Origin of the sequence: Enterococcus sp. DIV2467a (genome assembly GCF_050532945.1) — a bacterium.
GTDB classification, from domain to species: Bacteria; Bacillota; Bacilli; order Lactobacillales; family Enterococcaceae; genus Enterococcus; species Enterococcus faecalis.
The window spans coordinates 2646715-2690000 of sequence record NZ_CP172896.1 but is presented as its reverse complement, the minus strand read 5'-3'; the positions used below and the strand labels follow the sequence as shown (position 1 = coordinate 2690000).

Below are 43286 nucleotides of genomic sequence, written 5' to 3'. Positions count from 1 at the left end.
GTCAGCGGTTCGATCCCGTTAACCTCCATTTTTTGAGCCGTTAGCTCAGTTGGTAGAGCATCTGACTTTTAATCAGAGGGTCACAGGTTCGAGCCCTGTACGGCTCATATTCATATTTCATTTGCGGGTGTGGCGGAATTGGCAGACGCACTAGATTTAGGATCTAGCGCCGCAAGGCGTGGGGGTTCAAGTCCCTTCACCCGCATATTTAGCCGGCTTAGCTCAGTTGGTAGAGCATCTGATTTGTAATCAGAGGGTCGAGGGTTCAAGTCCTTTAGCCGGCACCATTTTGCGGAAATAGCTCAGTGGTAGAGCACCACCTTGCCAAGGTGGGGGTCGCGGGTTCGAACCCCGTTTTCCGCTTAGCCAATTCATTACGCCGGGGTGGCGGAACTGGCAGACGCACAGGACTTAAAATCCTGCGGTGAGTGATCACCGTACCGGTTCGATTCCGGTCCTCGGCATTGTTTTATATTTAGCACCCATAGCTCAACTGGATAGAGTGTTTGACTACGAATCAAAAGGTTAGGGGTTCGACTCCCTTTGGGTGCATTAGTTATATACGGGAAGTAGCTCAGCTTGGTAGAGCACTTGGTTTGGGACCAAGGGGTCGCAGGTTCGAATCCTGTCTTCCCGATAATAATTTTCATGGGGCCTTAGCTCAGCTGGGAGAGCGCCTGCTTTGCACGCAGGAGGTCAGCGGTTCGATCCCGCTAGGCTCCATTCTTATTTTAATATAAGAGTTTCGCGGTGTAGCTCAGCTGGCTAGAGCGTCCGGTTCATACCCGGGAGGTCGGGGGTTCGATCCCCTCCGCCGCGATTATACATTTGGAAGAGCCTGGACCTTTAGCTCAGTTGGTTAGAGCAGACGGCTCATAACCGTCCGGTCGTAGGTTCGAGTCCTACAAGGTCCATTGTGACGTTGTTTATAGTTTTATTTTTATCATGGAGGATTACCCAAGTCCGGCTGAAGGGAACGGTCTTGAAAACCGTCAGGCGGGTAAAACCGTGCAAGGGTTCGAATCCCTTATCCTCCTTTCTTAGGAATTAAGTTTCCTTAGTCTAATTATCGCGGGGTGGAGCAGTCAGGTAGCTCGTCGGGCTCATAACCCGAAGGTCGTAGGTTCAAATCCTGCCCCCGCAATTGCTTTTGATTTCAAAAGCATATAAAAAGAAAAGTATGGTTTGGTAGTTCAGCTGGTTAGAATGCCTGCCTGTCACGCAGGAGGTCGCGGGTTCGAGTCCCGTCCAGACCGCCATGCGGGTGTAGTTTAGTGGTAAAACCACAGCCTTCCAAGCTGTTGTCGCGAGTTCGATTCTCGTCACCCGCTTTTCTTTTTGGGCCTATAGCTCAGCTGGTTAGAGCGCACGCCTGATAAGCGTGAGGTCGATGGTTCGAGTCCATTTAGGCCCATAATTTTATAAAATGGCCCGTTGGTCAAGCGGTTAAGACACCGCCCTTTCACGGCGGTAACACGGGTTCGAGTCCCGTACGGGTCATAGTTTTGTTACGGAGGATTACCCAAGTCCGGCTGAAGGGAACGGTCTTGAAAACCGTCAGGCGGGTAAAACCGTGCAAGGGTTCGAATCCCTTATCCTCCTTTCTTAGGAATTAAGTTTCCTTGGTCTAATTATCGCGGGGTGGAGCAGTCAGGTAGCTCGTCGGGCTCATAACCCGAAGGTCGTAGGTTCAAATCCTGCCCCCGCAATTGCTTTTATTTTTTAAAGCATACATTTGCATAAAGCAAAAACGAATTGGTTTGGTAGTTCAGCTGGTTAGAATGCCTGCCTGTCACGCAGGAGGTCGCGGGTTCGAGTCCCGTCCAGACCGTTTTTGGCTCGGTAGCTCAGTTGGTAGAGCAATGGATTGAAGCTCCATGTGTCGGCAGTTCGATTCTGTCCCGCGCCATCCAAGAAAAATTTGCGGGTGTAGTTTAGTGGTAAAACCACAGCCTTCCAAGCTGTTGTCGCGAGTTCGATTCTCGTCACCCGCTTTTTTCTTATTTGGGGCCTATAGCTCAGCTGGTTAGAGCGCACGCCTGATAAGCGTGAGGTCGATGGTTCGAGTCCATTTAGGCCCATTTATTTCTTGGGGAAGTACTCAAGTGGCTGAAGAGGCGCCCCTGCTAAGGGTGTAGGTCGGGAAACCGGCGCGAGGGTTCAAATCCCTCCTTCTCCGTTTTTCTTTTTAATGGCCCGTTGGTCAAGCGGTTAAGACACCGCCCTTTCACGGCGGTAACACGGGTTCGAGTCCCGTACGGGTCATAGTGAAGCATACAAACATTGTTTGTATGCTTTTTTTATTTTTATTACAAAAAAATGTCGTTGAAAGCGTTGACATTTGTTGTAAATATGTTATTCTTTGGATGTAGGGATAAGTAAATAGATGGATAGTGATTGTTTAAAGACAAGCTAAACCTAATTTTTTCATGAAGCGACAGGTGTGTCGTTCTTTTTGAAGAAATTGGGTTTTTCTTTTTTCAACGAAACACAAAGGAGGTGGGGCATTGATTATTCACAAAATTTTAAACAATAATGTGGTTATTACATTAGATGATGATAAACGAGAGCAAATTGTTATGGGCAAAGGAATTGCTTTTAAGAAACGCATTGGTGATTGGGTTCCTGATGAAAGTATCGATCAAGTTTTTTATTTAGCCAATCAAGAAACATCACTTAAGTTTCAAGAATTGTTAGGAAATATTCCTTTAGAGATGATGAAACTCTCGGATGACATTATTGTTTATGCAAAATCAACGTTGAAAAAGAGTTTGAATGATACCATTTATATTTCTCTGACGGATCATTTGTACACAGCTTTAGAAAGAAAAAAACAAGGAATTGCAATTAAGAATTTATTATTATGGGATATTAAACGTTTTTTTCCTGAAGAGTACGAAGTAGGAGTAAATGCTTTAAAAATGGTACAAAAGCGCGTAGGAATGGAATTGTCAACGGATGAGGCAGGTTTTATCGCATTGCACTTGGTGAATGCGGAGATGGAGGAAGAAGTCGGTAATATTTACGAATTGACAAAGTTGATGCAAGAGATTACAAATATCGTCAAATACTATTTTAAGGTAAGTTTTGATGAAGACTCTGTTTACTTTTATCGATTTAGCACACATTTAAAATTTTTCTGTTATCGCTTATTACACCAACGTGAAGTTGTCGAAAATGATGATGAAGAACTGTATGCGGTAATTAAAAAGAAATATCTCAACGCCTATCGTTGCGTGGAAAAGATCAGCTTGTATTTAAATGAGAACTATGACTATCAAGTTTCAAATGAAGAACGCTTGTACCTAACGATTCACATTGCACGAATTGTACAAACAACGGAACAATAAACGCACCACTTTGGATAGTGACATTCAGTTGGCTAAACCTTCAAATGAAAATAAATTTTTGGAGGAAAAAAAGATGGGAAAATATCATGAACTAGCAGAAAAAATTGTAAAAAATGTCGGTGGGCAAGAGAATATTAATAGTTTGACACATTGTATCACACGTCTTCGCTTCAAATTAAAAGATGAGAGTCAAGCGAATGATGATGTCTTAAAAAATATGGACGGTGTGGTAACTGTTATGAAAAGCGGTGGACAATACCAAGTCGTTATTGGGAACCATGTTCCAGCCGTTTACGAAGAAGTAGTTAGTATTGCAGGCTTGTCAGGAGAACGTGAAGAAGAAGCTTCCAGTGGGAATTTATTTGATCGCTTAATAGATATTTTAAGTGGTTGTTTCCAACCCTTTTTAGGGGCGTTAGCAGCGGCTGGGATGGTCAAAGGGTTAAATGCCTTATTGGTTTTCTTAAAGCTCTATACGGCTACGTCAGGGACTTATACCATGTTAAATGGGATTGGCGATGCAATTTTCTACTTTATGCCAGTTATTTTAGGTTATACAGCAGCTAAAAAATTCCGGTTGCATCCAATGGTAGGGATCGTGATTGGCGCAGCTTTATGTTACCCAACGATTCAAGGAAGTGCATTACAAACGGCCTTTGAAACAACAGCGGGTGCGGGAGCCGCAGCACCGTATAATTTATTCGGCTTACCTGCCTATAATACATTTATGGGGATTCCTTGGGTCGGTGCGAACTATACAAGTAGTGTCGTACCAATCATCTTCATTATTGCTTTTGCGGCACAAGTTCAAAAAGTGTTTAAACGGATTATTCCAGAAGTTGTTCAAACGTTCTTAGTACCGTTTTTCGTCTTGTTGATTGCCTTACCAATTGGTTTCTTAGTAATTGGGCCAATCGTTAGCATGCTAACAGATTTATTAAGCGCTGGCTTTACAGCATTAATGAGTTTCTCACCAGCTTTGTATGGTTTGATTCTTGGTTTCTTCTGGCAAGTCTTAGTTATTTTTGGTTTACATTGGAGCGTTGTGCCATTAGCTATTATGCAAGTGACACAAGAAGGTTCAAGCCAAGTATTAACGGGATCATTTGCAGCTAGTTTTGCGCAAACAGCGGTTGTTTTAGCGATGTTCTTCAAATTGAAAGATAAAAAGTTAAAAGCTTTGTGTCCGCCAGCAATTATCTCTGGTATTTTTGGTGTAACAGAGCCAGCAATTTATGGAATCACTTTACCGAAAAAATGGCCATTTATTTATTCAATGATTGGTGGCGCTGTCGGTGGTTTATATTTGATGATCAACAATGTGACAGCTTATACAATGGGTGGTTTAGGAATTTTCGGTGTGCTAAACTTCATCAATGGTGATGATGCAAGTGGGATGATTCAGTCCTTTATTGCAATTGCCATTGCAGCGGTCGTTGGTTTTGGTCTAACATTCTTCTTCTGGAAAGACAATACAGTTGAGGAAGAAGAAGTGATTATTGATAAAACAACGATTAAAAAAGAAAATATTACAAGTCCAGTCAAAGGACGAGTGTTATCTTTAAAAAATGCAGAGGATCCTGCTTTTGCAAATGGAGCATTAGGAAATGGGGTCGTGATTGAACCAACGGAAGGCAAAGTGGTTGCACCCTTTGATGGAACGATTGTCACACTATTCCCAACAAAACATGCATTAGGTTTGATTTCAGATAACGGCACAGAATTATTGATTCATATTGGGATTGATACAGTTCAATTAGAAGGCGAAGGCTTTGAAGCTTTTGTAAAACAAGGTGACCGCGTGAAAAAAGGTCAAACATTAGTAACCTTTGATTTAGAAGGAATTAAAAAAGCTGGGTTTAGTACACAAATTCCAATCGTTGTGACGAATACAGCGGATTATTTAGATATTTTGGAAGTCGGCAGTAATGAAGTTTCAACAAGTGATGATTTGCTGACCGCTTTAATATAAAAAGATGTGGAGGAAGAGAATTTATGGCATTTAGAAAAGACTTTTTATGGGGTGGCGCAACAGCAGCCAATCAATGTGAAGGTGGCTATAACGAAGGCGGACGCGGTTTGGCAAACGTCGATTTAGCGCCAACGGGTCCAGATCGTTTTCCAGTAATCACTGGTGAAAAGAAAATGTTTAACTTTGATGAAGAACATTTCTATCCTGCACAAGAGGCAATTGATATGTATCATCGCTATAAAGAAGATATCGCCTTATTTGGTGAAATGGGTTTTAAAACATACCGTTTATCCATTGCTTGGAGTCGAATTTTTCCAATGGGAGATGAAACAGAGCCGAATGAAGAAGGCTTGAAGTTCTATGAAGACTTATTCAAAGAATGTCATAAATATGGGATTGAGCCACTAGTAACGATTACACACTTTGACTGCCCAATGCACTTAGTGGAAGAATATGGCGCTTGGCGTAGTCGTAAGTTAGTAGGTTTCTATGAAAATCTTTGCCGTGTAATTTTCAACCGATATAAAGGATTAGTCAAATATTGGTTAACATTTAACGAAATTAATATGATTTTACATGCACCATTTATGGGAGCAGGTCTATACTTTGAAGAAGGCGAAAACAAAGAACAAGTGAAATACCAAGCGGCCCATCATGAACTACTAGCAAGTGCAATTGCGACAAAAATTGCTCATGAGGTAGATCCTGAAAACCAAGTAGGTTGTATGTTAGCGGCTGGTTCCAACTACGCTTATACTTGTAAACCAGAAGATGTTTTCGCTGCTCGACAAGCAGATCGTGAAAATTATTTCTTTATTGATGTCCAATCACGTGGGGAATACCCTGCGTATGCTTTAAAAGAAATGGCCCGTAAAGGTATTCAAATTGAAATGGAAGAAGGCGACGAAGAACTTTTAAAAGAACATACGGTGGACTTCATTTCGTTCTCTTATTATTCTTCTCGTGTCACATCAACAGATCCAGAAATTAATGAACAAACAGCTGGTAACATCTTTGCCTCTGTGAAAAATCCTTATCTAAAAGCCAGTGAATGGGGTTGGCAAATTGATCCACTTGGTTTGAGAATTACGATGAATGACTTATATGATCGTTATCAAAAACCACTATTCATTGTTGAAAATGGCTTAGGAGCGGTAGATACACCAGACGAAAATGGTTATGTAGTCGATGATTATCGTATCGATTATTTGGCGGCGCATATTCAAGCGATGAAAGATGCCGTTGAACAAGATGGTGTCGACTTGTTAGGCTATACGACTTGGGGCTGTATTGATTTAGTATCAGCTGGAACAGGTGAAATGAAAAAACGCTATGGCTTTATCTATGTGGATCGCGATAACGAAGGAAATGGTACGTTAAAACGAAGCAAGAAGAAATCGTTTGATTGGTACAAAAAAGTAATCGCAACAAATGGTGAAGATTTAAGTAATTAATAAAATTAGCAACTATTAAAGGGCGTTTGACGTTGGTAGAAAAAACAAGGACTCTTCTGCCAGCGTCAATTCCCTTGATGGTTTCTTTGTTATGCCTAAAAACAGAGGGAAAGAGGGATTTTATGGGATTTCCAGAAAATTTTTTATGGGGCGGCGCAACAGCTGCTAACCAATATGAAGGTGGCTACCTTTCAGGAGGCAAAGGTCTGAGTACATTAGATGCAATTACTGGTGGTAGTCAAACAGAACCGCGACGGATTACGTATTTAACTAAAGAAGGCCAAAAAGCTTCGTGTACGCGCGATCAAGCATTACCCGAAGGAGCGATTGGCTATATCGATGAAGAATTATACTACCCTAGTCATGTAGCGACGGACTTTTACCATCATTACGAAGAAGATATCGCCTTGTTTGCAGAAATGGGTTTCAAATGTTTTCGGCTGTCTATCGCCTGGAGCCGGATTTGCCCAAATGGAACAAAAGAGATTAATGAAGAAGGCTTAGCCTTTTATGATAAAGTTTTTGATGCTTTGCTGCGCCATGGAATTGAGCCTGTTGTGACGATTAACCATTTTGATATTCCGATGTATTTGGCCGATGAATATGATGGTTGGAAAAATCATGAAGTGATTGATTTCTTTGTTTTCTTTTGCGAAACCATTTTTACACGTTATCAGGATAAAGTGAAGTATTGGATGACTTTTAATGAAATTAATTTTTTAAGAAGTTGGACGCAAATTGGGATTCACAATAATGATAAACAAAGTAAATATCAAGCGGCGCATCATCTATTTGTAGCAAGTGCGAAAGCAGTTGAATTGGGACATTCCATCAATCCAGATTTCCAGATTGGTATGATGGTGGCTTATATACCGAGTTATCCTTTGTCCTGCAAACCTGAGGACGTGATGGCAGCTGTTCAATTTAACCGAGAGCAAGAATTTTATATGGATGTCCAGGCTAAGGGATATTATCCAGCGCATAAGCTCAAAGAATTTGAGCGTGAAGGAATGACAATTCAAATGGAGTCAGAGGATTTAGCGATTATTCAAAAAGGAACAGTTGATTATATCGGGTTTAGTTATTATATGTCGACTGTTTCGACTGCTTATCCCGAAGAAGTAAAATATGTCGGAGGCAACCAAATGCCTGCGGTTAAAAATCCTTATTTGCAAGAATCTGAATGGGGCTGGGCTGTCGATCCTTTAGGGTTAAGAATTTCATTGTGTCAGTTGTCAGATCGTTACAATATGCCATTGTTTGTGGTTGAAAACGGGTTCGGTGCGGTGGATACATTGCAAGAGGATGGCTCGATTGTCGACGATTACCGCATTGATTATTTTAAACAACATATTGAAGCCATGAGAACCGCAGTAGAAGAAGACGGGGTTAACTTAATTGGTTATACGCCATGGGGTTGTATTGACTTAGTTTCAGCAGGGACTGGCGAAATGAAAAAACGTTACGGTTTTATCTATGTAGACATGGATGACCAAGGTCAGGGAACCTTGAAACGAACTAAGAAAAAATCATTTAATTGGTACAAACAAGTTATCGCTAGTAATGGTGAAAACTTAACAACTGAGTAGAAAATGAGGGGAAATAAAAAATGAAAAAACGATTGACGATTGTGGGGATGCTTTTTCTGGCCATTTTAGTAATGGTTGGTTGTGGTAAAAATCAGCAAGCAACGACAAAAGAAAAAGAGACAAAACCTGAAGAACTAACTCTTTACATTGTGCGCCATGGAAAAACCATGTTAAATACGACGGACCGCGTACAAGGATGGTCAGATGCGGTCTTAACACCAGAAGGTGAAAAAGTTGTGACAGCAACTGGGATTGGTTTGAAAGATGTTGCCTTTCAAAATGCATATAGTAGTGATAGTGGCCGCGCCTTGCAAACTGCTCAACTTATTTTAGATCAAAATAAAGCAGGCAAAGACCTTGAAGTCGTGCGTGACCCAGATTTACGTGAATTTAATTTTGGTAGCTATGAAGGGGATTTAAACAAGACAATGTGGCAGGATATTGCTGATGATCAAGGTGTTTCCTTAGAAGAATTTATGAAAAACATGACTCCTGAATCCTTTGCCAACAGCGTAGCTAAACTGGATCAACAGCGCGAGGAAAGCAAGAATAACTGGCCTGCAGAAGACTATGCTACAATTACCAAACGTTTGAAAAAAGGCTTAGATAAAATTGTTGCCACAGAATCAGCCAATCCCGGGAATGGCAATGTTTTAGTGGTCTCTCATGGCTTGAGTATTTCAGCGTTGTTAGCAACTTTATTTGATGATTTTAAAGTCCCAGAAGGCGGTTTGAAGAATGCTAGTGTCACAACAATTCATTACAAAAATGGCGAATATACTTTGGATAAAGTCAATGATGTCAGCTACTTAGAAGCAGGCGAAAAAGAATCAAAATAATCTAAGTCATCGAGAAACGGTCTAGTTAGGAGTTGGTGGAGCAAGAAAAGGGTTGCTTTACCAACTCCTATTGTTTTTTTATTAAAAGTGAAGGCTTACCTCATCACATTTTTAAATAGAAGTGGTTCGAGCTCAAAAATGATTTATCGCATAACTATGCTGACTAGATTTTGGACCGTTTTTTTTACTAACTGAATAAAAGCATGTTCTGATGGGGTATTTTTACATTTATATTAAGTGAAAATTAGAAATTATTTTTTTAATTAGTGAATCAACTATTAAATAAATAGCATGAAAACATTGTGACATGTATCTGTTAAAAACCAGTCCTTTTTCTGACTATTGTTGTTTTAGTTAATGAAATAGGTTGTTATTTATTATCTAAATTGTATAAGGCTGTTACTATGTTTGCTTATATTAGTAATGTGTCCCTATAAAATAGAATAATAGCTATGTCTATTTAAAATAGTGTATGCTACTATTTTTTACAACAGACAAATTTATGAAAGTAAGACTGTTTGTTGAAAAATAATTTATATATTAATGAAAAAATTTAAGAAAGTGTATTGATGGTTTCAAGTGAAGCGATATAATTAATTTCATTAGAGAGAAGTGTTAGAATGGCGAGAAAGCAATGGTTTATTGTTAAGTCAATGTTACTATCATTCCTTATTTTGGGAGTCCTTTCCTTTATTTTCAAAGAATATATTTTTTAAAATGTTGGTTTATTAAGGGCTTCGTTAGCTCTGATAGTATTTTTCATTGGCGAGTATATCTATTTAGACTATACTTTATCAAATAACAGGGCTTTATTGATCTGTTCGGTGTTGATATTTCTGCTTTCAGCTTCATTGTTATTTTAATAAGGGAAGTGTAGGAAAAATAAATGATGATTTGAAACGGTTATTATCAGCTACTTAGAAGCAGGCGAAAAAGAGACAAAATAATCCCTGGATTAGAGAAACAGTCTATTTAGGAGTTGGTGGAGCAACAGAAGGATTGCTTCACCAACTCCTATTGTTGTGTTCTTTTTTTATTAAAGGTAGAATCAGAAAGAAGAATTTTTTCATTGGGAGGAAATGAGATGAAAAATAGAACAAAATCACGTTGGAAAAAAATTGTCCTAGGACTCGGGCTTTTTTTAGCGGTATTAGTCATCGGCCTGACTATTTTTATTAAAAATAGTACGTATCAAGCAACCGATTCAGCCTTAAAAATAAGTCAAAGTGCTACGCAAGAAAAAAACTATGATTATTACACAAACGGGCAAAAAAATGATACAGCACTGATTTTTTATCCAGGTGCATTGGTTGCGCCCGCTAGTTATAGTGAATGGGCGCAAGAAGTTGCTACGAAAGGTTATGATGTCTATGTTGTTCATTTTCCTTTGAATTTAGCGGTTCTTGCACCAAATGCTGCAGAACAAATTATAAAGGATCATCCACAACAAAACTTCGTTTTGGCTGGACATTCTCTGGGTGGTGTGATGGCTAGCCGTTTTGTAGCGGAAAATGAGCAACGAATCAAAGGCATGATTTATTTAGCTAGCTATCCTGACGAAAAAGGTGCACTAAACAAGCAAGATCTGCCGGTTCTGTCAATAACAGCTACAAACGATGGTGTTTTAAATTGGACTAGCTACCAAAAAGCCAAACAGTTCTTGCCGAAAGATACGCAGTATGTATCTATCAAAGGTGGTAACCATGCAGGGTTTGGTAATTACGGTGTCCAAAAAGGAGACAACAAAGCGACAATTTCTAACGAGCAACAGCAAACAGAAATCAGTCAATTGATTGTAGCGTGGCTACAATTACGCCCCAATAAATAATCCGATGAGCCGAAATGTTATTTTTTCGGCTCATTTTTACTGCGATAAACAGAGGGGGTTACGCCTGTTTCTTTTTTAAAAGTGGTGGCAAAATATGCTGCGGTTTGGAAGCCAACTTTTTTCGCGATTTGTTGAATCGTAAGGGGTGAATGGAGAAGCAATTCTTGGGCTTGCCTAATTCGGACACTTGTTAAATAAGCTAATGGGGTTTGTTTCGTCTGTTCCTTAAAGGTTCGCTGCAAATGAAAGGGACTACCGTGGCAGGTTTGCGCTAAATAGTCTAAACTTAAAGGTTCCGCTGAATGCCGATCAATAAATTGCTTAATTTGAGCAACCCATTCCTCGTTAGGAACGACTTGCCCGGTTGGTTGACATCTTTTACATGGACGAAAACCAAGTGTTAAAGCTTCCTGAGCCGTTTTGAAAATCAGAACGTGGTTCTTGTTGGGCACACGTGAAGGGCACGAAGGACGACAAAAAATTTTAGTTGTGGTCACACCATAAAAAAAATCACCATCAAATTGCGTATTATTATTTTGAATGGCTTCCCAACGTTTCTGAGTAAGTCGATACGTTGTTTTCATTGTAAGCACACCTCCCGTTTTCTTCATTGTAAAAGAATCCCTAATAAAAACAAGTAAAAAGTGATAGGAGCGCAAGATTTTGAAAGCCAAAAGAATTATAATGAAGATAAGAAAACACGAGAAAGAAGTGTAGACATATGGTAAAAAAGATTTATTATGCGCAACAAGAATGGCAGAACGATCACTATTATCTTGGTGTGACAGACGCTGGACTAACTTTTGTAGGTTCAGCCAATCAATCGATAGAAGAGCTGAAAAACTGGTACTCTCAAGCACAATTAGAAGCTTCTGAAAAGAAAACTGCGCCTTATAAAGAAGCATTAATAAGTTATCTTAACCAACATTCGACAACGTTTGCTTGCCCCATAGACATCGAAGGAACGCCCTTTCAAAAAGAAGTTTGGCAGGCGTTGCAAGAAATCCCTTATGGTGAGACAATGACCTATCAAGAAATTTCAGAAAAAATTGGGCGTCCACGTGCGGTTCGAGCAGTTGGCACAGCGATTGGGAAAAATCCTTTATTAATGGTCATTCCTTGCCATCGAGTCATCGGCAGCAAGGGACAATTAACCGGTTACCGTGGTGGTTTAGCAATGAAACAAGCATTATTAACATTTGAACAGTCTTAAAAGGAGGCGGCGATGAACAACTATCAATGGTATACAGAACAATGGGGAAAACCTACAAGAGAGGATGATTTGCTGTTTTTATTGTTGACGGTGGGTGTTTTTCAAGTTGGTTTAAGTTGGAAAGCAGCAGCAGGGAAAAAAGTAGCATTCATGAAAAATTTTTGCCAAATGAAGCCGGAAAAAGTTGCCGCGCTGTTGCCTGACGAAGTCGATCGAATAGTAGCTGATCCAGATATGATTCGCAATCGGCGCAAAATTGAAGCAACCATTAAAAATGCGCAAGCAATTTTAAAAGTACAAGAAGAATTTGGCAGTTTTGCCAATTATCTATGGCAATTTGTAAAAAACGTCCCCGTTTTATCTATTTATGAAGAAGCATACCAAGTCCCACGCACACAGCTTTTGTCAGATAACGTAGCAAAAGACTTAAAAAAAAGAGGATTTTCTTTTGTAGGTCCGATTGTCACCAATATGTTTCTGAAAGCTAGCGGGATTATCCAGGTGGAAATTTTAAATCCAGAATAAAGGAGTGTTAGGATGTTTGAAAATGAATCTCTCAGTTTTGAAGAACAAACAATTATTCAAGCAGCAGAGCGTTATGTTCAACAAGAATTAGCCAACGAAGCAAGTGGCCATGACTGGTGGCATATTTATCGAGTGACACAATTAGCAAAAACAATTGCAGAGAAAGAACAAGCAAATTTATTTTTATGTATATTAACAGCATTGTTACATGACATTGGCGATGAAAAATTTAACGAAAGTGAAGAGGCTGGCTTGCTAAAGGTGCAACAATGGTTGGAAGCAAATAACGTATCAACAGAGCAAACGAATCACATCCTTTCCATTATTGCTAATATGTCCTTTAAAGGAGGAAATACTGGGAAAACAGTTACTACATTAGAAGGAAAAGTGGTCCAGGATGCGGATCGACTAGATGCCATCGGCGCAATTGGAATTGCACGGGTGATGGCTTATTCGGGAAATAAAGGCCGTTTAATTCACGATCCTCATAAACAACCTCGTGAACAGTTAACCCAAGAAGAATACCGGAATGGGGAAGATACTGCTATTATGCATTTTTATGAGAAACTTTTAAAGTTAAAGGAACAAATGAATACAAATTATGGTCGCTTATTGGCGGAAAAGCGTCATCAATTTATGGAACTTTATCTGGAGGAATTTTATCAAGAGTGGGATGGACACCGATAAATGAGGGCCAACTAAAACAGTCAGTACATTTCTTTTTGAATTTTAAGAGAACTCTTTTTTACAAATACCTCAGAAGTGGTAAAATGATGGATGAATAAACGGGTGGTTTATCTTAGTTTTACGTTACATATAGGAGGTAATTATGGAGACAAAAAAATCGAGTGGCATGTTTGCAGTTATTGCCGCGCTGATTGCGAATATTTTAGTAGCGATTAGTAAATTTGTTGGTTTTGCTTTAAGTGGTAGTACCGCTATGATGAATGAAAGTATCCACAGTGTCGTGGACTGTAGTAATCAGGTGTTATTACTTTTTGGGAATAAGCGCGCTTCTCGTGGACAAAGTGCGTTACATCAATTTGGAGAAGGCCGTGCAAAATACTTTTTTAGTACAATTGTTGCAACGATGCTCTTTTTTGGTGGGGGCGCGTTAGGCGTAATGGAGGCTATTCAGAAGTTACTGCATCCCTCTCATGAAGTAGAAAATGTGGCTATTGTCATTGGTATTTTAATTTTTGGTTTGCTTGTGGAAGGTAGCTCTTTGCGTGTAGCGATGAAAGAAATCAAAGAATTGAATACAGAGAAGTTATCGCTCTTAAAATTTTTGCGAGAAAGTCGTCACAGTGAAATTTTAATTATTTTTACGGAAGACTTTTGTGCGGTTATTGGTTTGTGTTTAGCTTTGGTGGGAACCCTTTTAACAATGGTAACTGGAATTGCTGCATTTGATGCTATCAGTGGTTTACTGATTGGTTTACTATTAATGTGTGCAGCCATTTTCTTAGCGAAAGAATTTTATAGTTTGATTATTGGTGAAAGTGTGACTGCTAAAGATTTAGCAAAAATTAAAACTGCATTTGATCGGGCGGATGTTGAAAAACTAATTGATGTAAAGACCGTTCATTTAGGTCCAACTGAAATTTTAGTAGCGGCAAAAATTGATGTGGTAGAACCAATGGAAGAAGATGCACCTGATGTTGTGAATGCGATTGAACGAGACATTCGCAGTAAAATGCCTGATAAAAAAATCTATATCTATATTGAAGTTGACGATTATGATGTGAATTACGTTCGTAAATAACAAATGAAAGAATAACTTTAAAAAACAATATGGGGGAAGAAACGATGCAAGAGGCAATTATAACAAGTACAGTAGATTTAACCAGTGGTGGTTGTAACGCCTGTGGTTTAGTGGAAGATACCGTCTACACATTAGCAATGAATGGAGTGGACATTCCGTTAGATGGCTTGACTGTTGCTCATCTAGTTTCTGCTGTTGTTGCCAGAAATGGATTTAAACAGGAGCTACAAATGGATATGCTAGATGACGAATATATCCTTTATCGAAAAGAAGACACAGCAGTAACCTTTAAAGAAGCGTACAATCATTTAAGCTACGATAACGGTTCTGAAAAAATCCAATCTAAAAATAAACTGGAAGATTTATCAAAACTTTTTGAACAAGTTAATCAAATCCTAACAACTGTTTTTGGAATTGGAACTGTCAATTTTATTATAGAATAAAGTACAAAATAGAACAGAAATTGGACAATCAATGAGTGAAAGAGATCGTCCAATCTCTGTTTTTTAATGTATAAATAGAAAATAAAGACAAAAAATGATTAAGTTAAGTGAACGCCTTTATCGACATAAATGATGTCACCGACCACACCACTAGCTAGTTCACTGACTAAAAAGGCACAAGTGTTTCCGACTTCTTCAATGGTTACACCTGTTTTATCTGGTGTCCGCTCATTAGAAATACTAATCAATTGATCGTAGTCTTTTACACCAGTCACAGCCAATGTTTTAATCGCTCCTGCGGAGATTCCGTTGACACGAATTTTATCTGCAGCTAATTCAAAAGCTAAATATTTCACGGCAGTTTCTAAAGAAGCTTTAGCAATCCCCATCATATTGTAGTTAGGAATCGCACGTTCGGAACCTAAATACGTCAATGTGACAATTCCTGAACCAGGATTTAACAAAGGTTTCGCATAATGAGTGACTGCTAAAAGAGAGTAGCTACTAATATCTTGTGCTAATAGGAAACCATCACGAGTGATGTCACTAACGTTTCCAGACAATTCTTCTTTTTTGGCAAAAGCAATCGCATGGACTAGTCCATCGATCGTGCCCACTTCATTTTTAATTGTTTCAAAGGCTGCTTGAATGGACGCGTCAGAAGCAACATCGCATTCCACCAACAAATCATTTTCATCTGCTAATTTAACCACTTGCTTTTTCATGCGTTCATTTTGATACGTATAAATAACATTGGCCCCTTGATCTTTTAATGCTTTTGCACAACCCCAAGCAATACTTTTTTTGTTGGCAACACCCATTACGACGACATTCTTATTTTGTAAAAACATATAAAATCTCCTTTAATAAAAAATTTTTGTTGATAGAATAGGCTTTTCTTCATCAAAATGTAAAAGTTACATTTATTGAGTTGACGAATAAAATTTCAACTGGTATTATCTGTGTGAGAATGATAACAAAATCTTCTCAATTTTCTAATCTTGAAAAAAACAGACATTTTTCCTGATGTCTGAATTATTAACCAAAATACTTTGAAAGTCAAACTATTTTTCTTATTTTTTGGGAAAAAGTGCTGGAAACCGCATGAAATAATAGTTTGATAATCAAAATAAACTCGGAGGTACAGTATGAAAAGAGTGGTCATAACCGGCATGGGTGCCGTAACACCATTAGGCAATACCGTAAAAGAATTTTGGCATAATCTAGTGGATGGCAAGCTAGGAATTGGCAAAATTACTAAATTTGATTCTGAAGATACTGGGGTAGCTTTGGCTGGTGAAGTGAAAGAGTTTGACCCAAGTGCTGTTTTAGAACGCAAAGAGCAAAAAAGAATGGACTTATTTTCTCAATATGGCTTGGTCGCTGCTTTAGAAGCTTGGGAAATGAGTGGTTTAACAGAAGCAACGATTGACCCGACTCGTTTAGGTGTGATTGTCGGTAGTGGGATTGGCGGGATGACTACCTTACAAGACCAAGTACGGGTAATGGATAAAAAAGGCGCAAAACGCGTAACACCATTTTTCGTGCCCATGGTAATTGCTAATATGGCAGCGGGAAATATTTCGATTCGTTTAGGTGCAAAAGGACCTTCTCAAACTATCGTGACTGCTTGTGCTTCTGCGACGAATGCGATTGGTGAAGCTTTTCGCACGATTAAATATGGTTTAGCGGACATGATGGTAACTGGTGGGACAGAAGCCACAGTATGTGAAATTGGGATTGCAGGCTTTGCAGCATTGAATGCTTTAAATACAACAGAAGATGCGACTCGGGCTTCGATTCCTTTTGATAAAGAACGAAAAGGTTTTGTGATGGGTGAAGGCGCAGGAATGCTGGTTTTAGAAGAACTCGAGCATGCACAGAAACGTGGCGCAACTATCTACGGCGAAATTGTTGGATATGGCAGCAACTGTGATGCTAGCCACATGACCGCTCCTTTAAAAGACGGTAGTGGCGCGGCGGCTGCGATGGAAATGGCGATTGCGGAAGCAGGGATTACGCCGGAACAAATTGGGTATATCAATGCTCATGGTACGTCAACCCCAGCGAATGACGCTGCGGAAACAACGGCCATCAAACGTGTCTTTGGTGAGCGAGCATCGCAAATTCCAATTTCAAGTACAAAGAGTATGACTGGACATTTATTGGGCGCGGCTGGCGGTATCGAAGCGATCGCTTGTGTGCAAACATTGCAAGAAGGAAAAGCTCATCCGACAGTAGGCTACCAAGTTGCTGATCCAGATTGTGATTTAGATTATGTCACAGAAGGTGCACGTGACATTACAGCGGACTATACAATTAGTAATTCGTTTGGCTTTGGTGGCCATAATGGTGTAATTTGCTTGAAGAAATGGGAGGAAAACTAGTATGAAAAAAGTAATGACTGCAACAGAAATTATGGAAATGATTCCTAATCGCTATCCGATTTGTTATATTGATTATGTGGATGAAATTATTCCAAATGAAAAGATTATTGCAACAAAAAATGTGACAATTAACGAAGAATTTTTCCAAGGACATTTCCCTGGAAATCCAACAATGCCAGGCGTTTTGATTATTGAAGCATTGGCACAAGTAGGTTCGATTTTAATCTTAAAAATGGATCAATTTGAAGGTGAAACGGCCTATATTGGCGGTATCAACAAAGCAAAATTCCGTCAAAAAGTGGTCCCTGGTGATGTCTTGAAATTACATTTTGAAATCGTCAAATTACGTGACTTTGTCGGCATCGGCAAAGCGACTGCTTACGTGGAAGATAAAAAGGTCTGCGAATGTGAATTGACGTTTATTGTGGGACGATAAGAATCAATCAATTTTGGATACGTTAGTTTCCCTAAGAAAAGGAATAAGTCACAATGGCTTATTCCTTTTTAAATTTATATAAATAACACTAACGCAAAAAAACATGCTATAATCATAAAAAGCTTACGTGAAGGTGGTAAGCTTATGAGTAAAACAATTTACAGGAGGGTTTTTCTTTTGGATATTTCAGTAGAGTTTTCGGGACATAAATTGGCGAATGTGTTAATGAACGCATCAGGCATTCATTGTATGACAATTAAGGAAATGGACGAGTTAGCGGCTTCTCAAGCAGGTGCTTTTGTCGCTAAGACGGCAACACCTAATCCTCGTCAGGGCAATGAGGAGCCTCGGTATTTTGATACACCATTAGGAAGTATTAACTCAATGGGCTTGCCTAATTTAGGGATTGATTATTATTTAGATTATCAGATTGCACGTCAAAAGGAATTTCCTGAGGAGTTACGCTTTTTATCTGTATCTGGTATGAATTATGAGGAAAATATCGCTATTTTAAAAAAAGTGCAAGAAAGTGAATACACAGGAGTGACAGAATTTAATTTGTCTTGTCCCAATTTGCCTGGTAAACCGCAAATTGCTTATGATTTTGAATTAACAGAAAAGCTTTTAACAGAAGTTTTCCAATTTTTTACTAAACCATTAGGTGTAAAATTACCCCCATTTTTTGATATTGCACATTTTGACGCAATGGCTGAAATTTTAAATAAATTCCCTTTAGTATACGTGAATAGTATTAATAGCATCGGTAATGGTTTATATATTGACAGTGACAAGGAAGAAGTGGTCATTAAACCAAAAGGAGGCTTCGGTGGACTGGGCGGCGAATATGTCAAACCAACAGCGTTAGCCAATGTTCGTGCGTTTGCGCAACGTTTGAAACCAGAAATCAAAATTATTGGAACGGGCGGTATTACATGTGGAAAAGATGTTTTTGAGCATCTTTTATGTGGTGCGACATTAGTACAAGTCGGCACACAATTGCATCAAGAAGGTCCACAAGTTTTTGCGCGTCTAGCCAAAGAATTACAAGAAATCATGGCAGCAAAAGGTTATGAAAGTATTGAAGAATTTCGTGGGAAATTGAAAGAGATGTAACAAAAAAACCGTCAAGAAATTTTCTTGACGGTTTTTTGTTATTTCACAGCCTTAACATTTTCCATAAAGGCTTCCAAATATTCAGGTTGTGTTAATTGTTGGTTACAGGTGTCGCTATCATGGCAAATGTAATTGCCTTTTTTCGTGTAGGTTCCGTCGCCGCCTGATTTGGTGGTAGCTAGGAACATAGACACATTCGTGATTGTTTGACAGATGGAGCAAACACCTTTAACAATGGTGGGTGAAAGGGTGCCGTGGACGCCGATTAATTTATTTTCTCGATAAGCTAAGATAAATTTTTTCTGAGTCCCAGCGTCGTTCCAACCGACATAGGTATTGTTCCGTAAATCCATGTTTTCCCACTCAGGAATCTTTAACTTTTTCACTTTGCGAAAGACTTTCGTGACTTGTGGTGTTGAAGGTTCTTTAAAGGGCAACACGGTTTCTTTTAATTCATCTAAATATTTTTCAGCACGTGCGCGTGTTAAACGACGATCCATCACTTTGTCCAACAAAATCGTAACAGCAGGGTGTTCTTCTGGAAATAACCCATTGATTTTTTCGGCACATAGGGCCTGGACAGTTTTGACAGTCGTAGCATCGTTAACAGACGTATAGGTGTTTAGTAACACAGCGACTTGTTCTTTAATTATGTTAAATTGGTAAGGTTGAATAGTTGGGTTCATGATTTTAAATTCCTTTCAAATAGACCGAGTACATACGCTGAAAGGCAATTTGTCTCACCAACGTATGTTTAGTGACAGACAACCTCATGTGTTTTTGATAAAGATAGCGTTTGACGTATCATATCATCACCCCCTTTAATGATTGATTTTTTCTATGTAAAAAGTGAAAATAATTGATGAAAGCTTGGTAATTCTAACGCAATTCAAGAAAAAAGGCAAGTTAAACTCGTTTTATTTCCCAATTCAATGTCTGGGGAGTGATAAACTTCTAAAAAAGATACGTGATTTCCTAGATTAATCCTAGGTTATTTGCTACAATAATGAAGAATTAACCAGAGAAAAGGAGAAATTACAATGATTGCAGCAAGCGATTTAAAAGCCGGTATGACTTTTGAGCAAGACGGCAAATTAATTAAAGTAATGGAAGCTAGCCACCACAAACCAGGTAAAGGTAACACGGTTATGCGTATGAAATTAAAAGATGTTCGTACGGGTTCTACAACAGATACAACAATGCGCCCAGATGAAAAAGTGAAAAAAGCGCACATCGATACAAAACCGGTTCAATATTTATACAGCCAAGATGATATGGCTATTTTCATGGATTTAGAAACATATGAACAATATGAAGTACCAACTGCTTTAATTGAAGAAGAACTAAAATATTTATTAGAAAATATGGAAGTAAAAATTCAATTTTATGGTGAAGAAGTCATTGGTTTAACTTTACCAACAACGGTAATCTTACGTGTTGCTGAAACACAACCTTCAATCAAAGGCGCAACAGTAACTGGTTCTGGTAAACCCGCTACAATGGAAACAGGATTAGTTGTTAACGTTCCAGATTTTGTTGAAGCAGACGAATTATTAGAAATCAATACTGCGGAAGGTACGTATTTAAAACGTGCTAAATAAGTAGCAGAAAAACAGAAGGCTAGCCTTCTGTTTTTTTTTGGTCTATTAATTCTTTTGCCTATAAGAAAACCATTGGTGTGATAGGAAATAGCAATCGTTAGAATCGTTGACACTAGAAAATGGGAAATGGTATAGTTTGGTCAACACATGACGAAGGAGGAAATCAACCATGACGAAAAAACAAGCTAGCCCTTTTTTAGAAACGGAAAGCTGTTGTTGTATGGTGCAAAATAGTGCAGCATACTCTTTTGTGATGGGGAAAACCTCCGTTATTTCTGAAAAATTGCCTAACACGATTCCTCTCTGAATCTAGACAACCAGAAATAAACAAAAAAGGTGCTGATGCGATCAGCACCTTTTTGTTTTATGTACATGTATTAGAAGGAGGAATTCGCTATGATTGCTCAGTCAATTTTAGACACAATCGGAGCAACACCATTATTTGAATTTACAAGTGAACAATATCCTATGCCAGAAGGCACTAAAATTTATGCGAAACTAGAATATTTGAATCCAGGTGGCAGTGTCAAAGATCGGCTTGGTGTGCATCTTCTCAAAGAAGCAATGAAAACGGGAAAGATAAATCAAGCCACAACAATTATTGAACCGACAGCGGGGAATACAGGGATTGGACTTGCATTAGCTGCCAGTCAACTGGGCCTCAAGACAATCTTTGTTGTGCCAGAAAAATTTAGTCAGGAAAAACAACAGCTGATGCAAGCGTTAGGTGCTAAAATTGTCCCTTCGCCAACAGAGCAAGGGATTGTCGGAGCGATAACTAGTGCCCAAGACTTAGCCAAGGAAATTCCTAATAGTTACGTGCCGTTACAATTTGAAAATCCGGATAATCCTGCTGCTTACTACGAAGGATTAGGACCTGAAATTGTTCAAGACCTAGGCGGGAAGATTACTAGCTTTGTCGCAGGTTTAGGCAGTGGTGGAACGTTTGCTGGTGTTGGCAGATATCTCAAAGAACAAAATAGTAAGACGCAATTATGGGGCGTGGAGCCAGAAGGTTCAATTTTAAATGGCGGACCTGCACACGGACATGAAATCGAAGGCATTGGCGTGGAGTTCGTGCCGCCTTTTCTTAAACAGATTCCTGTGGACGGCTTTTATACCATTTCAGACGAGGATGGTTTTTTCTGGGTCAAACAATTAGCCAAGAAAAGCGCTTTGCTGGTGGGAAGCTCCAGCGGCGCAGCGTTTGCGGCGGCATTAAGAGAGGCGCGCCGCTTACCAGCAGGCAGCACAATTGTAACTATTTTTCCTGACGGTAGTGACCGTTATTTATCAAAAAATATTTATTCTTAGGAGGAAAACTTTTATGAAATTCAATACCAAATTAATTCATGGCGGCATTAGCAAAGACACAACAACAGGTGCAGTGAGTGTTCCTATTTATCAAACGTCAACCTTTGAACAAAATGGCGTGGGCCAGCCAAAAGAATATGAATATTCTCGTTCAGGTAATCCCACACGTCACGCGTTAGAAACCTTAATCGCTGAGTTAGAAGGTGGGAGCCATGGCTTTGCGTTTAGCTCAGGCTTAGCTGGTATTCATGCAATCATTTCTATGTTTGGACCCGAAGATCATATTTTATTAGGTGACGATGTCTATGGGGGGAGTTTCCGTTTATTGGATAAAGTGTTTGTAGCAAATGGGTTAAGCTACACGATTGTAAACGCCAGCGACTTATCAACAATTGAAGCCGCAATTCAGCCAAATACAAAAGCCTTGTTTTTGGAAACACCAAGTAATCCACTGTTAAAAATTACAGATATTGAAGCGGCAGCTAAGCTTGCTAAAAAACATCAGTTGTTAACTATTGTCGATAATACATTTGCGACGCCTTATTTTCAACGGCCGTTAGCGTTAGGTGCTGATATTGTGGTTCACAGCGGGACAAAATATTTAGGGGGCCATAGTGATGTAGTCTCTGGTTTAGTCGTAACGAATCATCCAGAAAGCGCAGAAAAGATTGCCTTTTTACAAAATGCGATTGGTGCTGTTTTAGGACCACATGATAGTTGGCTGGTCCAACGTAGTTTAAAAACATTAGGCGTCCGGATGGCAGCGCATGCCCAAAATGCTCAAAAAATCGCAGAATTTTTAGAAGCGCATCCAGCGGTAGCAACGGTGTATTATCCAGGACTAGCGAGTCATCCTGGTCACGAAATTGCGCAAAAACAGATGTCGGGATTTAGTGGCATGATTTCTTTTGAATTAGCCAAGGATGAGCAAGTCGTTCCTTTCGTAGAAGCGTTGGAAATTTTTACTTTAGCGGAAAGTTTAGGTGGCGTAGAAAGTTTAATTGAAGTACCTGCCATTATGACTCACGCATCTATTCCCAAAGAAAATCGTGAAGCTGTGGGAATTAAAGATGGACTCATTCGTTTATCTGTAGGAATTGAAGCAGTCGAAGATTTATTGGCTGATTTAGAAAAGGGATTACAAGCATAAACAAAAGGCCCTCGTCTTTAGACGAAGGCCTTTTGTTTATAATTCTTCACCATTCGTAGCAATCACTTGTTGATACCAAGCAAACGATTTTTTCTTTCGCCGTTCCAACGTTCCGTGACCATCGTTGTCTTTATCTACATAAATGAAGCCATACCGTTTCTTCATTTCGCCTGTACTAGCGCTCACTAAATCGATGAATCCCCAAGGTGTATAGCCCATCAAATCAATGCCGTCATACGCAACGGCTTCTTTCATCATCTCAATATGTTCACGTAAATAAGCGATTCGGTAAGTGTCGTTAATCGTTCCGTCTGGTTCTAACTCATCAATAGCGCCAAAGCCATTTTCGACAATAAAAAGTGGTAATTCATACCGATCATTGAACCAATTCATTGCATAGCGTAAGCCCATAGGATCGATTTGCCAGCCCCAATCAGATGTTGCTACATAAGGATTTCGCACCAAGTCTTTTGCTTCATTGTAGTCAAAAGTAGGGGCCTTTTCTGCACCTTTCACAGCAAACGACATGTAATAGCTAAAGCCAATATAATCAACACAGCCATTAGCTAAATCAGTTAAATCTTCTTTTGTGACATCTAATGAAATGTTTTTTCGTTTCAAATAGCATTGAATTGCACTTGGATAATGACCGCGGACATGAACATCGGTAAACCAATAACGTTTTTGCATTGCGCTAACACTCATCATCATATCCTCAGGATTACAAGAATAAGGATAAATAGGCACCATCGCAATCATACAGCCAATTTGGAAGTCGGGATTGATAGCGTGGCCAATTTTCACTGCACGTGCGCTAGCGACTAGTTCATAATGAGCAGCCTGATACATAATTGCTTCGCGGTCTTCTCCTTCCTGGTAAGCAATACCAGAGTTAGTAAAAGGTGCAAAATCTTCTTCATAATTGGCTTGGTTGTTAATTTCGTTAAAGGTCATCCAATATTTGACTTTTTTCTGGTAACGAGTGAAACAGACTTCAGCAAATTTGACAAAAAAATCAATGACCTGGCGATTGCGAAAACCGCCATATTTTGTGACTAAATGATAAGGCATTTCAAAGTGAGACAGTGTCACAACTGGCTCAATGCCATTTTTCAAACACTCGTCAAAAAGTGCATCATAAAAACGAAGGCCTTCTTCATTGGGCGTTTCTTCATCTCCGTTAGGAAAAATTCGTGTCCAAGCAATAGAGGTTCGGAAACAATTTAAACCAAGTTCTTTGAATAGTTGAATATCTTCTTGATATCGATGGTAAAAATCAATCGCTTCATGGTTAGGATAGTGTTCATCTGGTAAAACGCCTGCGGTAATTTTACGAGGGACGCCATGTGCACCGGCAGTCATTACATCCGCCACGCTCACCCCTTTACCGCCTTGGTCCCAGCCTCCTTCTAATTGATGAGCAGCGACAGCGCCGCCCCAAAGAAAATCATTTTTCAAAATTGACATATCGTTTCAGTCCTTTGTTCAAATTTTTATACATTTTGTGCTTCGACTTTTTCAAGGGTTTCTTCAGTAATTGGTTGATTGGTTTCTTCTGCGTAATTAAGTGCATCCATTTTTTTAGCAAACGGTAAATAGATAAAGAAACTCATCGTCAGTACCACTACTTGAAGCAACGCGGCTTGCCAACCACCAACTAAAAGTCCAGAAATGATTGGAGGAGTAGTCCAGGGAACTTGTACCGCAGTAAAGAGAGGAACCAGTCCTGTGTACAAGGCAAAATATGTCACAACAGAAGAAACAATCGGTGTGATAATGAATGGCACAGCCATGATTGGGTTCATCACGATAGGTGTAGCAAAGACAATTGGCTCGTTAATATTGAAAACAGCTGGCCCAATTGAAAGCCGACCTAATTGCTTAAACTGAGCTGATTTGGCAAAGAAAACCATGAACACGACTAACCCGATTGTCATGCCCGCACCAGTGACCGTTAAAAATTGATCTAAAAATTGTTGTGTAACAATATGGCCACCATTAGCCAGTGTTAAGTCTTTTCCTGATTTCAAAATTTCGGTGTTTTCTAAAGAGTTTGCTTGTAAAATAGGGCCCATGATACCGCCAACGATTGTTGACCCGTGAACACCGAAAAACCAAAAGAGCGGAATGACAAAACCTAATAGTAATGCGCCACCTAGTGAATCTGTGACTCCTTGAAGTGGTGATTGTAGCACTTCGTAAATAAAGTCAAAGAATGTCGTATTGAAGACTTTATCTAGAAGAATGAAAATTAGCATTGCACCAGTTACAATGACGCTGGCAGGAATTAACGCAGTAAAGGAATTGGCCACATTTTCTGGTACAGCTTCTGGTAATTTGATACGAATATCATGACGTAAAAACCAACTATATGCAACGCCGACTAACAAACCAACAATAATAGCTGTAATCATCCCTTTGCCAGCTGTCCAATCTTTGTTGATGACATTGCCAACTACTGCGCCAGAAACCGCATCTTTGACTTCAGATGACATAAACAAAATGAAAACCACCATGGCAATCATGCCCGCTGGGAGGCCTTCAAATCCCTCGCTTTTTACATATGAGTAGGCAATACCGATGACCGCAAATAACGACATAATCGCAAAAGATGCACCATATGCTTGATTGAAATAAACAGCCAGGCCACTTGCGTTAACCCATTCAGAAATAGCTGTAACTGGGAAATTCGCTAATAGAAGAAACACGGAACCAACAATGGTAAAAGGCATCGTGTAAAGCATCCCGTTCCGTAAGGCAGTAATTGCTTTGGTATTGACGAATTTTAGTACTGGAGGTAATAATTTCTCGTTAATCCATTCGTTCATAAAAATCTCTCCTTTGAAGAATAATATAAATGCAAATGTATCCGTTTACATATTTACTATATAAGCTTATTTGAAGAAAAAATAGACTTTTGCTTGAATGAGAAACATGTACCAAGAAAAAAAACAAAAACATAATAAGTTGCCTTTTTATTTACGTTCTGCTTTGTCGTGTAGCGAGTTATTGACTTGATCATTGTCAATAACTCGCTACACATGTTAAGAAGCCAGAAAAGATGTTAATTTTCATTTGCTCTTTTTAACCCGATGGCTTTTTTTGCGAATAAATTGAGCTTTCTAAAACAATTCTTCTGAAATAATAGGTTCATGGGTGTTTTTGACAGTAATCCATTCGGCGTCTAGAATGGATTCGTTAGTATGCCTTATTAAGAGGTCTCGCCGTTTACTCGCATTTCCACACCTGTAGTAAGTGAGATATTGTTTACATTTACGAACTACACGCTTAGGGCATTGTGTCGACTAATCTATTTCGTAAAAAATGAAATCTTCCTTTTCATCATCTATGGCGAAAAGGAAGATTATTTATTGCTGTGTATCGATTGTTCTTTTTAGAATTCAAAATCCATGATAAGATTAAAGATGAAAAAACACTTTGCTTATTATAAAATACAGCACTGGTTTTAATTGAACACTAGAAGGATAAGATAACTAGGAAATTAGTTTTAATAATTCAATGATAAAGAATAAAGAGGAGGAACTTTCATGGCGGAGGAAATTGATGTTACTTTGTATTCTACTGATGCTAGTTTTAGTTGGAATGGGTACAACTATCAGGGAAAAGTAGCTTTATTTATGGCTTTAAATAAAATCGAAGTACTTAACGACACAAATGAAGACTTAAATGAGTATTTTTTAGAATTAGAGTGGCTTGAGGATTTTTCAATTAAAAAGAACAGTGAATATATTACTATTCATCAAGTCAAAACTTACAACACATCAGCAATGTCTAGTTACAAGGAGGCCATATGGAGTCTATTATTGAAAATATTAGAGTTCACCACTCTTGAGAAAGCTTATTTGCATACCACGAATGGCTTGAATATACCAGAAGATTTCTTAGAAAAACATGGTATCAAAGAACCTGTTAATCCTGTAAAAAATCCTAGAATTAAATCACCATATGAAAGTTATAAAGCAGTCGTTGATTCGGGACAATATGATAGTCTTGTTGAAAAGCTTGAACTGTATAATTATGGAGATCAAGATAATGAAATGCGCTTTTGCTCATTTGATGATATTGAGACAAAAATAAAAGAGAAGATTCTAGCCTTTACAGGGAATAATGCTAGTGCAGAACGAATTGATAGGGCGTATCTTTGCCTACTGGGTCTAGTGGATTCGAATATCAAAGAACGACATAAGGATATTCAAGAAGGGATAGAGAAAGAGAAGGTTACTATAAAATTTGTTGACATCAAAAAAGTTGTTGAACAGAATCATGATCTGCCCAGTAGAAAATATACAATATATTACATGAAGGATGAGTTTCAACGAATGGCTTCACAGTATGTAGTCGAAGTTCTTGAAAACGAATACAATATGGGATATATATCTAGACATAATTATGATTTGTTTAAGATGACACTTGATGAAGTATACGCCTTAGATGACAATGAATTCTACGAATTTTGTTTAAAAATTTCACCTGACAACGAAGTAACCGATGAAGACGCAAATAATGCGATGAAATTTTTGACTAGCTGTCTTCCTAAGCAAGGATTGGAGAATTGTTTTTTTGAGATAATAAAACAGATACAAGAGAAAGTTCATAGAAAAAAATGGGTTTTCCACAAAAGGATGAGTGATTATAAAAATGTTGTGTATTTACCTTCTACTATTCTTGATGATGATTCTCCCATTAGAAATGATTTACTGATAAAAAGGATACATAATAACGATAATCCAGATTTGTTAAGAGAAGTAGAAAAAATAATCACTAAGAATATTACAATAAGCTCTATAGACGAAAATAGAATATATAAAAATATTCCTGAGCCGGACAATAGTAATAACACAGGACAAAATGAAGAATATCATAATCGGATTACAATAATGAAAAAAATTGGTTTAATTAAGCTTGATGAAGCTAAGGAGGAATTAGAGTGAACGAAGTCATTGATAAAATTTTTTCTAATAATGGTTTTGAAAACATACCAATACCCAACCCTTTTAGCGATGAGATATCTTTTTGGGGAAATTATTCTAAAACAGCAACGAATTTCTATTTAATTGTGTATATGAATGAAATTACGGAAGACTTTATAACAAAACAAGTTTCAGAATATTTTAATATCATTAAGACAATTGAGAGAGGTTACGATGAGAGGATAGATAAGAATTTATCCATGTTAATTTGTCTAAAGAATAATCATATTGAAAGTTTGTCTAAGTATAAAAAAATTTTTGAAATTGAAGAAGATCCTTATTTTTTTAAAAAATATTTACTTAGCTATAATGAGGATTTTGAAAAAACAAAAAAATATATTCTGAACGGAGAAAATATCAACATTACAATCAATAATATTATTAATGATGTAGAAAAATTTAATCAGTATAAGCTAGGGACGGATACTGATGATGCGAAATTATATGAGATTTGTACAAAGTTAATGACTAAAATTCCTTTTATTAGTTTGAATCACAAACAAAGTGATTTAGTTGACCTGTCTAAAACAATTGGGCTATGTTTGGAAAAGGATAATCTCATGGAAAGTAGAGATAAAATTTTGCAATACTTCGAGTTAGAGGATGAAGAATTTATTGACAAAATAGTTGAAAGTATTGACTTGGAGAATGTTGACTATGAATAAACTAAGAATTAATAAAATATATTTGAAGAATTTTAAACATGTTAATGAAGCTGAAATCAACTTTAATAACAATGACTTGATTGTTCTTGATGGTCCAAATGGATTCGGGAAAACTACTATTTTTGATGCAATAGAGCTAGTAATGACTGGAAAAATCAGTCGAATAACAAATACTATCGACCGTAGGCTGGGATATGAATATAACTTATTCTCAAATAAGAGTGAGATCGATACAGAAGTACGAATAGAATTTGAAAATAATGAAAATAGAATTGTAATAGCTAAAAGGATAGACTCAGAAAGGCGATTTACTCAAAGTGATAAGAAACCTGATAATTGGAATGTTTTTCAAACTTATCTATTACCAGAATTTATGTCTATTTTCGAAGATGAGCAGCAAATCCCTGCTAAAGAAGTAGAAAACATCTTGGATATTCCTGATTTAGAAAGATTTTTCACTTTATTTTATTATGTACAACAAGAGGAAAATACGCTATTTTTGAAAAAAAATGGAAGAGAACGTATGGAAGCTATATCTTCATTGTTTGATACTAAAGAAGAAGAGAGAGAGTTATCAAACATCAAAAATGCAAAAAAAAGGATATCTAATAAAAAAAGAGCTGTTAGCGAACAGATTAAAATCACTAGACCTCGTTTAGAGGATTTAGCGAATGAGTTAGGTAAAATCAAGAGAGACGACAATGGAAATACATCGTATTTCAAACTTTTGGATAGAACTCCAGTGTTAGAATGGGATAGAGAAAATATAACTGTCGACATAACAACAAGAGAGAAGTATCTGAATGAGCTCAGATCAATATATAAATTAAGAAAGGATGTTGAAGATTTTCTTGGTACTCAATTCAATAATCAAATAGATGATTACCTCAAAAAAAACGAGCTACTTCTAAATACAATCAATTACTCTAATTTTCTTGAAAAATATGATGAATATACTGCTTTAAAAATAAAAGAAAGATCATTAAAACGTTTAGAAAAGGCATTCTCAAAATCAGAAATTGAAAAAAATATAAATATATCCACTTTTAAGGATATAGATAAAATTTTACACTTATCTCTAAACATTCCAGAGATACAAAGTTATATAGAGGATTTAAAGTTAACAAAATCAAAAATGAGTAATTTTTCAAAAACAGTCCAGGAATTTAAGAACACTAGAGAAGATTTATTGAAGAGTTTTGATAAGATTAAGCGATCAGAAGATACCGATTGCCCTTTGTGCGGTGAGCCGTTTGATTCATATAGTGATTTATTAGAGTCAATTCGAGAAAAAGAAAATAAATTTGAGGAGTTGACTGATAAAGAAGGTAAGCTATACGAACAGAAACTAGACAATATAAATTTAAAATATATTGTAAGTATCAAACAAGAAATTGAAAATTATTTTTCTGAGAGTAAGAATATCGTATCTGAAGGATTTTATGATTCATTAACATCAGCAGTAAAAATGAAAGCTCAGATATTGGAATTTATTAAATGGTGTAAAAAGAATAATTTACAGCTCGATAAGTTTCTAAATATTGACAACATTGAAATTACTAACAGTGAAACTCAATTTCAAGAATTGACCCAATATATATTGTCGAAAAAGAAAACTATTAGTACTAACTACAAAGAACATGGAAACAAAAAGTTTATGTTTGAGAATATTTTTAATTCTAATGAGGCGGAGTTAAGAAGTGTTGAGCTAGAAAATATTCGAAAGAAAGCAGAATATATTAATCTTCTCTTTTACAGTAGTGGATCAAAAAAAGTAAAAGAATTAAGCGAAGGTTTAAAGAAAGATGAAGAACAAGAAAGAAAGTTGATTATATCTGAAAAAAAAATAAGCAAGATTATTGGTATTTACGAAAATAAGATTGCTAGTCATTGGAGAAAAATTATTAGAGATATTGAGATTCCGTTCTATATATACAGTGGAAAAATTATCCAAAACTATCAATTAGGATGTGGGTTATTCATACGTGAAAAAGATAATTATGAAAAAAGTATCATGTTTGTGTCTGGTTTGGAAAATGATCATGATGTAATTAATTATTTATCATCTGGTCAGCTTTCTGGATTAGTGATAGCTTTCACGCTAGCATTGAATAAAGTATACGAGCAGAAAGCATTAAGTGTTCTATTAATAGATGACCCTGTTCAAACTATGGATGAAATAAATATTGCATCGTTTGTAGAGCTGCTAAGAAATGATTTTAGGCATAAACAAATAATTTTATCTACTCATGAAGAAGAGATTTCTAAATACATTCGTTATAAGTTTTCAAAATATAATTTGAGCACAAAGAGAATCAATGTAAAGAATGAATTAAATGATATAGAATAGAGAGAATGTGTCAACTTTACTTATGACATTAGAGCGAGAGCCCACAATCTTAGTGATTGTGGGTTCTCTTTAGATATGGGTGAGTCCATCTAATTAATATTTTTTATTTGTCTTTAAGAAAGTTAACGCTTCTGTCCCGACCCCTTTTGTGAAAAACAACTAGAAAGGTGTTTCATCTAGTTCCTTTAAAAGTTGACTTGCTTGATGAGCTAGGAGTTCAATTAAAGCAATGACAGGGATTTGAGTGGTTGTATTAACTGATTTATCTGCAAATGGAGAACGTTCGTCGGGCATATAATAGGAGATGTTGTAGTCAGCCAAGCGGGCAATAGTTGAATGTTGATTGTTGGTAATGCTTAGCACTTTGGCGCCAGCTGTTTTAAAATCGGTCATTTGTTTAATCATTTCATTGGTTTCCCCAGATACAGACAGAATCAAGGCTAATGTATTTTCAAATCCGCGCTTGGGGATAGGCGTAAAGGGGTCAGCAATACTGTAAGAATTGATATTTAAGTTGGCAAAATAACGACTGCCATAACTACCTAAAATTCCGCTAGTACCAATGCCAGTAAAGGCAACGTGACGTGCTTGAACAATCATTTGAATTGCTGGACGAAGCATTTCGTAATAGGTTTCTTGGTTTAATTTTTTCAAAAAAGCATCGACGTGAACCGTGGCATCATAAAAATTTTCAAACGTTTGTGTTTGTTTGGCTTCTTCTTTCACTGCATATTTTAATTCAGAAAAACCAGCATAGCCCATTTTGTTACAAAATCGTAGAATCGTTGAGGTGGAGACATGACAGGAAGTAGCCAGTTGGCGAATGGTCTGTTGAGGGATTTGGTGCAGGTGTTCCAATACATAATGGTAAACGAGCATTTCTAATTCATTCAAGGTCTGAACCTTCTCTAAATCAAACAAAGTAATCCTCCTTTATATAAAAACTGAATATGTTATTTTTTTGTGTAAATCAAATAAACCAATTCTTATTTTTCTTGAAAAAAATGTAAAATAACTCAATAAAAAGTTTCTTATTTCCTATTTTACAAAAAGTAGCCCAATTATCCTAGTTTTTCTCTTTTTTCTTTTAAAAATAACAATGCGCACCCCTAGAGTTTTTTGAGAAAACAAGCTAAAATAGATAAGAAGAGAAAAGGAGGCGTTGATGTGGCACGGGAAGTAATTTTATTTATTGCAGCGAGTATTGATGGTTTCATTGCGGACAAAGCGGGCGGTGTTGCTTGGTTAGAAGAGAATATTCGTGGCGATGAAGAAGATCGTAGTTACGATGAAATGTATGAAAAAATAGACACTGTGGTAATGGGGCGGACTACTTATGATCAAGTTACACAAGAATTGTCCCCAGATGTGTATTTTTATGAAGACAAGCATTCTTATATCATTACCTCTCATCCAGAACCATCAACTGCTTCAAGAACTTTTACCAAGGAAGATCCAGTCACATTAATTCGTCGTCTCAAAGAAGAAGACGGCGCGGGAATTTGGATTGTTGGAGGCCCAAAAGTGGTTCAACCGCTTTTGGCAGCTGATTTAATTGATACCTTCATTTTGACGACAATACCACTGTTTCTGGGTGAGGGCATTGCTCTATATGAGACAATGGCTCAATCAATCCCAGTTCGTTTAAAACAGGTTTATCAAAAAAATGAGTTGGTTTATTCGATTTATCAACGTGAAAACAAAAATTAAAAAATAATTATTCGGTTGGGCAAGTTGCTTTCAAGGTTTTGAGTTTCTCATAGGGCGAGAGGAACAAAGCAACAGTTGTCTAGCCGTTTGTGTTGTTTTTGATTAACAAAGAAATGGTAGAGGAGAAAAAAATGAAACATCAGATCAAAAAAAGGTTGTATATTTCACCTGTTCAAACAATTGTCTTAGGCTTTTTTTTATTAATTGTTGTAGGCACAATCTTATTAATGATGCCTTTTTCTGCACAAGCTGGACAAAAAACGCAATGGATTGATGCTTTTTTCGTGGCAACTTCCGCCGTCTGTGTTACAGGGCTTTCGCCTTTGAATACGGCGGAACATTGGAGTCCTATCGGGCAAGTTATTATTATGATTTTGATTGAATTAGGCGGCTTAGGCTTTTTAACCGTTGCCACGATTTTCTTTAGTTTGCTGCGGAAAAAAGCGTCACTAAGTGTACGGATGTTGTATCAAGAAGCGTTAAATGTTAGTGAAGTTTCCGGAGTTTTTCGTTTAATGAAATATATTATGAAGTTTGCGGCCATTATTCAATTACTTGGAGCCTTCTTGTTGTCCTTTCAATTTGTGCCAACATTTGGGTGGAAAAAAGGGTTGTTTTTTAGTCTCTTCCATGCCGTTTCGGCATTTTGTAATGCTGGCTTTGATTTGCTAGGGGATAGTATGGTTCCTTATCAAAATTCGCCTTATCTTTTACTAGTCATTAGCTTTTTAATTATAGCTGGCGGCTTAGGATTTATTGTGTGGCGCGATATTTTTGCAATGATTAAAGGCTATAAAAATAAAATTAAGCACCGTGTTAGTATTCATACACGCCTTGCTTTAACGGTGACCACCACCTTTTTAGTCTTAGGGACCGTTATTTTTTACATTTCAGAATATCGCCATTTTCCAGCTGACATGTCTTTTTGGCAGCGTCTTGTCAACAGTTGGTTCTTGTCGGTTACACCAAGAACGGCTGGCTTTTATTCAGTTGATTATTTGAAAATGAGTAATCCAGGCCTGATTGTCACGATTTTGTGGATGTTTATTGGTGGCACTTCAGGATCAACCGCTGGCGGCTTGAAAACCACTACGTTTGGTGTGCTATTTTTACAATTTCGTGCAATTTTTAAAGGGAAACAGCGAGTGGAATTCCATGAACGCACAATTCCTGAGCGAGTAGTGCTCCAAGCATTTACTTTGTTCTTCTTGGCAACTTTTTTATGTGTAACTGCTTCGGTTATTCTCTCGTTTACAGAAACATTACCTTTAAAAAACGGGATTGAGTATATTGTTTTTGAAGTGATTTCTGCATTTGGAACGGTCGGTTTAACAATGGGGTTAACACCAGATTTAACTGTTTTTGGTAAACTGGTGATTATTTTTCTAATGTTCGTCGGTCGTGTGGGTGTGTACACGGTGTTATTGTCATTAATTAAGAAAGGCTTGGAAAGTCAGTCGAAAGTTCAATATCCAAAAGAATCAGTGATGATTGGTTAATAGAGAAAGAGGGAAATAGAATGGAATTTTTAGGTATTTTATGTTTGATTTTAATTACAACGACTTTAGCAGGTGTTGCTTGTAAAAGAGTAGGAATTCCTGCGGTAATTGGGCAATTGCTAGTAGGGATTGTGTTAGGTCCAGCGATGTTAAATATTGTGCATCAAGATGTGTTTGTGCATGACTTTTCAGAAATTGGTGTCATTATGCTGATGTTTATTGCTGGAATGGAATGTGAATTGGAATTATTGAAAAAATATGCGAAACCTAGTGTCATGGTCGCTATTTTGGGCATCGTTTTACCGGTTGGTTTTACTATGTTGATTGGTCAGCTGTTTGCTTTTTCTTGGAAAGAAGCTTTTTTCCTTGGGTTAGTTTTAGCAGCAACGTCGGTCAGCATTTCAGTAGAAGTATTAAGAGAGTTGAATGTTTTAAGTAGTAAAGAAGGTGCAACGATTCTTGGGGCTTCCGTCGTTGACGATATCGTGGTCGTGATTATTTTAAGTGTCGCTGTCGGCATGATTGGTGCAAGTACAGGCGGCAATACAGAAGTCAGCTTTATTGTTAAGTTAATTGAACAAGGCTTATTCTTTATTGGGATTTTCTTTTTGGTCCGCTTTATTGCTCCCTATTTACTACGTTTAAGTCAAAAAATGAACATTGGGTCGTCTGTTATTATCATGTCATTGATTATCTGTTTGGGCATGGCTTATTTGGCTGATTTAGTTGGTTTAAGTTCTGTCGTAGGTGCTTTTTTTGCAGGGATTGCTGTGGGACAAACGGATGCAAAAACAGAAATTGATTTCAATATTGAAGCTATTGGCTATGCCGTGTTTATTCCCGTCTTCTTTGCCAGCATTGGCTTATCAGTGACATTTAACACGTTAGGAAAAGATTTACCTTTTATTTTGGTAATGACGATTATGGCGATTTTAACGAAATTACTGGGCGGCGCCTGGGGAGCGAAAATGGTTGGTTTCTCCAATACAAGTTCTTTAATGGTCGGTGCTGGGATGGTTTCGCGTGGGGAAATGGCATTAATCATTGCGCAAATTGGCTACCAATCTAAACTACTTTCAGAAGCGTATTATACGAGCATGATTGTGGTAATTATCTTAACGACCTTAGTTGCACCGTTCTTATTGAAATACTTTGTTAAAAAACAAGAATCTGCGTTGCAATAAAAAAAGATGAGCAGAAGTTGTTGACAAAAAAATAAAATAGCTATATGATGAGTTCAAGATAAACGACTACATTTGTAGTCGACAACCTTGAACTCTTTTTTTATTGATGAAGGAGGAATTTAACGAGTATGGCAAAAGATAAATTAGCGACAATTACAGATGCAGAGTGGGAAGTCATGAGGGTTATTTGGACCCAAGGCAAGACCACGAGTCGTGAAGTGCATACACTTTTAAATGAGAAGAAAGAATGGAAATCAACGACCGTCAAGACGTTACTAAGTCGTTTAACAGATAAAGGGTTAGTTGGAACGGAGAAAGCAGGTAATAAATATATTTATTATCCGCTAGTAGAAGAACGTCGGAGCGTTGAAACGGTGGCAGACGAACTTTTAGCTAAAGTGTGCAGCCGTAAAGTTGGTTCCGTGGTGGAAACAATTTTAACAGAGAGTCAGTTGAGTTATGACGATTTGGATCGATTAGAGGAACTCTTGAAAGAGAAGCGCAAGACGGCGGTTGAATCCGTCCCTTGCAACTGTATTCCTGGTCAATGCCAATGTCATTTAATTTAAAAAGGAGTGAAAAAAATGGAAAGTAAAACGTTTGATATTGAAGGGATGAGCTGTGCTTCCTGTGCCCAAACGATTGAAAAGGCTACGGCGAAGTTACCTGGGATGGCAAAGGCAAGTGTCAATTTAGCTACGGAAAAATTAAGTGTCACGTATGATCAGACGGAAGTCACAGAAGAAGAAATTAAGGAAGCTGTGTCAGATGCTGGTTACAAGGCGATTAGCCCAGCCCAGCAACGAACGTTTGCGATTGAAGGAATGAGTTGTGCTTCCTGTGCCCAAACGATTGAAAAAGCTGTGAACCAATTATCTGGTGTTCAACAAGCGATTGTTAATTTAGCCACGGAAAAACTGGTGGTTAGTTATGACGACCATCAAGTAACGAGTGCTGAAATTATCAAAGCAGTTACGGATGCAGGTTATCAGGCGACAGAAGAAGTCGCTGCCGGTGCAACAGCGGACCAAGATCGTGAAAAGAAACAAAAACATATTGCTGAGATGTGGCAACGTTTTTGGATCTCAGCGGTGTTTACAGTACCCCTTCTTTATATTGCGATGGGACATATGGTAGGCTTACCATTACCGGATTTTTTGAATCCAATGACACATGCGACGACCTTTGCAATGGTTCAATTGATTTTGACGTTACCCGTTCTATATGTCGGCAGAGAATTTTTCACAGTCGGTTTTAAAGCATTATTTAAAGGGCATCCGAATATGTTTTCTTTGGTAGCTTTAGGAACCAGTGCTGCTTTTGTGTATAGTTTATATGGCACAGTCATGATATTCTTAGGAGATACAAGTTTTACAATGGCTCTGTATTATGAATCAGCGGGTGTTATTTTAACTTTAATTACATTAGGAAAATATTTCGAAGCTGTTTCAAAAGGGAAAACCTCAGATGCGATAAAAAAATTAATGGGTTTAGCGCCGAAAACTGCTCATATTTTACGTGATGGCGCAGAAATTGAAGTGCCAGTTGATGCTGTTCAGTTGGATGACATTGTGATTGTTCGCCCAGGAGATAAAATCCCTGTTGATGGAGTGATTGTTTCAGGCAGTAGTTCTGTGGATGAAGCCATGTTAACGGGCGAAAGTTTGCCTGTTGAAAAGAAAGTCGGTGATGCAGTAATTGGTGCTAGCATCAATAAAAATGGCAGCTTTCAATTCAAGGCGACAAAAGTGGGAAAAGAGACGGCCCTCGCCCAAATCATTCAATTAGTGGAAGATGCGCAAGGCTCAAAAGCGCCGATTGCACAATTAGCTGATAAAATTTCGGGTGTTTTTGTCCCAATCGTCATTGGTTTGGCTGTTCTTTCTGGCTTGGCTTGGTTCTTTTTAGGACAAGAGTCATGGATTTTCGCTTTGACAATTACTATTTCTGTGTTAGTGATTGCTTGTCCTTGTGCGCTCGGCTTGGCAACGCCGACTGCGATTATGGTGGGGACAGGTAAGGGCGCTGAAAATGGCGTTTTAATTAAAAGTGGGGATGCTTTAGAAACCACTCACAAAATTCAAACAATCGTGTTTGATAAAACAGGGACTATTACAGAAGGCAAACCGGTGGTTACAGATATTTTAGTTGCTGATTCAGCACTTTCAGAAGCTGAGTTACTAACATTAGCAGCTTCTGCAGAACAAGGATCAGAACACCCCCTAGGTGAAGCGATTGTGGGAGCGGCTAAAGAACGTCAATTGCCATTAGCAGAAGGAAGCGATTTTTCAGCGATTCCAGGTCACGGCATCCGTGTGACAGTCAACGAACGAGTCCTACTTTTGGGCAATATAAAATTAATGAAAGAAGAAGCCATTGAGCTATCAACGTTTGTTCAACAAGCGGATCGTTTGGCAGAAGAAGGGAAGACCCCAATGTTTGTGGCAAAAGATGGTTCGTTTGCGGGTATCATTGCGGTAGCAGATACTGTGAAGGATAGCAGTCAAACAGCCATTGCACGTTTGCATAAAATGGGGATCGAAGCCGTGATGATTACGGGAGACAACAAGCGTACTGCAGAGGCGATTGCAAAACAAGTAGGTATCGATCGTGTCTTAAGTGAAGTTTTACCAGAAGATAAAGCGTTAGAAGTGAAAAAACTACAAGCAGAAGGCAAAAAAGTTGCGATGGTGGGTGACGGTATTAATGATGCACCAGCACTTGCCCAAGCAGATGTGGGGATTGCTATTGGTTCAGGCACAGATGTTGCAATGGAATCGGCCGACATTGTGCTAATGCGTAGTGATTTAATGGATGTGCCTACAGCAGTTGAATTAAGTAAAGCGACCATCAAAAACATCAAAGAAAATCTTTTCTGGGCATTTGCCTATAATACATTAGGTATTCCAGTGGCTATGGGTGTGTTACACTTATTTGGTGGACCTTTGTTAAGTCCGATGATTGCAGCAGCAGCTATGAGTTTTAGTTCAGTCTCTGTCTTACTAAACGCCTTACGCTTAAAAGGATTTAAACCTTCGACGGTGAAAAAAACTAGTGGAAGTCAAAAATAAAATTGAAAAGGATGAAGTGAAATGGAAAAAACAGTAAAAATTGATGGGATGAAATGTGATGGCTGTGTTCAAGCGGTCACTGAAAAATTTAGTGGAATTGACGGCGTAACGAATGTTGCGGTTCACTTGGCAGATCAAACAGCCGTTGTGACAGCAGATCGTGAAGTAAGCCAGGATGAACTGAATACCACGTTGGCAGATACAAAATTCAAGGTTGTCAGCGAATAACAAAAAAACAGGGCCTACCATCATGAGTAGACCCTGTTTTTTTGTTATGGAAGTTTTGCTTTGATTTCCTGATAAATCTTAGTTGTTTCTTGACCCTCACGCGCAGTATAATAATAAACTTTCTTCCGCGTTTCTATTTTCAGAATCGGATGACTTTTTGTATAAATTAGTAAATAAGCAGGTTTTCCAGCGACTTTAAATTCTCCTGTTAAGTAACTATCTGTCGCAGCACCCATTGTGCGGATGCGTTCTTGAGGTAAGTCATCAATCAAAGAAACAGCAGTGATTTGGTTAAAAGGAATTGACCTTGTTTTTGCTAATGGGGCAGATAACTCAATTTGTTTATTTTCAATAGTTGCTTGAAAGGCATGACTAGAAAAATCATTTATAAACATCGGCACTGTGGCAAAGAACAGCACCGCAATCGTTAAAATACCAGTAGCGGCTAGAATAATTTTCCCAGCAGGCCGTCCTAGGTTAATGGATAAATTCATACCAATGCGATCAGGAACCATGATTTTGGGGTCCTTTGGATTGATATAAATCCCATACCTCCAATATTGATCATCATCCCCATAGCGATAATCGCCAGCCTGTAAAACGAATTGATCTTGTTTTTTGCGCATTGAAAATAGGTAGTAGAAGAGAAAGCCTACATAAACAAACAAAAGAATAAAATAACAAAAAGTAAGAGCCATCGCAACCGTATAATCAATTACAATTGTGAAAGTTGGTAAAATGGTTAGCGGTGCAAAAACTAAGGCTGATAAAACCATTAAAACAGACCAATGATGACGAAATAAATCATTGATTTGCTGATTAATTTTTGAGTCACTAGTTAGCGGTTTGACAGGTAAGCGCGCAATAAAATAATAGCCGCCAATGAACAAACTTAACATCAAAACAGTAATTAAGAAAAGAATCCAGGAACCAATCGCCGTTTGCAAGGAATAAAAGCCCCCAGCAAAAGTAAGAATAATTGCAGGTAAAAACCACCAAAATGAAATAAGTTTCTGGTTTTTATTTAAAACTAATTGCGTATCGATTAAGAGAGGACGCTTAGGTAGCAACCAGCCGTTTTGCATTTTTAAAGCGGCCATTTTGCGAATATAAACGATTTGCAGATAGTAGCCACTGCCAATAAAACTAAATAAAAGTAACAGAAAAAGGAACAATAAAATCGAATCATAAGGAATAAATAACAAAGGTAAACTAAGAACACTAAAAACGGCTGCTAGTTGAACCAAGCGTTTTTTATAACGTTTTCGGATTGCTTGAACGCTGGGATCTTGTAGTTTATCTTCTGGTAAAGTGTTTTCCAAAATAATATTTTTGTGAGGATTTGCATAAATCCCCATAGTAAATGCCATAAAAAAAGCGACAGAAACTAGGATGAAATAAAAGAATACCGCCATTATAATGCACGCCCTTTCGAATCAAAATTTTGATAAATTTTCTGAATAAGTGCTTGGATTTCTGCTTCGGATTGCTGATGTAAAAAACTTTCAGCCAACAGAAGTTCTAAACGCTCATGCAATTGCTGTTGCCAAACAGCGGTAGCAGGTAACTTTGCGGCAATTTTGGTGCCGTTACGACGGTCAGTCACAATATAACCTGATTGCTTTAACTTATTATAAGCTTTTGAAACAGTCATCATATTGACCCCGATTTCGTCCGCCAATTGTCGGATAGAAGGCAAACTTTCATTGGGAACCAGTTCACCTTTGGCAATGCCTACAATGATTTGATCAATGAGTTGCTGATAGATGGGCTGTTCGCTTTGTTCATCTATTTCTAAAAGCATCGAATCACTCCTGTCTCATTTGTGTTATCTGTATTATATATCCTAATACAAAAAGAGTTGGAAAGCAAGGAATTTAGAGTAAATGGTTGTTTCTGTTTAAAGAGAAGCATATAATGAAGAAGAACGTAAAATGAAAGGACGATGAAAATATGACAGCAATTGAACCAAAATTAACAGAGAAATTCCATCAAGATTTCTTGAACAATAATAAACAAAATGCCTTACAACGTAGTGTAGTAAAAAATGGTATCAGCGCTTCAGGTGAATCTGTACAAGGAGCCGTGAATAACGTACCCGTCTTTTCAGTCGACTTAGCTACTGGAAAAGTGGCCAATCAAAAACAAAGCGGTCGCTGCTGGATGTTTGCGGCATTAAATACATTTAGACATAGAATGTTAAATGCGTTTCAATTAAAAGATTTTGAATTATCACAAAACTATACATTTTTCTGGGATAAATATGAAAAATCAAATTATTTCTATGAAAATATTATTGCAACAGCCGATCAACCGTTGACTAGTCGTAAAGTGGCCTTTTTATTAGCTACACCACAACAAGATGGTGGGCAATGGGATATGATCGTTTCAATTTTTGATAAATATGGCGTAGTGCCTAAAACGGCAATGCCTGAAAGCAGCAACAGTTCCAATTCACGTGATTTAAACAACTATTTAAATAAAAAATTACGCAAAGATGCAACAATTTTACGTAGTTTAATTGAAAAAGGCGCTTCTGCTGAAGAAGTCCAAAAAAACAAAGAAGCAATGTTACAAGAAATTTATAATTTCTTAGCAATCTCTTTAGGAACGCCGCCAGAAACCTTTGATTTTGAATACCGTGACGAAGAAAAAAATTATCATTTGGATCAAAATCTAACACCGCAAACATTCTTTGAAAAATACGTTGGCGTTAATTTACATGATTATGTAAGTATTATTAATGCTCCTACAGAAGATAAACCCTTCAACAAAACATACACTGTTGAAATGTTAGGGAATGTTGTCGGCGGCAAAGAAGTTAAATATTTAAATGTAGAAATGGCTGCTTTCAAAAAATTAGCTGCTGCACAATTGGAACAAGGCGAATCTGTTTGGTTTGGTTGTGATGTCGGACAATCTTCAACACGTGACACAGGAATTATGGCATTAGACGTTTACGATATGAACGATCTTTTTGATATTGATTTTACGATGACTAAAGCAGAACGTTTAGACTTTGGTGAAAGCTTAATGACACACGCCATGGTTTTAACAGGTGTTGATATCGTTGATGGTCAAACAACAAAATGGAAAGTGGAAAATAGCTGGGGCGAAAAAGTCGGTGAAAATGGCTTCTTCGTTATGAGCGATGCGTGGATGGACGAATACACTTATCAAATCGTTGTGCACAAAGATTTATTAACTGATGAACAGAAAAAAGCTTGGGAACAAGCGCCAACTGTTTTGGCACCTTGGGATCCAATGGGAGCATTAGCATAAAACAGAAAAAGAAGGCCCCCGCCGTCATGGCGGGGGCCTTCTTTTTACGTTGGGCGGCGAATTTCACGGATTTCGCCCAATGTTGTATAATCATTGCCTGCTAAACGAGCAATCGGTTGGAGTTTTTCAGGTAAAATGTACTGATGTTCTTCATCGAAAACGGCTGAATCAAAATAGAAATCGGTAATTTCTACAATGAATAAATCCGTAATAATTTGACCTTTATGGTTAGCAATAGGTACATATTGATGTAAGCGAGCTTCCATCCGAATCGGCGCGGCTTTGATTGCTGGAACAGTAACAGTCTGGCTGGCAATGGTTTCAATACCGAATGTGTCAATTTCACTGATCTCTGCTGCTAAAGACGCCGAAGTCTGATTCATTTGAGTAAGAACGTCTTCGTTAACGAAATGGATGACAAGTTCTTTAGTAGCCAAGATGTTTCGTGCCGTATCTTTAGGCTCTTTGTCTGGTCGTAAAATGGACAACGTTGCTAAAGGAATTTCAGCTGCCGCTGCATTAAAGAAACTAAAGGGAGCAGCGTTGACGACACCTGTAGCTGTATCTTGTGTCGTAACCCAAGCGATTGGCCGAGGAATAATACTTCCTGATAAAAATTTATACGCTGTTTTTGCAGATAACTCGTTACTATTGTAATGAATCATAGGAGCCTCCTAGAAAAATACTAATTTCGTTGAACATTCGCATCTGAAGTATCGAAAGGACGCACAAATTCTTCAATCCCTGCCCGTTTTGGTTCTAAAAATGGCGGTAATGATAATTTTTCACCAGCGTGTTCATAGGTTTCATCCTCTAAAAATCCAGGACCATCGGTTGCCAGTTCAAATAAAACATGTGTTGCTGCCAAGAAATATTCAGATTTAAAGTAAAAACGTTCCACAAAGCCAGAATTAGGAAATTCCAAACGATTAATTTTTTCAATCCAGAAACGTAGTGCTTCCTCATCGGCAACGCGCAAGGCTAAGTGATGGACATTGCCGTAGCCTTCTTGGGCCGCTGGCAAATCTTCTCGATGCTCTACGATAATGCTGGCACCATTCCCACCTTCGCCAACTTCAAATAAATGGAAACTACCTTCAGCATCAATCAATTTGAACCCTAAAACTTCAGTTAAAACTAGTTGCAGATGTTCGTAATTTTCGACAGTTACAAAGGCTGGTCCTAAGCCGATTAAAGCATGTTCACTAGGGACGTTAGATTTTTTCCAAGGCGTGCCGGCTGCAACACCTTGGTTCTTTTCATCAGAAATAAGTTGGTAACGTTGATTGTCAAAGTCTTCAAATTCTAAATACTTTTTACCAAAACG

General features: G+C 37.9%; 38 protein-coding genes and 25 tRNA genes (2 of these 63 only partly in view). 53 read left to right on the top strand and 10 right to left on the bottom strand.

What is annotated here, in order from left to right; translation table 11 throughout:
- From IGL80_RS12800 to IGL80_RS12650, 31 genes are all read left to right on the top strand, one after another.
- Positions 1 to 28: transfer RNA gene (locus IGL80_RS12800), tRNA-Val, on the top strand; it begins 45 nt to the left of the window's first position.
- 6 nt (positions 29 to 34) lie between these two features.
- A tRNA-Lys gene (locus IGL80_RS12795) sits at positions 35 to 107 on the top strand.
- Between the two features lie 16 nt (positions 108 to 123).
- Positions 124 to 205 (top strand) — tRNA-Leu (locus tag IGL80_RS12790).
- A 6-nt stretch (positions 206 to 211) separates the two neighbouring features.
- Positions 212 to 287, top strand: a tRNA-Thr gene (locus IGL80_RS12785).
- A 4-nt stretch (positions 288 to 291) separates the two neighbouring features.
- Positions 292 to 363: transfer RNA gene (locus IGL80_RS12780), tRNA-Gly, on the top strand.
- A 15-nt stretch (positions 364 to 378) separates the two neighbouring features.
- Positions 379 to 464, top strand: a tRNA-Leu gene (locus IGL80_RS12775).
- Positions 465 to 478: 14 nt separating this feature from the next.
- Positions 479 to 552, top strand: a tRNA-Arg gene (locus IGL80_RS12770).
- Between the two features lie 11 nt (positions 553 to 563).
- A tRNA-Pro gene (locus tag IGL80_RS12765) sits at positions 564 to 637 on the top strand.
- A gap of 13 nt (positions 638 to 650) precedes the next feature.
- Positions 651 to 723 (top strand) — tRNA-Ala (locus tag IGL80_RS12760).
- Positions 724 to 746: 23 nt separating this feature from the next.
- A tRNA-Met gene (locus IGL80_RS12755) sits at positions 747 to 820 on the top strand.
- 20 nt (positions 821 to 840) lie between these two features.
- Positions 841 to 914 (top strand) — tRNA-Ile (locus IGL80_RS12750).
- A gap of 33 nt (positions 915 to 947) precedes the next feature.
- Positions 948 to 1037: transfer RNA gene (locus IGL80_RS12745), tRNA-Ser, on the top strand.
- A 33-nt stretch (positions 1038 to 1070) separates the two neighbouring features.
- Positions 1071 to 1144: transfer RNA gene (locus IGL80_RS12740), tRNA-Met, on the top strand.
- Positions 1145 to 1182: 38 nt separating this feature from the next.
- Positions 1183 to 1259: transfer RNA gene (locus IGL80_RS12735), tRNA-Asp, on the top strand.
- Position 1260: 1 nt separating this feature from the next.
- Positions 1261 to 1331 (top strand) — tRNA-Gly (locus tag IGL80_RS12730).
- Between the two features lie 9 nt (positions 1332 to 1340).
- Positions 1341 to 1414: transfer RNA gene (locus IGL80_RS12725), tRNA-Ile, on the top strand.
- Between the two features lie 14 nt (positions 1415 to 1428).
- Positions 1429 to 1500, top strand: a tRNA-Glu gene (locus IGL80_RS12720).
- A gap of 12 nt (positions 1501 to 1512) precedes the next feature.
- Positions 1513 to 1602, top strand: a tRNA-Ser gene (locus tag IGL80_RS12715).
- Between the two features lie 33 nt (positions 1603 to 1635).
- Positions 1636 to 1709: transfer RNA gene (locus IGL80_RS12710), tRNA-Met, on the top strand.
- A gap of 48 nt (positions 1710 to 1757) precedes the next feature.
- Positions 1758 to 1831: transfer RNA gene (locus IGL80_RS12705), tRNA-Asp, on the top strand.
- A 5-nt stretch (positions 1832 to 1836) separates the two neighbouring features.
- Positions 1837 to 1909 (top strand) — tRNA-Phe (locus tag IGL80_RS12700).
- A 14-nt stretch (positions 1910 to 1923) separates the two neighbouring features.
- Positions 1924 to 1994, top strand: a tRNA-Gly gene (locus IGL80_RS12695).
- A 13-nt stretch (positions 1995 to 2007) separates the two neighbouring features.
- Positions 2008 to 2081, top strand: a tRNA-Ile gene (locus IGL80_RS12690).
- 10 nt (positions 2082 to 2091) lie between these two features.
- A tRNA-Ser gene (locus IGL80_RS12685) sits at positions 2092 to 2179 on the top strand.
- A gap of 14 nt (positions 2180 to 2193) precedes the next feature.
- Positions 2194 to 2265, top strand: a tRNA-Glu gene (locus tag IGL80_RS12680).
- Between the two features lie 242 nt (positions 2266 to 2507).
- On the top strand, positions 2508 to 3350 hold the full coding sequence (licT, locus tag IGL80_RS12675) for a BglG family transcription antiterminator LicT (protein ID WP_002355181.1): 843 nt from the start codon (positions 2508 to 2510) through the stop codon (positions 3348 to 3350).
- A 73-nt stretch (positions 3351 to 3423) separates the two neighbouring features.
- Positions 3424 to 5322 carry a beta-glucoside-specific PTS transporter subunit IIABC gene (locus IGL80_RS12670; RefSeq protein WP_002358327.1) on the top strand — a complete coding sequence of 633 codons (1899 nt, stop codon included), beginning with the start codon at positions 3424 to 3426 and terminating at the stop codon, positions 5320 to 5322.
- A 23-nt stretch (positions 5323 to 5345) separates the two neighbouring features.
- Positions 5346 to 6776 carry a 6-phospho-beta-glucosidase gene (locus IGL80_RS12665; protein ID WP_002355183.1) on the top strand — a complete coding sequence of 477 codons (1431 nt, stop codon included), beginning with the start codon at positions 5346 to 5348 and terminating at the stop codon, positions 6774 to 6776.
- A 122-nt stretch (positions 6777 to 6898) separates the two neighbouring features.
- Positions 6899 to 8365 carry a glycoside hydrolase family 1 protein gene (locus IGL80_RS12660; RefSeq protein ID WP_002358329.1) on the top strand — a complete coding sequence of 489 codons (1467 nt, stop codon included), beginning with the start codon at positions 6899 to 6901 and terminating at the stop codon, positions 8363 to 8365.
- Positions 8366 to 8385: 20 nt separating this feature from the next.
- Positions 8386 to 9204 carry a histidine phosphatase family protein gene (locus tag IGL80_RS12655; protein ID WP_002358330.1) on the top strand — a complete coding sequence of 273 codons (819 nt, stop codon included), beginning with the start codon at positions 8386 to 8388 and terminating at the stop codon, positions 9202 to 9204.
- A 1084-nt stretch (positions 9205 to 10288) separates the two neighbouring features.
- Positions 10289 to 11032, top strand: coding sequence for an alpha/beta hydrolase (locus IGL80_RS12650; RefSeq protein WP_010708242.1), 744 nt, complete (start codon positions 10289 to 10291; stop codon positions 11030 to 11032).
- 17 nt (positions 11033 to 11049) lie between these two features.
- Here IGL80_RS12650 and IGL80_RS12645 read toward each other — a convergent pair whose 3' ends face one another.
- Complete coding sequence (locus IGL80_RS12645; protein ID WP_002358333.1) at positions 11050 to 11643, bottom strand: bifunctional transcriptional activator/DNA repair enzyme AdaA; 594 nt, start codon at positions 11641 to 11643, stop codon at positions 11050 to 11052.
- Between the two features lie 110 nt (positions 11644 to 11753).
- Here IGL80_RS12645 and IGL80_RS12640 point away from each other — a divergent pair, with 110 nt between their 5' ends.
- From IGL80_RS12640 to IGL80_RS12620, 5 genes are all read left to right on the top strand, one after another.
- Complete coding sequence (locus IGL80_RS12640; RefSeq protein WP_002358334.1) at positions 11754 to 12245, top strand: methylated-DNA--[protein]-cysteine S-methyltransferase; 492 nt, start codon at positions 11754 to 11756, stop codon at positions 12243 to 12245.
- 12 nt (positions 12246 to 12257) lie between these two features.
- The gene (locus IGL80_RS12635; protein ID WP_002355189.1) at positions 12258 to 12770 is read left to right on the top strand and encodes a DNA-3-methyladenine glycosylase I; all 513 of its coding nucleotides are present in this window, start codon (positions 12258 to 12260) and stop codon (positions 12768 to 12770) included.
- 12 nt (positions 12771 to 12782) lie between these two features.
- Positions 12783 to 13457, top strand: a complete 675-nt coding sequence (locus IGL80_RS12630; RefSeq protein WP_002355190.1) for an HD domain-containing protein — start codon at positions 12783 to 12785, stop codon at positions 13455 to 13457.
- A gap of 142 nt (positions 13458 to 13599) precedes the next feature.
- A complete protein-coding gene (locus IGL80_RS12625) occupies positions 13600 to 14535 on the top strand; it encodes a cation diffusion facilitator family transporter (RefSeq protein ID WP_002358335.1) in 936 nt (311 codons plus the stop codon).
- Positions 14536 to 14564: 29 nt separating this feature from the next.
- Positions 14565 to 14978, top strand: a complete 414-nt coding sequence (locus IGL80_RS12620) for a DUF4809 family protein (protein ID WP_002358336.1) — start codon at positions 14565 to 14567, stop codon at positions 14976 to 14978.
- A gap of 98 nt (positions 14979 to 15076) precedes the next feature.
- On the opposite strand, the gene fabI is transcribed toward IGL80_RS12620, so the two are convergent.
- The gene (gene fabI, locus IGL80_RS12615; protein ID WP_002358338.1) at positions 15077 to 15829 is read right to left on the bottom strand and encodes an enoyl-ACP reductase FabI; all 753 of its coding nucleotides are present in this window, start codon (positions 15827 to 15829) and stop codon (positions 15077 to 15079) included.
- A 297-nt stretch (positions 15830 to 16126) separates the two neighbouring features.
- Between fabI and fabF the strand changes: the two genes are divergently transcribed.
- From fabF to IGL80_RS12600, 3 genes are all read left to right on the top strand, one after another.
- Positions 16127 to 17365: a beta-ketoacyl-ACP synthase II gene (gene fabF, locus IGL80_RS12610; RefSeq protein WP_002358339.1), complete on the top strand. Its 1239-nt coding sequence runs from the start codon at positions 16127 to 16129 to the stop codon at positions 17363 to 17365.
- A 1-nt stretch (position 17366) separates the two neighbouring features.
- Positions 17367 to 17801, top strand: coding sequence for a 3-hydroxyacyl-ACP dehydratase FabZ (gene fabZ / locus IGL80_RS12605; RefSeq protein WP_002355197.1), 435 nt, complete (start codon positions 17367 to 17369; stop codon positions 17799 to 17801).
- A 144-nt stretch (positions 17802 to 17945) separates the two neighbouring features.
- The gene (locus tag IGL80_RS12600) at positions 17946 to 18914 is read left to right on the top strand and encodes a dihydroorotate oxidase (protein WP_002404623.1); all 969 of its coding nucleotides are present in this window, start codon (positions 17946 to 17948) and stop codon (positions 18912 to 18914) included.
- Positions 18915 to 18952: 38 nt separating this feature from the next.
- Here the strand turns inward: IGL80_RS12600 and IGL80_RS12595 are convergent, their stop codons facing one another.
- Entirely contained in the window at positions 18953 to 19600 is a 648-nt protein-coding gene (locus tag IGL80_RS12595) for a FusB/FusC family EF-G-binding protein (RefSeq protein WP_002355200.1), read from the bottom strand.
- Positions 19601 to 19954: 354 nt separating this feature from the next.
- Here IGL80_RS12595 and efp point away from each other — a divergent pair, with 354 nt between their 5' ends.
- The 4 genes from efp (at position 19955) to IGL80_RS12575 (ending at position 22979) form a co-directional block, all read left to right on the top strand.
- Positions 19955 to 20515, top strand: coding sequence for an elongation factor P (gene efp / locus IGL80_RS12590; protein WP_002355202.1), 561 nt, complete (start codon positions 19955 to 19957; stop codon positions 20513 to 20515).
- 169 nt (positions 20516 to 20684) lie between these two features.
- Entirely contained in the window at positions 20685 to 20822 is a 138-nt protein-coding gene (locus IGL80_RS12585) for a hypothetical protein (RefSeq protein WP_002355203.1), read from the top strand.
- A gap of 89 nt (positions 20823 to 20911) precedes the next feature.
- On the top strand, positions 20912 to 21829 hold the full coding sequence (locus IGL80_RS12580; protein WP_002358341.1) for a PLP-dependent cysteine synthase family protein: 918 nt from the start codon (positions 20912 to 20914) through the stop codon (positions 21827 to 21829).
- Positions 21830 to 21842: 13 nt separating this feature from the next.
- Positions 21843 to 22979: a cystathionine gamma-synthase gene (locus IGL80_RS12575; protein ID WP_002358342.1), complete on the top strand. Its 1137-nt coding sequence runs from the start codon at positions 21843 to 21845 to the stop codon at positions 22977 to 22979.
- 36 nt (positions 22980 to 23015) lie between these two features.
- Here the strand turns inward: IGL80_RS12575 and genA are convergent, their stop codons facing one another.
- Complete coding sequence (gene genA, locus IGL80_RS12570) at positions 23016 to 24446, bottom strand: 6-phospho-beta-glucosidase GenA (protein WP_002358345.1); 1431 nt, start codon at positions 24444 to 24446, stop codon at positions 23016 to 23018.
- A 26-nt stretch (positions 24447 to 24472) separates the two neighbouring features.
- Positions 24473 to 25807 (bottom strand): PTS sugar transporter subunit IIC, encoded by a 1335-nt coding sequence (gene genB / locus IGL80_RS12565; protein WP_085366524.1) that lies wholly within the window; start codon positions 25805 to 25807, stop codon positions 24473 to 24475.
- A 720-nt stretch (positions 25808 to 26527) separates the two neighbouring features.
- Here genB and IGL80_RS12560 point away from each other — a divergent pair.
- From IGL80_RS12560 to IGL80_RS12550, 3 genes are read left to right on the top strand one after another with little or no spacing between them, the layout of a single operon-like run.
- Positions 26528 to 27931 carry an ABC-three component system protein gene (locus IGL80_RS12560; RefSeq protein WP_002358348.1) on the top strand — a complete coding sequence of 468 codons (1404 nt, stop codon included), beginning with the start codon at positions 26528 to 26530 and terminating at the stop codon, positions 27929 to 27931.
- Entirely contained in the window at positions 27928 to 28635 is a 708-nt protein-coding gene (locus IGL80_RS12555; protein WP_002358350.1) for an ABC-three component system middle component 1, read from the top strand. Before IGL80_RS12560 ends, IGL80_RS12555 begins: the two co-directional genes overlap by 4 nt.
- Complete coding sequence (locus tag IGL80_RS12550) at positions 28628 to 30985, top strand: AAA family ATPase (RefSeq protein ID WP_002358351.1); 2358 nt, start codon at positions 28628 to 28630, stop codon at positions 30983 to 30985. The genes IGL80_RS12555 and IGL80_RS12550 overlap by 8 nt, the downstream gene beginning before the upstream one ends.
- A 159-nt stretch (positions 30986 to 31144) precedes the next feature.
- Here the strand turns inward: IGL80_RS12550 and genR are convergent, their stop codons facing one another.
- On the bottom strand, positions 31145 to 31906 hold the full coding sequence (genR, locus tag IGL80_RS12545) for a MurR/RpiR family transcriptional regulator (RefSeq protein WP_002355208.1): 762 nt from the start codon (positions 31904 to 31906) through the stop codon (positions 31145 to 31147).
- A 198-nt stretch (positions 31907 to 32104) separates the two neighbouring features.
- On the opposite strand from genR, the gene IGL80_RS12540 reads away from it, so the two are divergent.
- The 6 genes from IGL80_RS12540 to IGL80_RS12515 all read left to right on the top strand — a co-directional run bounded on the left by IGL80_RS12540 (position 32105) and on the right by IGL80_RS12515 (position 38677).
- Positions 32105 to 32695: a dihydrofolate reductase family protein gene (locus IGL80_RS12540; protein WP_002386047.1), complete on the top strand. Its 591-nt coding sequence runs from the start codon at positions 32105 to 32107 to the stop codon at positions 32693 to 32695.
- A 131-nt stretch (positions 32696 to 32826) separates the two neighbouring features.
- Positions 32827 to 34194, top strand: coding sequence for a TrkH family potassium uptake protein (locus tag IGL80_RS12535; RefSeq protein ID WP_010708245.1), 1368 nt, complete (start codon positions 32827 to 32829; stop codon positions 34192 to 34194).
- Positions 34195 to 34214: 20 nt separating this feature from the next.
- Positions 34215 to 35378 carry a cation:proton antiporter gene (locus IGL80_RS12530; RefSeq protein ID WP_002355211.1) on the top strand — a complete coding sequence of 388 codons (1164 nt, stop codon included), beginning with the start codon at positions 34215 to 34217 and terminating at the stop codon, positions 35376 to 35378.
- Between the two features lie 128 nt (positions 35379 to 35506).
- A complete protein-coding gene (locus IGL80_RS12525; protein ID WP_002358353.1) occupies positions 35507 to 35947 on the top strand; it encodes a CopY/TcrY family copper transport repressor in 441 nt (146 codons plus the stop codon).
- A gap of 15 nt (positions 35948 to 35962) precedes the next feature.
- The gene (locus tag IGL80_RS12520; protein ID WP_002377899.1) at positions 35963 to 38449 is read left to right on the top strand and encodes a heavy metal translocating P-type ATPase; all 2487 of its coding nucleotides are present in this window, start codon (positions 35963 to 35965) and stop codon (positions 38447 to 38449) included.
- 21 nt (positions 38450 to 38470) lie between these two features.
- Positions 38471 to 38677 carry a heavy-metal-associated domain-containing protein gene (locus IGL80_RS12515; RefSeq protein WP_002355215.1) on the top strand — a complete coding sequence of 69 codons (207 nt, stop codon included), beginning with the start codon at positions 38471 to 38473 and terminating at the stop codon, positions 38675 to 38677.
- Positions 38678 to 38721: 44 nt separating this feature from the next.
- Here the strand turns inward: IGL80_RS12515 and IGL80_RS12510 are convergent, their stop codons facing one another.
- Positions 38722 to 40092, bottom strand: coding sequence for a DUF5808 domain-containing protein (locus IGL80_RS12510; protein WP_002358355.1), 1371 nt, complete (start codon positions 40090 to 40092; stop codon positions 38722 to 38724).
- Positions 40092 to 40481 (bottom strand): GntR family transcriptional regulator, encoded by a 390-nt coding sequence (locus IGL80_RS12505; protein ID WP_002358356.1) that lies wholly within the window; start codon positions 40479 to 40481, stop codon positions 40092 to 40094. The genes IGL80_RS12510 and IGL80_RS12505 overlap by 1 nt, the downstream gene beginning before the upstream one ends.
- A gap of 149 nt (positions 40482 to 40630) precedes the next feature.
- Between IGL80_RS12505 and IGL80_RS12500 the strand changes: the two genes are divergently transcribed.
- Positions 40631 to 41959 carry an aminopeptidase C gene (locus IGL80_RS12500; RefSeq protein ID WP_002358357.1) on the top strand — a complete coding sequence of 443 codons (1329 nt, stop codon included), beginning with the start codon at positions 40631 to 40633 and terminating at the stop codon, positions 41957 to 41959.
- 44 nt (positions 41960 to 42003) lie between these two features.
- Here IGL80_RS12500 and IGL80_RS12495 read toward each other — a convergent pair whose 3' ends face one another.
- On the bottom strand, positions 42004 to 42624 hold the full coding sequence (locus tag IGL80_RS12495; RefSeq protein ID WP_002358358.1) for a flavin reductase family protein: 621 nt from the start codon (positions 42622 to 42624) through the stop codon (positions 42004 to 42006).
- A 20-nt stretch (positions 42625 to 42644) separates the two neighbouring features.
- Positions 42645 to 43286: the 3' portion of a ring-cleaving dioxygenase gene (locus IGL80_RS12490; protein WP_002358359.1), read on the bottom strand. It continues 333 nt past the right edge of the window; 642 of the gene's 975 nt are visible here — the last part of the coding sequence; its start codon lies beyond the right edge, outside the window; its stop codon occupies positions 42645 to 42647.

Coding starts and splice junctions, on each gene's coding strand:
- IGL80_RS12670 (WP_002358327.1), top strand. CDS start 3,424: ATGGGAAAATATCATGAACTAGCAGAAAAAATTGTAAAAAATGTCGGT.
- IGL80_RS12665 (WP_002355183.1), top strand. CDS start 5,346: ATGGCATTTAGAAAAGACTTTTTATGGGGTGGCGCAACAGCAGCCAAT.
- IGL80_RS12660 (WP_002358329.1), top strand. CDS start 6,899: ATGGGATTTCCAGAAAATTTTTTATGGGGCGGCGCAACAGCTGCTAAC.
- IGL80_RS12655 (WP_002358330.1), top strand. CDS start 8,386: ATGAAAAAACGATTGACGATTGTGGGGATGCTTTTTCTGGCCATTTTA.
- IGL80_RS12650 (WP_010708242.1), top strand. CDS start 10,289: ATGAAAAATAGAACAAAATCACGTTGGAAAAAAATTGTCCTAGGACTC.
- IGL80_RS12645 (WP_002358333.1), bottom strand. CDS start 11,643: ATGAAGAAAACGGGAGGTGTGCTTACAATGAAAACAACGTATCGACTT.
- IGL80_RS12640 (WP_002358334.1), top strand. CDS start 11,754: ATGGTAAAAAAGATTTATTATGCGCAACAAGAATGGCAGAACGATCAC.
- IGL80_RS12635 (WP_002355189.1), top strand. CDS start 12,258: ATGAACAACTATCAATGGTATACAGAACAATGGGGAAAACCTACAAGA.
- IGL80_RS12630 (WP_002355190.1), top strand. CDS start 12,783: ATGTTTGAAAATGAATCTCTCAGTTTTGAAGAACAAACAATTATTCAA.
- IGL80_RS12625 (WP_002358335.1), top strand. CDS start 13,600: ATGGAGACAAAAAAATCGAGTGGCATGTTTGCAGTTATTGCCGCGCTG.
- IGL80_RS12620 (WP_002358336.1), top strand. CDS start 14,565: ATGGGGGAAGAAACGATGCAAGAGGCAATTATAACAAGTACAGTAGAT.
- fabI (WP_002358338.1), bottom strand. CDS start 15,829: ATGTTTTTACAAAATAAGAATGTCGTCGTAATGGGTGTTGCCAACAAA.
- fabF (WP_002358339.1), top strand. CDS start 16,127: ATGAAAAGAGTGGTCATAACCGGCATGGGTGCCGTAACACCATTAGGC.
- fabZ (WP_002355197.1), top strand. CDS start 17,367: ATGAAAAAAGTAATGACTGCAACAGAAATTATGGAAATGATTCCTAAT.
- IGL80_RS12600 (WP_002404623.1), top strand. CDS start 17,946: ATGAGTAAAACAATTTACAGGAGGGTTTTTCTTTTGGATATTTCAGTA.
- IGL80_RS12595 (WP_002355200.1), bottom strand. CDS start 19,600: ATGAACCCAACTATTCAACCTTACCAATTTAACATAATTAAAGAACAA.
- efp (WP_002355202.1), top strand. CDS start 19,955: ATGATTGCAGCAAGCGATTTAAAAGCCGGTATGACTTTTGAGCAAGAC.
- IGL80_RS12585 (WP_002355203.1), top strand. CDS start 20,685: ATGACGAAAAAACAAGCTAGCCCTTTTTTAGAAACGGAAAGCTGTTGT.
- IGL80_RS12580 (WP_002358341.1), top strand. CDS start 20,912: ATGATTGCTCAGTCAATTTTAGACACAATCGGAGCAACACCATTATTT.
- IGL80_RS12575 (WP_002358342.1), top strand. CDS start 21,843: ATGAAATTCAATACCAAATTAATTCATGGCGGCATTAGCAAAGACACA.
- genA (WP_002358345.1), bottom strand. CDS start 24,446: ATGTCAATTTTGAAAAATGATTTTCTTTGGGGCGGCGCTGTCGCTGCT.
- genB (WP_085366524.1), bottom strand. CDS start 25,807: ATGAACGAATGGATTAACGAGAAATTATTACCTCCAGTACTAAAATTC.
- IGL80_RS12560 (WP_002358348.1), top strand. CDS start 26,528: ATGGCGGAGGAAATTGATGTTACTTTGTATTCTACTGATGCTAGTTTT.
- IGL80_RS12550 (WP_002358351.1), top strand. CDS start 28,628: ATGAATAAACTAAGAATTAATAAAATATATTTGAAGAATTTTAAACAT.
- IGL80_RS12535 (WP_010708245.1), top strand. CDS start 32,827: ATGAAACATCAGATCAAAAAAAGGTTGTATATTTCACCTGTTCAAACA.
- IGL80_RS12530 (WP_002355211.1), top strand. CDS start 34,215: ATGGAATTTTTAGGTATTTTATGTTTGATTTTAATTACAACGACTTTA.
- IGL80_RS12525 (WP_002358353.1), top strand. CDS start 35,507: ATGGCAAAAGATAAATTAGCGACAATTACAGATGCAGAGTGGGAAGTC.
- IGL80_RS12520 (WP_002377899.1), top strand. CDS start 35,963: ATGGAAAGTAAAACGTTTGATATTGAAGGGATGAGCTGTGCTTCCTGT.
- IGL80_RS12515 (WP_002355215.1), top strand. CDS start 38,471: ATGGAAAAAACAGTAAAAATTGATGGGATGAAATGTGATGGCTGTGTT.
- IGL80_RS12510 (WP_002358355.1), bottom strand. CDS start 40,092: ATGGCGGTATTCTTTTATTTCATCCTAGTTTCTGTCGCTTTTTTTATG.
- IGL80_RS12505 (WP_002358356.1), bottom strand. CDS start 40,481: ATGCTTTTAGAAATAGATGAACAAAGCGAACAGCCCATCTATCAGCAA.
- IGL80_RS12500 (WP_002358357.1), top strand. CDS start 40,631: ATGACAGCAATTGAACCAAAATTAACAGAGAAATTCCATCAAGATTTC.
- IGL80_RS12495 (WP_002358358.1), bottom strand. CDS start 42,624: ATGATTCATTACAATAGTAACGAGTTATCTGCAAAAACAGCGTATAAA.